The following is a 56,346-nucleotide window of genomic DNA, read 5'->3' as shown; positions in this document are numbered from 1 at the left end:
TGTCGCGCACCTTGATGTCGTTGCCATGCTCGTCCTTGCCGATGGACTTCATCATGTCGGGGCAGGTGTTGTGCAGGGCGTGTTTCAAGAGGTGCATACCGTCATAGTTCCGGTAATACCCCTTTACCAGAAACTCGTCCGTGATTTTCATGGTGCGGTAGCCGCACGCAACCGAAAACTCGTCCATGCTTGCGGAATAGGCGATTTTCACCTCCGTGTCGAACAGCCGGCTCATGTAGGCGGCATAGACACCCGTCGGAATCCAGCGTTCCCCGAAATTGAAGTCCAGATCCTCGAAGGCGATGCGCTGCGGCTCGGCATCTTTCAGAGCCTCCAACGCCTGCTTCACCTCCGGCATACGCTCATTTTCGGGATTGTCACCCATCCATGCCTCTTGGCTTCGGCCACCCTTTTTTTATGCCCTTTCGAGGATTATTCTTGCGTACACGCAGTTCTCTTACTCCCACCACCCCATTAAGGTATTCACTGTTCCTTGACCTTCACTTGCTCAAGCGCACTCAGGCGGCAGAACAGCTCATGCGGTTCTCTCTCTCACCCATCGCCATGACTCCAGGTTCGTTCCCTTCCCTCATTGTAAACCCGTATGACACACCATCCCTGCTGCCTGGGGTACAACAGCTGCGCTGTTGCACTCCGTCATCTGGGATGGCGTGTCTTCTTTTGACTAAGGTAAGGCAGAGCCTTGGCTGTAGTCCTTGCGTACACGCAGACTTTACTCCCACCACCCTTCTAAGGTATGTCCGGTTGCCTTTGTTCTCTGGTGACTATTGCATGGTCACCTCCGGACAGAGGCAGCGGACATCCGTTGCGCTGCATGGCCAAAGACTCCGTTTCCGACCATGCACTCCACTCATTTCCTACCCTATACCACACCCGTCCGGCATCTTGGGGCACAACGGCTGCGCTGATGTGCTCCGTATGCTGGCTGGGTGTGGACTACATAAGGAAAGGCAGAGCCTTGTGTTTGTTCTTGCGTTCATGCAGTTCTCTTTCTCCCACCGCCCCATCAAGGTACCGGCTGTATTCTTGCCCTCCTTACGGCACTTGTCAGTCTGCTCACAGGCTTACAGACAGGCAAGAACCGGGCAAGAAAGGCACACATACCCAATCCGCATCATGCTCCGATACGGAGCTAAGGCTATGCCTTAACAACCTTTATCTCCCACCTGATACACGCATTGAATAATATGAGTGCCTGGTACAGCCGCATTGCCTACCCGAAGCGAAGCACCGTAAACGGATCTTCGCCATGTAACAGACAGCTTGTGTCTGTTCCGGTGTTTATGCTGCACACCTTTTTCTTTGTCCATTCCTTCCCCTTGTCTTTATCCGGTCATCCTGCTTCCCTCTTTCTTGTCCATTACCCCATCTAAGAGCCTTTCTTTTTATACGGCAAAGGTATATGGGTGTTGTGGAAATGAAAGAGTTCCGGCTTCCAGCCTTTGCCCTGAAAAAAATAACGATGACGGCTTACGCTGCCCCAACATTTTTTTCGTTCAAAACTTTTCTAATTCCACTTTCCCAAACCTCGATAAGCCGTAAAAAAAAGGCTCAAACTCAGTTGGGGAATAAATCTCTAAAAAAAAAGTCAGCAGATTCAAAAGACAAGGGGAAGGAAACTTTCTGAAAAAAGGTCTAAATCTAGCTGAAGAATAATTCAAGTTTAACTAATTAAAGTTCAAGCGATATGATAACACTTACAAACGACATCTTGGCAAAGTTCAACGCCAACCCATTGTATTCTAAAGACGGACAAGGCAAAAAAGCCGAAGTCATTGCAGTATTCCACATGCCTTTTACTGAAGCCTGCTGGCTTATTACCGAGGCAAGTCAGGAAGGTGATGACTGGCTCATGTTTGGATATTGCCACATATTTGAGTGGGAGTTCGGATATGTCAGACTTTCAGAGATTAAGGAACTGAACATAAAAGGAATAACCGCCCAGATAGACAATACCTTGCCAAAAGGCTACACTATTGAGGACTGTCTTAAGAAGATACCATTTGCAGAGCATTAAGCTCTGCAAACTTCATCTGAAACAAACAAATCATCTATTTTAATAATAATAAATATTTACAGCTATGCCAAATTGGAACACTACAGACTATACACTTTACGGTAACAAGGAGAATATAAAGAGACTATATACAGACTTGAAAAAGACCGTAGATATTGACAGAACAAAGGAAAGCAAACCTTTTACATTCTTGGGTAACTCTTATTGGCTCGGGTACATTAAAAAAAGCCTTTTGCCAGATGTTGAAGAAGAATTGCCAGCCAGAGGTGAAATATCCTACATAGAAGAAGAGATAGAAGACCATGACAACGATATGGCTTCTTTGAAGTTGACTACTGAAACGGCTTGGGTTGCCTGTTCGGAACTGATGGACAAGATTGCAGAAAAATACGACCTTCAGCTTTTCTATTATTCGGAAGAGCCGGGTTGCGGAATCTTTGAAACTAATGACATAGAAGGTCAGTTCTACTCATTCCGTTATATGGTTGACAGTGAGAAAGAGGGTATCGAATACTATGATACATTTGAGCAGGTTGCAGAAGTTATAGCAAAAATGACCGGTATAAGGCTTAATAATATATCAGAAGCCGATGACAAACTTTCTGCCTTCAATAATGATGATACATTTCTAATAATTAATGAAATATCCGTTGTTTAATCCGCCTGGGGCTACCGCCCCAGGCTTAAACTTGAAATACTATGATGTACGAAACAAATTGTACCGAAATTACCATCACCCGATGGAAACAGCTCATGAGATATGCAAGACCATGTTCATACAGATTGCTTGTCAAAAGAATCAAGAAGGAAATTCCAAATCTATATAACTCCCTTGCACTTGATTTTCCTAATCCTTATGCATCTCAATGCAGAAGCACACCGACACATTATATTCTGGTGCATTCTGCTATAGAATACTTTATTAAGAAGTAGCATTATAGCACTCTTGAAAAGGAACTTAAAGGCTTGTTTTAAATTCGGATTTTGAACAAGCCTTCAATGTATTTGAACATACAATATTCTTCATTGGAATTATCGTTTTATTATTTTTCAGTGTTTCATCTTTATATATTTACTTCTTTATATCTTTTCTTCTTTTCTACTTTTTTCTTTCCTCCACCCACCCCATTACTAAGGTATAAGCTGGTTGTCTGTATGTTCAGCCCTGTCCAAGGCTTGCGCTTCGGACTGGGCAGAACATACAGACAGGCAAACGGTCAAGTCAGCCATGCCGATCCATCGCTTGCTTCCGGAACGTCATGCCTGACATATCCTCTGTATATTTGCCGCAGCTTCACGTTGTTTCTCCCACCGGAAAGAAAGCCCGTCATCACGGATGCCGGGACAGAGGAGTCTCGAAAGGGCATCTTTTAAGGTTGTGGCTGAAGCCTTTCCGTATTCAATTCTTCTTGGTCTTTCCGTCTTCCGCTACACCTGTAACTCCCCCTCCACCGGTGCTGCATAGCTCGGCTACCTTAATCCTTCAACGCACCTGTCTCCTGCCACTCTTTCGGGAAACAACGGTCATTGACTCTTATGCCCCCTTTTCCCTTACGTTGGTACTGCTGTTGCTCATTCATGCTGCCTCGACAGCCGGCCGGTCATGTACCGTACCTCCCCCAATTCATTATCGTAAGACTGCTTCGAAAAGCACGCTTGCTGTAAGTTCAAATCGGTCTGAGCATCATGCACTACACCGTTGCGAACCTCAATCTTTCCAAATGAATTTCCGGCGAAGTCAAATCATATTTCCTTGGTGCAAAGTTATGGAACAGCTTCCACTTTTTTCCGAAAGTGTCGGTGGACGATTCGCAAATACCGGCTCTGCCTATTTACGCCGGAATCTTCCTTTTTCTGATGCTCACAAAAAGAGTATTCAGGGAACAATTATCTGCTGCCATCTTATCCAATAAAAAATATAAGAATCTTCCTTTTTCTGCAGGCACAAAAAGAGTATTCGTACATTTTTTCATGGCTACCACAGAGTCTGTTCCTTATTGAAGCACCGTAAAAATGATTAATTAACTTCTAAAATTCATTCCATATGAAAAAGATTGAAAATACTTTCGCAGTGACTGGTTACGTAGCTAATGATGCTCAGGTGAATAATTTTGATACAGCAAGCGTTGCACGCTTCTCTATCGCAGTCAACAGAGCTGAAAAGAAGGGGGAGGAAACTACCTACACTTCAGCTTTCATGGCTATCGAGGCTTGGCGCAAGAATGAGGCGGCCACAGCATTTGACATCATCAAGAAGGGTGCACTTCTAACAGTCAAAGGGTATTTCAAACCCGAAGAGTGGACTGACAAGGAGACAGGCCAGAAGCGTAACAGAATTACAATGGTAGCCGTCGAGTTCTATCTCGCCCCTGACAAGGTGGAGGAAGAGAAACCGGCTAAGGCTTCCAACAAGACGAAAAGAACCAAGAAGGAAACTTCAAAATAGAAAAGAGTGGCTTCGGCCACCCTTTTTTTATGCCCTTTCGAGGATTATTCTTGCGTACACGCAGTTCTCTTACTCCCACCACCCCATTAAGGTATTCACTGTTCCTTGACCTTCACTTGCTCAAGCGCACTCAGGCGGCAGAACAGCTCATGCGGTTCTCTCTCTCACCCATCGCCATGACTCCAGGTTCGTTCCCTTCCTCATTGTAAACCCGTATGACACACCATCCCTGCTGCCTGGGGTACAACGGCTGCGCTGTTGCACTCCGTCATCTGGGATGGCGTGTCTTCTTTTGACTAAGGTAAGGCAAAGCCTTGGCATTACGACAGCTTGCAAAGCAGCCAACCCTCCACCCTGTTAAGGTTGTCGCTAAAGCTCCTTATCTACCCAGGATATAATCGGTATACCTCGTTTTTCGATTGTCTTTCATTGGTCTTTTCTGCTGTCCGCTTCCTCATTTGTCGGTGTTTCCCCATCTAAGAGCCTTTCTTTTTATACGGCAAAGGTATATGGGTGTTGTGGAAATGAAAGAGTTCCGGCTTCCAGCCTTTGCCCTGAAAAAAATAACGATGACGGCTTACGCTGCCCCAACATTTTTTTCGTTCAAAACTTTTCTAATTCCACTTTCCCAAACCTCGATAAGCCGTAAAAAAAAGGCTCAAACTCAGTTGGGGAATAAATCTCAAAAAAAAAAGTCAGCGGACAAAAGACCAAACCAAGACAAAGGTTTTCAAAAAAAGGTCTAAATCTAGCTGAAGAATAATTTAAGTTTTTAACCTTCTAAAGCATACGGATATGGCAGCAACATTCGGTAAATACCCAAGTTTGGACAAGCAGTGGAGAAAGATGATGTATTCTTTTTATCCATACCTTTCGACAAAGAACAGAAACGCAACTCAGGAGGAGTGGAAAATCCGCAGACTAATTTGGGACTTTAAAGACGGCAAGGCATTCTCTAATGTAGCTCATTTAGTTGCAAACAAGCTCATTCAGCTTTACGGAACGGAGACAAAAAACATTATCTTTGCTTGTGTTCCGGCATCAAGCGCAGAGAAGAACGAAAAGAGATACAAGAACTTTTCTTCTATGGTTTGCCAACTTTGCGGAATGTGTAACGCATACGACCATATCAAGGTAAAAGGTGAAAAATCAGCCGAGCATGATAATGTAGATAAAAACGACATCCACAACAAACAAGAAATCGAGTTCGACCAAGATTTTTTCAAAGGCAAAAAAGTAATAGTGTTTGACGATATTCTTACAAAGGGATTCGCTTACGCAATATTCGCCAACAAGATTGAGAAATTGGGTGCAGAAGTTTTGGGTGGTTTATTTATAGGTAAAACAGTTTATAAAACCAATTAAATGAAGGCAATAGAAACATATAAAACGATAAAAACAGGTCTCTTTCAGACGGAGACCCTGTTTTTATATAGTTATATAGCACATAACGGACTGAAGTACGATACAACGGGAGCCACCCTTGATATTTGCAGAAAATCGCGGGACAAATGGCTCAGCCATCTGTCCACCTCTTTCACTGGACACCGCCAAGTCATAGACTATAAGCAAACTTCTGATAGGGTGAAGGAAGCTATAAGATATTGTTATAAGAACGGCGCCAGGTTCTTTTATGCCGGTGGAGCAGTTGGCTTCGATACCATTGCAGCAGAAGCAGTCCTAAACCTTAAGACAGAATTTTGTGACATAGTTCTTATTGTTGTTGTGCCTTTTCCTGACCAAGACAAATATTTCAATACAGAGAACAAGAACAGGTATCTGAACATCCTTAAGCAGGCAGATGAAGTAGTGACCATATCCAAAGACTTTTCAAATATCGCCTACCTTAAACGTAACGACTACATGATTTCACACTCATGCCAGCTTATTGCTTATTGGGATGAAAAGTCTTTGGGTGGTACATCTTACACCGTGAGGAAGGCACGTGAAAAGAAATTGACCATCTACAACCTATTCAAGAAATAGGCTGTAGATGGATCTTCTACTTTTTCATGCAAAAAGTAGCAAAAAAAGTGCCCTTTGAGGCACTAATCCATTATCTTTGCACACATACAACTATCTAATAATCTTTAAATTAAGTATGCGTGAAAAGGAATTGCTTAAAATTGCACTACAAGGTGATTTCAATGTCATAAAGATAAGTAAGAATGAAGAAGGAATCTATATACTAAAACAAATGTGCGCTTGTCAAATACCAAGTTGGTGCATTATTGAAAAATCATCTAAATTCTCAGATATTGAATTCAGTATATCCATTATGCGCCATTCATCCAAGTATATTTTTAATGCGAGTGAACGGATTAAGGTGTCTGATCTCATAAACCTGAGCGAAGCCGGTTTCCAGGTAATACGAATATCACCATCAGATAAACTTGTGGTAAAAAAATTCAACCATCATACAAAATCATGGATTAAACTATCTTCTTTTCCGAAAGTATGCCTGAGAGAAAATTTCCTGTCGGAGAAATTATGCAACAGAGATACTATACTTATTGATTGACTATAATTAATGCTTAATTTGTCATGTAAAAAAAAGACCGCCTTTAATCGGCGGCCTTTTCTATAGTTGCTGCTTTCAGGTCATCATTCCAATCTTTCTTTTGTGGAAACTCAGTATTCTGAACCCGGTAAGCTGTATTTTTTAATTCCTCACTATCCATTTGCTCTACATCATGCTGCATACCTCTAAGGTTATTATCAAGCCATAGCGTGTACTTATAACCCTGCTTGTCATTATCGAATATAGTCCGTAGTGACTTCACTTCATTCTTACTGATAATGATACGAAGCAACTGCATTTGTCCTTCGGTAAGTGTACCTTCTGTAGATACATAAACAAGATTCAAACTTGTATTCTTGTGACACAGTTGATAGTGAGATATACAGTCTATGATAGACTCTCCGACATATAGTATATCAATAGGTCTGCTTTTATCGTGGTTGCTGAGAGCCAAGCAATCAAACTTACCTCCTAATATTCCTTTAAAAGATTCATTCCTTTGGGAGATAGCTTGAACACCCTTATCATTGTACATCTTTACACAGATGTTTCTGTATGTGGTATTTTTGTTCTTAACTTCCCTAATTAGAAAGACATCTTTAAAAACCGGACTATCTATACTTTCTTCTGATATACCGCGTTTTTGTAGATAATTACCCTTATAAGGTAAAAGCTGCTTGAGGTACATTGTCAGTTCGTCTGTACTCATGCTCGTGTTACCAACATCGTATCTGCTGTTTTCCGGAGTAATTATCTGGTTCGTATTTATGTAGTTTTGTAAGATTTCACCGACTTCTCTTAATGTCGGTTGCTTTCCGGTTGTCTCAAACAGATGTTCCTGCATCATGTCAAGAATTGTTCTGCCTCTTACATTGTCGCTGTGTACATCCCAATAGGTATATTGATTTTGTGCATTCCGCTTGATGACAATGGTATGTGTACCATTACTCATTTTAGGACAGCTGTTAGAAGAACCGGCCACAAATTTCCAACCCAGATTTAAGAGAAAATCAGGGAGGGAAATTTCTGTTTTTAGTCTGTTAAAATCAACTTTCATTATTGAATATCAGTGTTTTATATATTACAAAGATACTAAAAATTATCCAGCTTTACAACTTTATAGTTCTATAATAATCATGCAAAATTACAACTTATTGCGAAATTGTTGTAAACCTGAGTTCGCCTATTTTACCGGTACCAGTTTCCGGATTTATGCTTTTGCTTTCATCAAAAACAGTTTTCCCATCTTTGGTCACCTTCATTCTTACACTTGCTTTTTCGTTTGAATGTACCATGCCCTGTGCGGCAATTTCCTTAACCTTTCCTTCTGTTACATAACTTGCACTTGTCGTAAATTCATCATCTATTGACAGTGAAGAATCTCCAGTTTTCTCGTTCCTTATATTAACCTTGTCAAGATTTGTTATATGTGCGAATCCTTTTGCATTAGTTCCACTGACCTCAATTGTTATTCTATATACACCTGCTTCACTGCTTCCTGTTGTCGGATCATCATCCTTACTGCATGATACTGTTAATAAACTTACTGCTGCTAATAATGTTGCAAAAAACTTTTTCATGATAATTCAATTTATTAGTTAATTAAAATTTCTTTCTTGTCTCTGATTGTGTGTTGTATCAGGATTATTGCGTTTCTTGATTTTTTCTTCAACGCCTTTCAAAACCTCATTCACATCATTTATTATCTTAATATAATTCTGTTGCACGATTTCTTCAAGTATGTCCAGTTCGAGTTTTTCGTTACCTTCATCAAGTCTTACCGGGAGAGAGAAAGGTGGTATTTCTTTTTCCTCAAAACGACACATGTTCATTTGTGCATTGAAGAAAGGAGGCTGTCCGCCAGCTATCTTTCCGATAAAGTGTCCTGCTGACTGTCCGGCCACTTCACGGGCTTTCAGGACTTTCTCTTTCTGGAGGCTTTCTGTTCGGCTTCCTCCACCACTTTCCTGGTGAGAGTAACTTTCCTGGGCTTCCTTCTTTTCGCCGAACAGACTTTCAATATCTTTGGCTGTTTTCTCATTTCCTGTCATGCCGTAAGCCTGTGTTCCGCAGGAGGCTTTGAGAATATTGGCACTCTTTTCTCCATAGTCCCTAACTGCCTGATTGAAGTCCTGTACGGCCAGTATGGTGGAAACATTGTGTTTTCGTGCTGTACCGATAAATGTGTCTATACCTTGCAGAAGAATTGTAGGAAACTCGTCAACCATGAATACGCTTGTTGCCTTTCCCGGATTGTTCATTTGAGACATCAGCACACTGCCAATGCAGCTGATGGCCGGTGATACAGCTTCTTTAATAGTGGGCGCATTACCAACACACATTAAAGTAGGATGTTCCTTGTTTGTTATATCCAGTGAGAACTCTTCTTCAGGTAGCGGAGACAAAACCCAAAATATATATTTGTTGTTCAATAGAACAAGTGGTGTCTGTGCTGAAGAAACAGCTCCGGCTGTCTGCTGCTGAGCTCCCAATTTCCAAGCTGTTAACATGGCTGACATATTAAGTGCTATTTCCGGATCTTCAGATAGCCACTCAAAAACAAGGTTGCTGTCAGATAAGGCAAATGCTATAACATGTGGTAGGGTACAGATACCAAGGTCTTTTTCCTTGAAGCATTTATAAGCTATCGAATATACATAATTTATTGCATTGTTCGCCCAAAAGTCTGTTTTTTCTTTCCAGCTTGCTTCCAAATTCTTCATAAGTGTCACTATTATATTCCTTATGAATAAGGACTCATTACCCTTTGACATATACTTTGGTGATAGAACATTAACCCTGACGGTTCTCGACATGTCTATAAAGTTTATGTAGGCAAAATTAGGTACCTCCCTGCCCTGCTTCCTGAAGTATTCGATACTTCCGTAAGCTATTCTTGAAAGTATCGGTGAGTTTTCTTTTGTCGGATCACCCTCCCAGTCATAGATGAACCCGGCATAATTCCTTTCCGCACACTGATAAATCATTCCCTTTATCCAGCTTTCTGATTTACCTGAACCCGGACCTCCGTCAATATATATATTCTGCTGTGGCTTGTGGATGGTAAGTGGCCCATTTGCTGTCTCAAATCTGAAATAAAAGGGTGATTCCACATTACTCAGGCCGAATATACTTTCATCTGACTTGACATGTCTCCTGAAGAAGTAAGGCATTGTCTTGATGATTAACAATGTGTAGGCTACAAATATCACCGGGAATACGAATAGATTATACCAGTTTGACAACTCACTGAAACCAACCACAAGTATAGTGGCCGTCATTAAGGTCAGACTTGTGTAAAACCATTTTTTACTTTCATCATCAGGTTTCTTATATGGAAAAAGAAAAGCTAATCCGGCGATGAGTATCACATACAGGAAACGGAACATGATTCCCTTTACCAGCAGTTTTTCCCACATGGCCTGATTCCTGACCGGAACATACAAACCGTTTACTATAGCCCACTGGAATAATACAGCTATACCTATCAGAGTAGATAGCAGTATAAGGATGAATGACAGGTCTTTCTTTTCTTTTTCCATAGTTCAATCTTTATGCGTTAGTCTCGTCTTTCTTCTCACTCTTGCCGAGCAGTTCTACACGGCTTACGTTCATGGTTACAGACGGTATGCAGTTTCCGTCCTCTTTCTTGAATACATCAATAAATATATCTCCTGTCACATATACCTGAGTACCCTTTTTGATATATTCCATGATTTTTGTGTCAAAGTTTACAAAGCAAGTTATCCAAAGAGTCTTGTCTTCAGTGTCTCCAACTCCTTTAAACTTTGATGAAACAGGGAAATAAAATCCTTTACCACTCTTGTTTGAACGTGCGTCTGCACCTACATAACCGATTAATTGTCCTGTAAACATAATTCTTCGATTTAGGGGTTAAATATTCATTGTTATTTCAGCAGGCTTGACCATTTCCTTGCTCATTTCTGCTGTTTTGTTAGTTTCAAAATCTATTCCAAACACCTTGCTTACTGCCTCTTTCCCTTCATTGTTGCTTACATTGACATTTAGCCTGTCTATCATAAGCAACGAAGGGTTATAGCCGGCTTCTTTCAACTCTTTCAACTTATCTTCATCGCCCTGGCTTGCCGCCAGTAAGAATTTTTCATCATTGCTCAGTTTAGGTTCCATTCCGTAAACCTTCTCCTGTATCATCGCACTTGCCTTGGCCACATCGGAAAGAATGGTGTATATGAATTTCGGATCTTGACTCAATGCTGACAGCCAGCTCTTCAGATACATCGCATTCTCCTCCCTTATACAGGTTGATATACCCATGGTTTTACCGCATGAAGCAGAAGTTAGCTCTGCGATGAGTTCTTCCTTGGCGTATTTGGAATCTCCGAAAACCTCTCCTTTTTCTCTTTCCAGATGACCGACTTCACCGGTTGAATGTGCCATTTCATGCAGCAGTGTTGAATAAAAGGATTCCCCAGTATCAAACTGTCCCTTCAGCGGGACAATTATATGGCATCCTTCTCCACGCCTGTAATAAGCACTGTCGCTTTCTCTCGGATATATCGGACATATCCATTGCCTTTCTCTGATAAGTGCATCGAGCAACGGCATGGTGTACATGCCTTGTTCATCTTTCAGAGCCGGTGGAACAAACTGTGACTTCAGCTTTTCCCATTTCTCAGGTTGGACTTCCGGATAGTTGGTTTGAGAGACATTGAACACGTTATAGGTTTTCATATATGGTGTTACCTTATATTCCCTCTTTTCGTCCTCTGATAGATTCCGATAGTCTTCTATGCTTATCTTGTTCCCGTTCTTGTCCTTTACTGAAAAGTTCCAGTATATTACGGGGAACGATTTCTCTCCTTTTATAATTGAGGCTCCGGCTTCCTTAGCTTGCATGAATGTCATATACAATGGTGTGCTGTAACCCTTTTCTTCCGAAAGTAAGTACAGCATGAAGAGGTTTATCCCATTATATACTCTGCCTTCGATGTTCTGGGGTAAGCCCCCTCCACCTTCTGGAGAGAACCAGGGCTTTTTCCAGTCATGCTCAACCTCCTTGATTTTTTGAATCATGAGGTCTGCAAACTGTTTCAGTGCTTTGTCACCTGCTGAATCTTCTTTCATAACTGTTCGTATAAATGGTTATTCTCATATTCACATAGCCACTTGACGGCATTCTCATTATTGGGCCTCTCTCCTCTTGACTTCATGTCTTCAAGATATATTTCTGCCAAATCTTTCTGAGCGAGCAGAAACTCCAGGTCATCGATGATGCCTTCCTGTCTTTTCTGTACCAGTTCATTGTAGTCCATAATTGCATTTTTATAAGTCGTTGAACATCTTGTTTACAGTATTGGCAATAGGTCTGGCCATTTCTTTTGTATTGTCTGGCTTCGGACTGCTTGCCAACTTCACATCACCCAAAGTCTTGCCTTTGTTTTCAAGACCGAATATCTTCTGAACGGCGATGATGGTGTTTTCCTGTACGCCATTTTCTCGCATGGCTTTTATATCATTCTGTGTTATCTGATATCCGGTTTTTTGGATGTCCTGAATGACTCTGAAATTTCCTACTGAGGCTGCATCTAAAAGCTTGGCAGCCTGTTTTTGATGTTCGCTCAGTTCATCCGGCTTAACATGAAAAATCTTCTGAACTTCCTTCATTTCATTATCACTCAGATTCAGCTGTTTTCCTACACCTCTGATGTAATCTTCACTTGGCTTATAACCGTCCTCCCTGAGTTTGTCAATCGTTTCAAAGTCCCTTTTACCAACCGCTTCCTTAAACTCGCTGTCCATGTCTCGCCCTTTATCTGCCGATACCTTATTTTCTATGACGGGGTTTACAACTTCCAGTTTAGGTCTCATCTCCTTTATCAGTTCATGAGCCTTTCCTTCTGTAATACTCTGTATGTTTGAGAACTGAATGCCTTTTTTGTCATCTGTGAGAGATATGTCGGCAAGGATATATCCGTCCTTGCTGTGCATGAGTTTACTCTCTAACGTATGACCGTTGGCAAGCAGATATTTGTCTGCTTTGGTTAACTTATATCCGTCATATTCCTCGGTCTTGCCTATCACATTAGGTATCTTAATTTCTTTGCTTGATCTCACGATTACCGAATTCAAGTCCTTGTCAACCTGAAGCATAATTGTACCTCTTTTGGTATCTAAAGGAACAATATCACCGTGTAGAAGACGCTCTTTCTCCGTTTTGTTAAGCTTGTGTCCAAGCATCCTGTCCGGAATGGTTAGGGTTTCCTTACGGTAAAAGACGGAAATGCCGTTCTCACTCATACGCAGCTTCCCTTTCTTCTCACCTATATCCATCAGGTCTGACATTATACCCTTTTCCAGTTTTGTCCCTTTACCGTCAAGCAGATTGCCGGTGTTGTGTGCATATTCGTATAGTTCCTGGCCTGTATAGCATACTTTACGGTTATGGTCTATGATGGTGAAACCGTCTTTGTTCTCGCCCTTTATGTCATTCCACCGAATCACACTGATTCCTTTTTTTCTAAGTTCTTCGATGTATGAAGGCTCATTTGCCTTGTTCTTGTCAAAGAACGAACAAACCTTTTCTTTTGATTCCTCGGCTCGCTGTTCATTCCGGTTTTCTTTTGCTTTAGATCTGATTTCATCCAAAGATAATTGGATACTGTCATCCCCCTTGTGGAAAAGATAGCTTCCGTCATGATATTCTGTTTTATAGCCAAGAGTTTCCGATAAGGCTCTGAACTGCCCTATATTATTATAGGAATAGTTCTCATAAGCTTCTTTCAGTTTCATATCATTTTTCGAATAAAGGTTCTGCCCTGATAATATACTTGTTCTCAACAGCCAGTTTCATGTGGCGGCCACCACCCTTTTCATACAGTTCTATCTCAAAGATTTTGTTGTCCGGAATTGTAAACTTGTTAAATCCCAGAACAAGCCTGTTGGCGCTTTTGCCCTTTATCTTTGTTTCAAAATCCTTTGTATAAATGGGATCTATGGTTGTTTCCTGCTGTATGGCATTCTTGCTTTTCTTGATGTCTCTTTGAAAGCATTTGACAAATTCAATGTCATAGTCTATATATGACTTGTTTTTCAAATCAAAGATGAAAAACATAAAGTCTTCATGTACATATAGGTTGGACATTGACAGCTCAAACTTGTTTTTTACCTCGCCAACACTGTAGATGTTCCTTTTCTTTGTTCTCAGCTCCTGAAGGCATTTGTCCATCACCTCACTGTTCACATCGATGTGGGCAGTATATTCACGCTTGTCATCATAGTTGTAGGTGAAGACCGAAGTCTCATTTCTGCGGATGACAATGCTGTATGTATTCATGTTCTTGTCGATGACAAAAAGATTCGAATTTTCAACGGCATCTTTAGCTGTTGAAACCTTCAGCTGATTGTTGTAGCTCTGTAAAGCAAAGGACATTTCGTTACCTTGTGTGCCGTATATAATGTCTGAGGGGAAGAAAAACTCGGCCATGTGCATGTCACTGACATCCGCCTGATAATCGTTGTGTTCCCATTTACCGTTATCTTCATAGATGTTAGGGGAAGGATCGATAAGACCGTTTGCTATATATTTCACATGGTAAGTATAGACACTGCCGTCGATACAAACGACGGTTACATTTGTCTCTTTCTCAAAGTCTTCACTCTGTGCGCACAGTCTGACAACGTGGGGTGCTTCTTCAACCCTTTCTGCCGAAATGAGCTCTTTCTCTCCTACTTCAATATCGGACACTTGTACCGGGAATACCAGATGCTTCACAAAGTCAAATGATACGTAAATGTTCTTGGCTTTGATACTCTCCTGTTCGGGACTCTGTGCTTTTAAGCCGAATGCGGCCACACATAGAACAATTAAAATATAGATTCTTTTCATAACTTTCAATTATAAAATGCGGTGAATACTGTTATCGCCCATAACAAGACAATACAGGCGAAAAATGAAACCATAAGCGGTTTGATTTCCGTAAATTTCTTACCCTGCTTTCTTGATATATAGATTCTGTACCCGAAAAACAGGGTTGCTATAACAATTAGATAATTCAAGATATTCAAAATCATAGCTTGTCAATTAATGTTTCCAAAGGATGTGGCTGATTATTTTTGTTCTCTTCAAGCTCAGCATATAGTCTCTGCAATTCTTCCTGAACAGCTTTCCGTTTCAGCTTTGATTCTTTTGTCTCTTCCTGTATATACATCTGATAATTGCTCTTCAGATGTACCTTGACTTGCGAAAGTTTCATATTCAATATCTGTTTTGCTATCTGAGTCGTAGCATTTACTGCACTGGTTATCTCGCTGGTCATTGTTCCGATAGAGGCAAGAGGCATATCTATATTCTGGACAAGTCCCTGCTGCATACGTTTGGCTGCCTGAGCCTTCATGTTGTTTGGTAGGTTCAGCCCTTCCATAGCGTCATTGTCGAAGATGACAAAGGAAACAGGACTGATCGTATTTCCTACCTTCAGGTTGTTTACCACTACCTCCAGCCGGTTTGCTCCTAATGTCGCCACACCGTAAAAGAGTGTGTTAGCCGGTATTTTCATGCCACAGACAACGGCATCTTCCAGCATACGCATTCTTACTGTACTGCCGGTAACGACTGTCTGGTCTCCATGTATGCAGGCCTTGAATAAGGTGTTGCTGCTTGGCATACTTGCCTGTTGCCTCCTTGTCCTTTTGCCATTCTCGGCTATATATATAGGCTGGTTGCTTACAAGGCTGTCCATTGCACTGCCTGGTTTGGGCTTAGTGGGATTTTCGGCTTTTTTCTTTTCCTTATCATAACCTATAATCCTTTTATAGATCTTTTGTCTATAGACATTGTTCTGCTCCAGTTCCTTTCGGATTTCAGCATTTTTCCTTGCTTCCCTTATAATCTCCTTCAACTCTTCTTCATCCTCAATGCTCGCAAGCTGCTTTTCCAGCTGTTCCGAGAGGTGGCTGTCGCTGCTGCCATATTCACCCATTACATCAGAGTATGGATCTCTTCTCATTTTCCGTATTTTCTCCAGTGTTGCCTGGTCATATTTTTCATTTCTGTTCTGAAGGTCGAAGTAGAAATCCGAACCTCTTACCTGTGATTCATCCATGATTCTTTGTTTCTCCTTCTCTTCTCTTTCATCCTGTTTATAGGCTTCAATTTTATTGAGAGCTTTGTCCTTTGCTTCCGAATCCGGCTCCAGCAATACACTTTGCCTTTCTTTTTCATTTTCCGCAACTTCCTTTGATGATGTGTCGTGAACAAAAAACACGTAGAGAAATAGACCACCTAATACGATGGGTATAATCATCAGAAGCTTGTTTTTGTCTTTTAAAAAATTATTAGTTTTCATGTTCGTCAGATTTTTCTGGTTGGGTATTATTATATACTTCCTGGTTGTCTTCAATTGGTGCCGAATAATGCACGATCCAGTCCTCTATCTTGGCTCCGTGTGCATTTTCCTCACTTCTTGATACATCGTAGATGGAGAACTCTGCTTCTACCTTTCTTGAAATCTTTCCTCTGGCCCTATATCCCGTCTGTGTGAAAAGTATTTTCCCTGTTACAGGGATAGTTCCCATATCAATGACTATTTCGTCAATTGATACTCCGTATCTGATGTTCTTCTGTACCAGTGAATTGAGCATATTCACATCATTGTATTCGTTCAACAGCTCTTTCCCCTTGTTCCCAATGAGATTCAGGGCACTTGTGATATTTTTCTCATAGGTATTTTCGTCAAAGGCATACCATTTTCCGACAAAGGTCTTGACATGATTGATGTATTCGAACCTTCTCATATTTGATGCTGGCATACCACTTGCCTCATATACTTCCCCATTCTTGTCTATGACCAATGCCTGGCTGTAAGCTTTTTCCAGCTTCATCGTCTGATAGATGATGCATGTAATAAAAGCTATCGTAAGAACGACACAGTAGCCTATCGAAAGTCTTATAGTCATCTTTACGGCATTGTCTACACCTTTAAATTTCATCAAGTCCATATCTGCTATTTTTTATCATCGATTATACTTTCTCCAATTGATGCCGCAGCTCCTACATTTGTTGCTTTGGCTGCTGCTCCAGCTCCACCAAGCAGGGCTATGGTGGCTGCTGTCGTTGCTATCGACATAACCTTTGAGATAACCTTGCCGGCATCACTGTGTCCGACAATCTTTGACGACAGCCAGAAACAGCTGCAATATGCGCCGATTAGAGCCAGATCCATGCCCAGATATTGCAACTGTTGTGTTGCCATATCAACCATGTCGGCCGGTGATTCGCATAATGCTTTTAATGTCTGCCACATAATCTGATTGAGTATGTTTATCACAGTGAACACCATACAGGATGAACAGAGAGTACCGAACCAGATGGATAGCTGTTTCTGAAATACCGGAAGCATACTGAACGCGAAGACAAACGGGCCGAGTATAACCAGTATCTTTACAATAACTACACCTAAACCCAGGATTATGATTTGTATGATACCTACAACCAAGGCTGCCGCAGCGTGTAATACAAGTGCTACAAGGTTTGCCGGATTAAGGATATTGACAAGTTTCTCTATACTGGCTCTTAATCCTGTTGTCTCATCCTCTTCCGCTTTTTTATCAAGCTCATGCTGCATGGCTCCTGTTGTGTCCTCTCCGGCTGCTACTTCCGCTTCAAGTGAATTGGTCTCATATTCTGCTATCATTTCACCCTGCTCGTTGCTTGCCTTGGCCATAAATTGGGCAAATTCATTGGCTCTTTCTGAAGATAGCGATGTAGCTTCGTTTATGACTTCCATTGTTCCTACAATGGTCTGTGCGATTGGCTTATACATTGTCAGACAGAAAAACAGTACCAGACAGCGGCCGATTTCCATCATGTCCGGAAACTTGTCTTCATTTGATGTCAACAACTGACTGGCTCCGTGATACAGATAATTATAAGCCAGATTGCATATAAAACAGATGACTGCAACTCCAAATGCTATAACTGTCATCTTTGAAACTAATTCCATAGTGAGGCCGTCTGTTATTTGGAGTCCCCACAAAAAATTGTCCTGGTTCATAGGCTTAGTTGGTATATCTTGTATAGGCTGAAAGGCGACCTTGATAATAGGTCTTCCGGTTGTGTCCTTTCATCGATTTATAAATGACTGTACTTCTGACTGTTTCGTTAAACTCTCTCATTTCATCTGCGGCCTTTTCAACAGACTCCTTTACCTGTTCGATAAAGGAGATTCTTCCTTCTGAGTTCATCGAGAAATAACTTGTTACCGTTGCTACCTTCATCAGGAGGTCGGTACTGACGCTGAGATTGACTGTTACTCTTTGAAAATTAAGAAACTTCAAACAGTGGTAGTTGGAACCTACATTCATATAAAAGCTGTAGTCCTGACTCAGACAGGCAACGTCATCCAACAGATCAGCAAGCTCTTTCAGAGATTTCAGTTCCTTCATTCTGTCTATGTTCTGTAAACCCTCCCTTAATTTCTGGGCTGCTTCCATCTCCTTTATCTGCTCTATCCATTTCTTTACGTTGGTGTACCACTCTGTTGAATTAAGGAAGGTATGTCCCGGATCATGCACAACCCACTGGGCATCTGCCTTCCCTGCACCTATAAACAGCATGGCTGTCGTGATTATGATTATTCCAAATAATTTCTTCATAAGCTTAAATGATAAATGTGATAGTAAATATTACGCATACTACCCAAGCTATCAGGTATGTACGTGCATTTTGCTTTTTTGTGGCCAAAGCCCAAACCACAAAGATGAGGGCTATGCCTAATAATGCTGCTGCTATACTGGGTGCTACACTGTTCATGCTCGTGTTCATGTCAGTGCTGTAGTTTAACAACTCCGTTAATCCTGCTGTTGCATCATCCATATTGCTTTCTCCTTTCTTCCAGATATAAGTTTATGGCCGTATAGGTCGAGCCTGTTTCTTTGAATAATTGCTTAATCCTGACTACGGTTGATTGTTTTGAGTCAAATGCTACCGCTGCAAAATCTGATACCTCATTTCTGAAAATGAATGCATCATTGGACATCTTGATGAAGAACTCCCTCCAGCGGTCTGTCCTTTGCAATGACTCTATCATATAGATTTCTTCGTCATTGATGGACAAGACAGACTGGATTTCCGGCAGGTTCTGGCGGTGCTCCGAGTGATCCAGGATTATCTTTGTAGCACAGTTGATGATAATTGAATCCTTTATTCCTGAAGGCATGTTCTTCAGGAAAAGGATATTCTGTGCTGCCAGAGTGATGCTTCCCTCTTTCTTTCTGAATGTACGGTACAGATAGGCTATGAAGTCTCCGAACTTTTCATCCTGAAGGAAATCCAAGGCTTCATCGATAATCAGTTCCTTCATCATACCCTGTCGTTTCTTAATCTTATCGACAATCATCTGAAGGGTAATGATGGCCACTAGCGGAAAGTATTCCTTCTTTGACGCATCTTCCATGTCAAATGCGATGAGCTTGTCATGGACAATATCCACGTTTTCCTTTGCGTTGAGCAGGAAACTGAGTTCACCGTCTGTATATGGTTCCAGCAGAAGAATAAGCTCTTCAATCTCGAATTTCTGCTTTTCAAAATCACTCATTGTGTTTTTGAAAACTTCCTGAAGATATTTTCTATATGCTTTCATATCAGGAAAGATTCTTTCATTATTCTGACCTACTGAAGAATTGTTTACATAGTCATAAAAGCCGATGATGGATTTTCTAAGAATCGCCGTCTCAGCCGGCATCATCTGTTCCCTGGCCTTCCAGATATAGCTTATTATGGCTACGATAGTCTTTATCTGGTCATCCGCTGATTCTGCGTCCGTTGTGTCGATATAGAGATACTTACCGTTCTTGTCACGGTCACATAGAAATGGATTGAAGGCAAATTTCTTCTGTTCTGTAGAATCAAAATATTTCCCTCCATTCAATGCTATCATAGAACGGTATGAACCACCGATGTCGATGATCATGATGTCTCTACCCAGCTCATAGCTTTGCAGAATGTAATTGTTAAGCCAGAAAGATTTTCCGGAACCTGACGGCCCGATAACTATCCTGTTCTTGTTATTCAATGTCGGATAATCCCAAAGATTTATCTTGACCGGTGTTCCGAAACGGTCATTGTATATGTGCCCTTTCGTATCTGAAACATACATACCTTCTTTTTGCAGATAGCAGATTGCCTGTTTGGTTGTATTGATGAAACCTCTGTAATTTGCCCTGGCGTTACCGGGTATGTTCGTAAAAAACAGATTACACAACTCTGCGTTTTCAACATAACAGCTGCTTTGGTTCATGAAGGAGAATCCTTGCTGTACAAGGGCTATCTTACGCATCAGTGAAGTCTTGTCCGTATCATTAAGAATGACATTGAACGAAGTGTAAGCGGTCTGATAGTCAAATTTCGTAATCTCTTCACAGAACAATCTTTGTTCCTTCTGCTTCTCTGCTGCAGGGGGATAAAAGTTGGTGATGTAGTTCAAGGCATCCTTCTCTGCTCCTATTGCTGTTACTGTCGCATCAGGATCTGTAATCTCGATGACCACATTGACGATATGATTAAAAGGCAATCCGAGACCTACGGGGTATAACATCGAGCACTTGCTCTTGATACTGTCCGGTATTTCAATGTTTCCACCGTATGAACGTGCTTTACCGGTGTGAGGAACGGAGAGTTCATGCAGATGCTCCCCCTCGATTGTCAGTGATAACATCGATACATACTGCTGGCCGATTTTCATTTCACCGTTCTGTGTGATGGCCATCGGATTCACAACCTTTTCCGTTGCATCTTCTACAGGTGTATCATAAGATAGATTGATGTAATCATAAACAGCATTGTTCAACTCTTTGCTGTTCATTTTCCTGATTTCGAATTGCTGGATAGATGCCAGACCATTCTCAAAATTAAGAAGCGATGCTTCCATCTCTGTCATTCGTCTCTCATAATCCCTATATGGCTGCTTAAACGGGTAATGTAATCTTCTTAACAGTGATGTGTTGGTCGCACTTTTTCTTATCTTGCCGTTCTTTTTCCCATTGGTAAATGTAAGATACAGATTAGTATAACTGTTCAGAATCTCCTTGCCGTCAAAATGCCGGTTGTTCTCTGCTATCAGAGCATTGTTTGAATATTCCTGATTGTTATACTCTCCGGTATAATAAAAAATCTGCTGATGTATGACAGTTCCGGCCGGAAGCATCTTCAAGAGAGCTTCAAGTCTCTCATGGATATATTCTGCTTCTTTTTCCGAAAGTGTGAACACTTCAGGAAGAAGCATTCTGTACCCTACTGTGATGTCACCGTTCCCATTGATGATTGCATCCTGGGTGATGGTCTGTATAGGCAATATGTCTGCCAGATCTGTGGCCTTGTCTGTTACTTGCACTTCTTCATTGCGCATATACAATATTGCAATGAGAAGAGCCAACAAACAAATGACAACGGCTGTTAGGATGATAAGTGTGACCATTGGCTGTTCAGTTTAGAATGAAATTGAAAATCTTTTTTTTATCTACTATTTTTCTGGGAGTTGCGCTCCGTACACTCAAACCTGTGAGAAAATCCGGATTCCCAGCCTTATGTTCCTTTTTCAAGGTGTTGAACAGTAGCCCTGACAGAAATACTATTCCGCTGAGTAGAAGCGTTATGACCAGCGGATGCAGCTGCTTGAATATGCAGACGATAATCGTGATGGCTACTATAAGCATGAATATTCCGAATTGCCCGGATGACAAGCCGAAAAACTTGATAGGCTTGTTTATTTTCCTCATGGTTCTCATGGCTCAGATAATCAGGAAGGCAACCATAATCACTACAACTGCAATGATCCATCCTAACAGGTATTCTTTGGCATGTGGATTATTTGTTGCAAGAGAATAAATCACGAACACCAGTGCGATACCCAAAACGGCTGCGAGAATGTATTTTGCGACATCAAGGATTGTGTCAGCACCTTCCTTGGCTGTGTCCGTTACTTCCGAAAGACTGCTTATCTTAAGGCCGCTCTGTGCTTCTAATTCAATCGGAGCTGCCACCATGAACAGAAACATAAGACCTACTGCCCACCTGCTTACACTGTTGTTTACGTTCTCAAATCTCTTTCTTAATTGCTTTAGTACTTCCATAATTCTTCAATTTTAAAGTTTATACTTGTATTGTTTTAATTAAATTCCATTGTACATCTTCAAACCTTACGAACTTTTCCATTTCAGTGTCTTCCGTTTTTTCTTTTGTTTCTTCCGGCTTTTTCCCACTGTAATAGTAAGTTCTCCCATCTAAGAACATGTCCGCTATTTCCTTGGCAAGGTCATCTTCCTCGGTGTTCTCAACTTGAAAGATTACCCTGATGACCGGCGCTTTTTCCTGTATATTTTCCCTTTTGTCTTTCTCTACTCTAGGTACTTGTTTCTTTTCATTACTTCGCCCGTCTTTCGGGACTTTTCTTTTAGTCAGAAAATGATAGATACCAAGAGAGATGACAATAAGTATAATAACATCTGCTATGCTCATATCAACGACCATATTAATAGCCAGACAACCAACGCTATTACATAGGTAATAATAGCTTCCTTTGTTTTTTCATGATTGGTTATCAGCTTTTTAAGTACAGATAATCCTGCACAAATAAAGCCAATACCAACCAGCATTGCACCTACTTCACGGTACAACGATATCAGGCCGGATACATCTGTACTGGCTTGCAATAAGACAATAAGTAACATGATTTTTATTTATAAAGGAGAATCTTCAATCCCGCATTCCATACGGTGTTCCAGTTCTTTACAGACAACGGACTCCACATTTCTTTTATTCCGACGGTGAATGCGAGCTTTGGCAATATGAAAAGTTCTATTTCGGTCCCTATTTCCGGACCAACGATAAATTGATACTCTTTTGATGGATGTCTGGTATATTCTGTGCCCAGAAAACATCCTACACCTATATTCCAGTAGATTGATTTAAGGTTACTGGCTATTGTTCGGTTATAACTGCCGTTTACAAACCAGTTCCGGGCTGTTTCTTTCCTTTGCTGGTTCTGCATTACCGGCATTATGCCTAAAGGCTGGGTTGCTTCAGTATTGACTGAATAATCGAAACTCTTTTCAAAATAATTCAATCCGGCTTTCCAGTAGGACGTTCTGTCAATGTATTTTGAGAATGATATATTTGCCATGTTATCAGCTTTTCCGAATATATTGGTACCATAACTACCTTCTAAAGCTGAAATCCTCTTGTAGTGTCTCTGTGCTTTAATCACACTGCCTCCAGTAAACAGGAGGAGAATCAGTATTACGATTTTCATGTTGCTGTACATAGTGCTTTCTATTTTTAAAGTTAATATTATCCAGTTTATTATTTTTATGTTTTATCATATCCTAATTTAGTAATTGTATCAAGTCCTGCTCATTGTGTCAGGAAATTCAATTGATTCTGTCCAAACATATAGATAATATGCAAAACTGCAAATAAAAAGATATTTTAATTTCAGCGACATGCTGTTTTATTAATCTAGTTTCATTTTTTGTTATGATGTAAAACATATAATTACAAGCACAAAAAAAAGACAGGATACTAGTTGTGTAAAAGTATCCTGTCCTTTTATAAGCTATCTGAAGATCTTTTTTCTGGCTTTACTGAGAGCCTGTGGTGTTATTCCGATGTACCTTGCTATTTCCTTTAACGGAACATTTTTAAAAAGCCATTTTTCTTTATTTAATACCTTTTCATATCTTTGGTCGGCAGTCATGCAGTGTATTCCTTCTTCTCTTTCTATTCTGTGCATAAGAGATTTTTCAAGGTGAAAAATAGCCAGCTTACAGAAATTGAAAGATTCTCCGAACATCTCATAAGCTTTGTGCTTTTTCATTCGCCACACCTTACAGTTTGTATTGGCTTTGATACTGTAACAGGCTTTGTGCTCCGGATTATGCAGGAAAAAAGGGTTTATGAATGCCCTGTCATCTATAAATCGTGTATTAACAAAGCCACCCTTAGAGTCAGGGAAGCAGATGTTCAGGATTCCTTCTTCCAAATAGTAGAAATGCTCAACCAATTCATCTTTGGTAATCAGATAATGTCCCTTTTTCAAATGAAAAGGTTCAAAATTTTCCTCAAAATAGATTTTTTCTTCTTGCGTAAAACGGATGTGTTCTTGAAGTTCCATCTTCTCGATGGTTTCTTCAATGAGTTTAGTTATTTGTCTAGGTGCCATAAATATATATAAAGGCACGGTTCCGCCGTGCCAAACGAGGGAGTGGTGTCGCCCTTATAAAGCACTGCTTCCCCGCGCCGTATTATTCGGTACGGGTTCGCAGCTGCTTTATAGTTTAACTTCTGACACCACTCTTCCGTTTGGCAGCTGTACGTATGTAAAAAACGGATTTCCACTTTTACATAGAAATCCGTTGCAAAGTTATTAAAAAATATTCATTTATTGCCTAAAATGGCCTAATATCTGCCATATTAACAATACAATTTTCTTTTGGTGGCATCTTCAAAACGTGGATATATATATTTCTATATATCTCGTTTTTTAATTCCATATCAACATCGCTGTATGCCCACTCAGTAAATTCCTCATTGAAGCTTCCGCTGCCGAATATGAAACAATCTCTATATTTATAGGTCTCATATACCTGTACGCCTTTTTTTCTTAAGAAGGCATCTTTGAGCCCTTCATAATATTTTGCGGTAATTATTGCTTTTGCTTTTTCATCAAAATATTTGAGGGTTTCCTCTGAAAATCTGAATTTTACGCTATAGGCCCACTTTTCATTTTCCTTTTTTACAAACTCGTATTCAAATTTTGTTTGTGTCAGATTCTTGTTTATTGCATTTAATGTTGCAATCACTTTTTTCTTGCGGTCATGGTTGTTTGCTATGTTTATATCGAAGTGCTTGGCCAATTCATCTACTGTCAATGTAAACTCTGGTTCCTGACCTTGTTGTATCTTATGTTTTATAAGTAAAATCATTTTGGACAAATTCAGATAGAATTTCCTGTATGCCCTTTTGTTTGGCAGACATCTATAGTCCTTAAGGTCTATCAGATTATATCCGGTGAACATCATATTCTTCAAATCTTTACTAAGATTTACCTTATACAATCGCTTCGTCCTTTTCTTTGTCCCAAAATTGTCCTTGATGTCGAAGCTTTCTAAAATAGGGATAAATTTGAATTTAGTTACTCCATTTACAGTATAGCCAACACTGAGTGTATTCTTACCTAAACTGAATAAGGCAGACTCAAAAAATGTCTCTATAGGATGTTCTATCTGTTCACCCTCATATTCAGTTTTATAAATAGGCGTTAACTGGCCAAATGTTTTTGCTTTCTGTTCTTCGGTCAACTTGCGCTGGAGTTTTGTCCTGTCATACCCCATAACCGTGCAGAAGTCTTCAATTGAAAACCACATGTCGCCGAACAGATCCTTCATTTGCGTGTTAGCGGCAAAAATTATGATATCATGCATGATTGTTCCTCCTGATTCAATTAATAAATCAAGATTAGCACCATTATTGGGTTCGCTTAGTGTTCGTGGTACCCTGCTGAGTTCTTTGTATTGTTCTGTTTCAACCATAATTTTACCGTTTGTTTGCAAATATAGCGATTTTCTATTCATTTAGTGTATTATTTATACACTAAATAGCTAATAATGAAATAAATCATTCGTCCAGATGTGTAAAAGTGTCCCAGTTGCTCTTTTCTATTCGTACAATAAAAATTATGCCACAAAAGGGGCAGTTACAAAAATTAACATAAAGTTTTTACCTGGCTTTTATTCAAAGTATTTCCATTAGTTGTGTAAAACCGTCCTAAAACGATGGTTTTATGCCTTCCCAGATGTGTAAAAGTGTCCTGATTACTTCTCTCAGATGTGTAAAAGTGTCCTGATTACTTCTCTCAGATGTGTAAAAGTGTCCCAGTTGCTTCTCTCAGATGTGTAAAAGTGTCCCAGTTGCTTCTCCCAGATGTGTAAAAGTGTCCCGGCTTTGAAGCCAGTTGTGTAAAAGTGTCCCATTCTTAGTTTTGCGTTTATTCCCCGAAAGCCTTTCCCCAAGCGGTATCTACGGTTTTTCTGTTTTTGCCAGATGTGTAAAAGTGTCCCACAAATTCATAATACCCTAAAAACCTAAATAAAGAAATGCTTCGACTTGTGTAAACATACTTTCGGAAAAATATTATCGGGTTAAATGCTAAATTATTTACATATATTAACTATTCTGCTTTGGCGATACAAAAATTAGGGGCACTTTCCCGCAGTTGTGTAAAAGTGTCCCACTTACCCCAGATTTCACTAATAGTTGTGCAAAAGCGTCCGGGTTATATAATCATCAGTTTATGCTACCTCATATGTTCATCTATGACATGTGCGGTTATGTTTAAGTTAAAAAAAACGGGTAAAACAGGATTCTTATACTCCTGCTTTACCCATTACCTGGCTTTTGATTCTGTAACAGATTCAAAATACTATAAACTCATATATTTCTTTACTGCTGCTTGAATTTCTTTATTGTATTTTTCAAATGCAATTTCCAGAATATTAGTTGCCAATACGTGCATACTTACATCAGATACATTGGCAAGTCTTTTCAGTTTGGCATGTGTTTCTTTTGATATGCGGATCATCTCCACTTCTTTTATTTTCCTTTCCTGGAATAATAAACTGTACTCTTCCTTTCGATTGCAAGACTTGTTCTTTTCCTTATCCTCCTGTTCGTCCTTGTTCTTTTTTTCCGAAAGTACGTTTTCTTCAGGTTTGATAACTTCTTTTACTTCCTGTGGTTGCTCTTCGCCATTCTGTTTTGTCTGCTCTGCTTCCACAGTTATTGTAGGAGCCACGTTTTCTGTTTCCTTTATTTCCTTTTCCATCTTGGATGCATTAGCCAAGAGCTTGCTCATGCCGATTGAAGTTGTTTTGTTTCCCATGTTACTCCTCCTCTATATGTTTGCTGATTAATTCTATAACTTCCTCACAAAACTGGTCACACGGATGATGGTAATTACTGCTCAACGTTGACAAGTTCCTCTGATAATCTACTCTTGAATCTTTTATAAAGCTTTCCATGAGCTGGAAAGGAAGGTTTTCCTTTTTACTGACTAACTCTTTGAACTCAATGACATTCGTCATTACCCTATTCATTACACCTCTTACAGTTGTCTTTAAGCCATTTTCTTTTCTTGCCTTTATTATATTTTTATACACATTATCGTAGAAATATAGTGTTGCGCTTAAATCCGTATTGTTTGGTTCAAAAGGCATGATTACGATGTCTATGAAATGTAAAGCCTCTATAACGCCGTTTTGTTTCAGGTTGCCTGGGAAGTCTACTAATATGACATCAAAACTTTGCTTCAGCATATCAAGCTGATTGATAAACTCTGAAGAAGATATATTCATTACTTCATATTCTTCCTTCAGGTTATTGCTTTCATCACTTTCTGACTGACGTAGCCTTCCCATTGTATTCTGCATGTCGTCTATATCTACAACCCCAATATTAATGCCATCCTCGCCCATTGAGTGTACGTAACCGGCAAATAACGCAGTAAGGGTTGACTTTCCTACCCCACCTTTGGGGTTCTCAAAAGCTAAAGTAATACCAGGTAATTTTTTTCCCATATGCTATTAAATTATGTTCTTTTGCAAATATATACTTTATAAATTACTTATGCAAGAAATCACATTATTTATTACTTGAAAAAGTAAGATATTTATTCCTAACGTAAGATATTAATAAATAACATATATACTATATTAAGATATTTATAACATAAGAAAATATGTTATAAAGTAAGTAAGTAATAATGTTACAATGTTACAATATTACATTGTTACTAATGATACAAAGTAATGATGTAACTAATAAACGTATGTAATATTGTATATATGTAACATATGTTATTCTGTTATATATTTACGTTTGTTGCATAATTACTTATTTTGTCCTTGATTTTTTAATCCAGATTAATTAAATCAATAAAATCCCCGGGGTTTATTGCTTATCATAATTATCTTGATTACTTTAGTACACGCAAGGTATGTTTTTGTACGTACAAAAACACCTTGCATCAACCGAGTTGATGTTTATAACTCACTTTGTTCATTATAATAATATAATTTCATGAATGAGAAAAGAACAGCTCGTTTAGAGTTAAGACTAACTTTTGAGGAGAAGGAAAAGTTGAGTAAAATGGCTCAAGAAAGAGGTAAAACTATTGCTCAAATTATAAGAGAATTAGTTATTAATGATAAATTAGTTACTAAAACTGATATTCAAACCGTTATAGAATTAAAGAGAATAGGGAACAATATCAATCAGATAGCGAAACAAATTAATCTGATTCCTCATGAAGATAATATTAAACTTTATCTTCAAGAACTACACGATATTTTAAATATGCTATCAGTAATAACAAAAAAACTTGTTTGATATGATTGCTAAAATTGAACCGGCTTTTTCATCCATGTCAACATTAAGCAGAAAAATAGATTATCAGTTGGAGAAGATTTCTTCTGGTGAAGCAAAAGAATTATTTAACTCTACGGGTGATTCTTTATCTTCTTTTTCTGATTATATGTTTCTTTTCTCTTCGCTTAATGACAGGGTGAAATTACCCTATTCTGAAATCACCTTGAATCTTTCTCCAGGTGAAAGATTGTCTGAGGCTAATTGGATTAATCTCTCTAAGGAATATATGGAGAAGATGGGTTATGGGAACTGTTGTTACTCCATTATTTTAAATAAGGACAAGGAACACTCTCATGTCCATATATTACACAGTCGCATAGATTCAGAAGGTAAATCCGTATCAAATTCTTTGGATTACAAACGCTCTGAAAAGTTAGCACGGGAACTTGAAAAGAAATATAATCTTGTCAGCCTTAAAGCAAACGAAAGAACTAAAGAACGATTATCCTCAATATCCGGACAGCGCTACTATTTTGATAATGCTTTGAAGAAAGCACTCAGAAATTATTCTGTTAAAGAAAGGGTGATGCAGATTTTATCTTCTTCAGGTGCAGCAGAACTGCTTGGCGACAGATTACAAAAATCAAAGCTGAGCAATGAAGAATGGATGTCAGTTCTTGGCAATCATGAATATGATTCAATTCTTTCTATCCTTAAAAAAGGTGGCTTCCTGAAATCCTTATATAAGGATGATCTTTTATCCAGACTTGATAAAGCTTTTGCTTCAAGTACCACCTTTCAGGAGTTCAGAGCCAATTTGCAGAAGGAAGGAGTGTATATGCGTCTTACAAGTAAGAAAGACAAGTCCTATTATGTTTATGGCCTGTCCGAGGATTCATTTTATATTAAGGATACATCCTTGCCTCAGAAATTCAGATATGGATATATGAACTTTGATGCAAAGTCAATGTCATACGATGAACAGATACATTACCTGTTCAATAAGCTGAATCTGATACTGGATAAATCAGATTCTTATGATGAATTTAAGCGTTTATTGAAAGAATCTGGTATCGGTATAAAGGAACATGTGAATAGTAAAGGCATATATGGACTTACTTATTCTGTCATGGATACAGATATTCCATTTGAATTTAAGGCATCCGATATATCTCGCAAATTTACCTATGCTAATATTCAGAGTCATTTCTCCAATGAACCGTTGTTGCATGACAACACGATTCACAGAGTAGGGGAGTGGCGAGAGTCTTTAGAACGCGATAATGAGTATATGTCACATTCTGCTCTTCCTTTTATACCGGATATTGATATTACCGGCGGTAGCAGGAAAAATAGAGAAGATGATCTTCCTCCTTTGAAACGGAAAAAGAAACATAAAAATAATGATTTGTCACTTTAAAAATATCAAATATGAATTTCCAGTCGCTTTTCAAAGAATATACTCCAGTAGAGTATGGTGATTTTTTTCGCCTTTATAGAATCAACAATAGGGGTTATGTCATTTACTGTAATGAAAATAACGTAATTTGCTGTATGGAATTATACGGTTTTACGGATATTTCGGTTATTATGCTGGCTGAATTACTGAAGGTTAATTTAGAAGAAATGGAAGATTGCGAAGAGTTTTCCTTGCCTGTTCATTGCAGCAGACAACAAATAATAGATTATTTGTTTGATGTTTCGTCAAAAGAAACAAATGTGAAACTAAAGCATGTATCTGGACTGCATGGCTATTTGCTCAAATCTATACATCAGGATAAATCAGGGCTTGATGCCTATCGTAACCTTTTTCAATTTGATCCTGTTAAGGGAACTACAAGACTTTTATTTGACGATAATCAGTGCCTGGCTTCAATACGCACAGATAAGTCTGGTTCTGTATATATCTGCTGGAATCCTATCTTGTTCTTTGGTTTGGATAAATCCGGTGATCCAGACTCAACAGGGTATTTACTTGCTTCATCTTCAACTTTGCTGATTGATTATGTTTTGTCCAAAATATCTTGTGATAGAGATATAATAGTAATGGCTGGTAGCAATTATTTAGAGGCTCTGCTTTTTATTTCTTCTTTCGTTACATCACAAGATCTTTCTTATAAATTATCTGTTTGTTATGATGATATGAATGTGACCATTCAGTTCTTGAACTGGCCTACTCCTCAAAAGATTATTAATTTTATCTCTCAGCTTAATAAGCATATCCCTAACGGTTATGAAAAGCTTTCGTGTGTTATGGTAAATAAGAAAATATATTTGCAGGTTCCTGCTATCCGTTCTTATTTAAAACCGTTGCTTTACTTATACTATGATTTGTTGTGTGATGGCTCTTTAAAATTGTCATTATTGAAATCTGATGCTTCCTAATTATTATCTTTGTGCCCATTTTAATGCATTTATTATAAACCTTTATAAATAGCTATATGACAAAATCTGAATTGGTTAAACAAATATCTTATTCTACTGGCATTGATTACGCAACAGCATTAACAGTAGTAGAGGCATTCATGTCTGAAGTAAAATCTTCATTGGCAAATCAGGAACCTGTCTTTTTAAGAGGCTTCGGCAGCTTTATCCTGAAGCATAGGGCAGAGAAAACCGCTCGCAATATTTCCAGAAACACTACATTAATTGTGCCGGAACATGATATACCAGCTTTCAAACCTGCCAAAGAGTTTGTTGCTTCTATAAGTAAATTGAAAAATATTTAATAGGGACGGTTTTACACAACTATCCATTTATCTGTATCACAACTATCTGTAGAGGGTGTATGATTAGGATAAAATTACACAACTAAATTATTCTATGTTATTTTTGAATTTGTAACATAATCAAAATATGAAAGATCAACTTGCTTTATTACGAAAATGCGTCGTAAATCAAATACCGGCAACTGTATTTCAAGGTGACGATACCTGTACGGTAGAAGTTCTGCAGGCAGCCATTGAAATCTACAGAAGGCATGGCGCTTCTCGCGAGTTTCTGTATGACTTCCAGAATGTAATTGAAGATGTTAAGGCTTATCAGAGACAGAATCCCCACAGATTAAAACTGGCTGATATGACTGAGGTTGAGAAAGAACTTCTTCGTAAAGAAATGCTGGAGAAAGGATTACTGGGATGAGCGTAAAACTTACCATGTACTCTGCCGACCTGAGCAGCGAACTGCCATTGCCGTTTGCAGATCAGGGTGTGAGAGCTGGATTTCCTTCTCCGGCTCAGGACTACATGACTGACAGCATAGACCTGAACCGGGAACTCATACGCCATCCGGCTACTACCTTCTATGCCCGTGCTTCCGGAGATTCCATGAAGGGCTGCGGTATAGATGACGGCGACCTGCTGGTCATAGACAAGGCCCTGGAACCTCAGGACGGTGACATCGTTGTGGCTTTCATCGATGGAGAGTTCACGCTGAAGACTGTGCGCTTTGACGATAATGAGAAATGTATCTGGCTCGTTCCGGCCAACGAGGAATATTCACCCATAAAGATTACTGAAGAGAACAACTTCCTGATATGGGGAGTTCTTACCTACAACATAAAAAGACAGCTTAGAAAAGGCAGATGATAGCCCTTGTTGATTGCAATAACTTCTACTGCTCATGCGAGCGCGTGTTCAATCCGCTGCTCCGTGACAAACCTGTCGTTGTCCTTTCGAACAATGACGGCTGTGTCGTGGCCAGAAGTAATGAAGTTAAGGCGATGGGCATCAAGATGGGTACACCTCTCTATCAGATCCGTGACATCTTGGAGGCAAACAATGTGGCTGTTTTCAGTTCCAACTACAATCTGTATGGTGACATGAGCCGCCGGGTAATGATGCTGCTGTCCGAGTTCACACCCGAACTGACACAATATTCTATAGATGAAGCGTTCCTGGATCTCTCCGGTTTCGGAGAAGGGGAGAAGCTGGTTTCCTACGGCCGGAAGATTGTAAAGACCATCGGCAAGGGTACAGGCATCCCTGTTACAATGGGCATTGCACCGACAAAGACTCTGGCGAAGGTGGCAAGCCGCTACGGAAAGAAATACAAGGGATATCAGGGTGTATGCATGATTGATTCTGAGGAAAAGCGTATCAAGGCTCTGCAAGGCTTCGAAATTGGCGATGTTTGGGGGATCGGCCATCGGAGCTTGGATAAGCTTCGCTATTACGGTATAAATACCGCCTTAGATTTCACTCAGAAAAGCGAGAGTTTTGTGCGAAAATTGCTTACAATAACCGGTGTACGTACTTGGAAGGAGCTTCGCGGTGAATCTTGTATCGATGTCGAGGAACTGCCGCAGAAGAAGAGTATCTGTACCAGCCGAAGTTTCCCTGACTCCGGTCTGTCCGAACTCTCCAGCTTAGAGGAAGCTGTAGCCAACTTTTCTTCCGAATGTGTGCGCAAGCTCCGCATGCAGCACAGCTGCTGCACGGAAATAACTGTCTTCGCCTATACCAGCCGTTTCCGTCTGGATCTTCCGCAGCACTGTATCAACCGCACTATCCACCTGCAGGTACCGACCAACGACCTTCAGGAACTTGTGAGCACTGCAGTCCGGGCACTTCGCATGGATTTCCGCAAAGAGGGCGGTTACCAGTACAAGAAAGCCGGTGTCATTGTCTGGAACATAGTTCCTGATTCTGCCATCCAGACAAACCTTTTCGATACCATTGACCGTGAGAAGCAGTCACGTCTGGCCGCTGCCATAGATGCCATCAACCGCAAGAACGGCCACAATACCATTAAGGTAGCTGTCCAGGGTACCACAGACAAGTCGTGGCACCTCAAATGCGAACACATAAGCAAACAGTACACCACCAACCTTGATGATGTCATTATCGTAAAGTAAACTTTTTAATCAATGCACTCTGTTTAATATTATAAATTGCTGAATATTAGAACTTACTTATTTATTGCCTAAAGATTTGTCATGTGTTTCTATTTTCATTTATAAACACTATATTTGTAATATTAGCTGCTTAGAATTATAATCAAGTGCAGAAAATTTGAATTAATATAGAACTATTAATTTAAGTATTATGAAAACAAAAAGGTTTATCGGAAAGCTTATGCTATTCCTGCTTTCATTTACATTCATCAGTTGTAAAACTTATAAGAATAGTGAGGCTAATTCAATTGGTATAATAGGCAGTGCAGACGGACCTACAGCTATTTATATAAAAGTCAATGCTAATTTTCTTATTCAGAAGAGTTTAGATATAATACAGAACTTATGCCTTTTAGCTAAAGATTCAACATATATAAATTATTCTACAAACAATACAGAAATTATAAAGGTCATTGATAATTTATCTTCTTGTGATCTTAATTCTAATTATACGCTCTTTAAGGTTGAAGATCTACGTCCTTTCATAAGTGCATTCCTGGGTGATAGCATAACCAATGATAATATTACTGAAAGGATATATAAGAGCATACCTATGAGGATAAATTCTTATTCTGGTTCTCTTAAGTTAGCGGCTACCTCTTTACTTTCTTGTGATGATGTTTTCCACTATGATAAATTAAAAGCCCCCTGCTTGTTTATTTATAGCTTTGATAAATTCTGCTGTATGGTTTTATTTATGCCTCAAAACGAAAGTATTGTACAATCTTATGCGAATTTTATAATAAATCCTATGCTTATAAATTTGCAAACAGAAGCACAGATAAAAGATTTCTTTAGTAAAGTATTGGATGTTCAAGGGTTAGATATTGAAATTGTAAAATGATATAGTTATCATTTAGATTCATACAGAAAAAAGGATGGTTCCTTATTACGGTCGCTAATTTTATAAAGTTTTTTCTTGTACTTAAATTAAAAAGAGAGGAATTTCTTATCGGTCTTCGTAGACTAAAAGGTTCCTCTCTTTTCATCTTATAAATTGTATTTAGACATCTTTTATCTTCACAGACATAAGAAGTCTTTTGGCATTTAAAGGCATTAAGTCCTTTCCACAAATGTAAATATATTACGTTAGAATTCAAATTTATTTATTGATTATCTTTCCTTTTAAGACTGTATTTGTTATAATATTTGTTCTATTTCAGTCTTTATTCTCCGTATGTTTTTTATTTGTCATACTTTTTCTGTCGATTTTTAGATATTCATCTTACTATTTAATATCACTTCAATTATTGTTATTTGACCTCTATGACATGTTTCATTCCTAACAGCTGATTCTTGATATATCGTGAGCCTGAACTTAGAACTAAAGCCCTATTATAATCAAGAGGGCATAGGATATCAAGCACACCCGAGAAGGATTGTTTAAAAGGAATACTGTCTTTATCCTACATCACAAATATAGGTATTATTAAAAAATAAAACAAGCCCTCATTTGAGGGCTTGCATGACACTTTTAACCTCACGGTTATCTTGCATCATTAGAGCTATTTCATTTAACTGTTCAAGTCAAAACAGTTTTATATTGTCTTGCTCAAATATACGGATAATTTGTATTGTTTGTACTTTGTCCTATTCTGTTTTAGAACATGCATATTAAATAATAAGAGCATCCATTTATGGATGCTCTTAAGAGTTATCTTTTGAAAAACTCGGACCTCACGGCCAGAAAAAAGATTGCTGTTTCTTTTATGCCTAAAATCCGCAACTATCATCCAATACACGATTAAGGGTAGATTTATGAGTCGTTAGTAGCAGCTTTCAGTAAAAAGCAACAGCACAACATCAATATGTAGCCACCATCCCCTTACCCCACGATGCGACTTGAGGTAATACGCAGATTCAAACCGGAAAGAAAGGATTCTTATCCGAATTCTGTTTTGAAGGGTTTTGCATAAGCTCGGTTCTCTGTGTAGATATTCAGCACGTATTGCCTTGCAGTCATGATCCACTTGGCAGGTACGGAGATGAATCTGAAGACAAAAGCCTTTATGCGACTCGTTTTCTTGAGCCCAAAAGCCTTGGTGTCAAGCCTGCTCATGATGGTCTTGTAGAAATTGTGTATCAATGCAGTAAGCAGAAGAAAGACAGTATTCTCCGCCATGAATGACTTGGGGAGCCTGTTCCAGCCGAATCCGTTGTTCATATCATCGAATATACGCTCTTTGCCCCCACGCTTGTTGTAAAATTCGACGATGTCTCTTGTTGATGAGTCATAATCGTTGGTAAGAATGCATCTGTAGGTGTATTCACCTTCCCACAAGTCAAGCTCTCCATCCATGCGCTTTTGTCTCTGAATGACAAGACGATAGCACTTGCCTTCCCATTTCTCAACAAGAATGGAATTGAGTTCAAACTGGATGCCGTTGATTTCCTCCGTCTTCCATCCCCTCAGTGAAAACAAGTCATCGTAGAGCGAACTGCATCTGTTGGCGCGGATGTAGAAGTGCGTGCAATGCTTCTCTATCTCACTGACAATTTCCTTCGAGCACGAACCACAGTCGGCTCTGAAGCGATTCACACGGATGCTGTTGGCTTCCAGTAGGGCAAAGAATCTCTTGTGGGTCTCAGCCTGATAAAAGCGCACATTTGTGTTGCCATCGCTGTTCTCGACATAGACAATCATGTCACCGATGACATATACGCCAGGTCTGTAGCCGAGGAACTTCTTGTATGTCGGTTTTGCATCATACTTCTCTGTTTCAAGGAACTGATGGTCGAAATCAACATCGTAGGTTTCCACCTCATTCAGTTCACCAGTGGAAACCAAGGCTTTTATAAGCAAGGCGTTGAGCTTGTCTGCCGTATTGAAATCATAGGTCTTGCCCTTATCGGAAGTATATGAGATGTTTTCCTGTGTCAGTTCCTTGATGGCTCTGAGGATGGTATCAGAGCTGCATGTGCGCAAGGTCGGATGATACGAGAGATGACGCATCAGATGCGATGTTACATTTTCCACGCATGAACCGCCACAGAAGTACACGCTCATCAGAGAACGAATAATTTCGCTGTACTGATATCCGATGATACTGCTGCATCTCTGACCAAGTGTCTGGTCGATAATAGGTGAAAGCATGGAGTCAAATTGCTCCATGATTGAAAAAATTCCTCCAAAAGGTGTGAGTTTTTCAGATTTTATTTGTACCTTTGCCATGTCTTGTTACGATTTACGCTTGTTTTGATTTGCAACACTAAGATAAGTGAAAATTCTGACATGGCAAAATCCTGAGCAACTTTTTGTTGCTCAGGAACTTATAAATAAAGTTAAATTATAGTGTTGCGGAATTAAGGAACAAAAAACAAATCATGTCGAGCATTCGTTGTTCAATAGCACGTATTTTTAGAATCCGTGCATAGTCTATACTGGGAATCCTAATCTCAGTTTTCTTATCACCTTCAACTCTTTTTGAGGGGAAAATTTCTATTATAATTTATTCATGAGGTTTATGATGCAGATGCTATATCTGTATCCGTAACCCATTATAAGAAAACAAGTATGGACTTTAATAAAGCTCGATTATTATATCTTATCGTATTTTTCCTGTATTCCGGCCTAAGTGTGTCCGGACAATCGACTCATGTTTCAGGAAGAGTACTTCAACAAAATACGCAAACACCTGTTGAGTTTGCTAATGTCGTTCTATTCAAACAAGATTCAGTCTTTTTGAAAGGAACAACGACAGACACTATCGGAAGATTTGAATTTGAAAATCTTCCCACAGATAATTATGTGCTGTCAGTATCCTGTTTAGGATTTGAAACAAAGCGGATTTTGATACAGAATCTGACGGAATCAGCACAAATAGATGTGTATTTGAATGAAAATGTTTTGTTACTTGGGGAAGTGGTGATTTCTGCTTCTTCCACAATAAACAAGATTAACCAACGGATTGTGTTCCCGACAAAATTGCAAATCAGCCATTCTGCCAACGGAATGCAATTGCTGAATACAATGATGCTTCCCGGCTTGAACATCAATCCGATGCTGAATACGATTTCATCATCCGACGGCGGGAAAGTCATTTTGCAGATTAACGGCGTAAATACCACGCCGGAAGAAATTCAGACCTTGCAACCCCGCCAAATCAAGCGGATAGAATATTCGGATTATGCAGGTATCCGATACGGACATGCTTCCAAAGTTATCAACTACGTGGTAGTAAGGGATGATAAAGGCGGTGTTGTTGGTGTGGATTTGATGAACTCGCTGAATATCCTTGCAGGGGGCGATGTTTTCTTTGCCAAATTCAACAAAGGAAAATCGGAATATGCTTTGAACTACACCGCAGCGTTTCAACGCATCAACACGAATAACAGAAATCGCACAGGTAGTTATCAGTTTGAAAATTCATCCCCTATATTGAGGGAAGAAATCAGTGCCGGAGGTGATTATTCGTACCAAATGCATGATTTTTCGCTGACATACAACTATCAGCAGAGCGATTCGGCTTTTTTCAATGCCAAGTTGAAATATAATCTGAGCAATCAGCCTCACAACGATTTCAACAGTTTTCTAAAAGAGAATGGCACGGACAAAGGGTTGATTTTTGACGGAAGTCAGCAAAAAATTAATGTTCCTACCATCGACTTGTATTACCAGTATGGTTTACCCAAAAATCAGAAAATATATGCTAATGTGGTGGGGAGTTATGCGAACGCAGCATCTTCGCGGAATTACTGCGAATACAACGATGTTGATACTCTTTTCAGCGAACGTTCGGAACTGTTTTCCGATAAATATTCACTGATTGCCGAAGGCATATACGAAAAAGGATTTGCCCATGGAAATTTGAAATTCGGGATAAAACATATTCAGTCGTTTACAGAGCAGACAATTAATCAGGGCGAGGAATTCAAATCGGATTTGAATCAGGCGGAATCGTCGGTTTTTGCAGAGTGGTTTTATAGTAAGGGCAAATTCAGCTATAGCTTGGGACTTCGCCTGAATCGCCTGCATTTTTCCAATGTATCTGTTACCAAAAGCTATTACCATTTCTTACCCAAAGCGATGGTTGGCTATCGGTTCAGTGATAATTCTTTTATCCGGTATGATGCGGAGATGAGTCAAACGAATCCAACCCTGATGGAGTTGGCCGACACGGAAATCCGTCTTGACTCGTATCTTGCCGAGAAAGGGAATCTGTTGCTTCAACCGTACCTGAATCTGAATAATAATTTATATTACGAAAACAGAAAAGGGTTGTTCGCTTTCAATGCAAGCCTGCATCATCACTACAAACACAATCCTATCATGGAATCGAAAAGAGAACATGGAAATGTGTTCCTGACAATGCCCGAAAACATGAAAGATTGGAATAAGTATAATGCGGAGATAACATTGAAAGTAGGGATGATAAAAAACTTCCTGCAATTTTCGGTTACAGGAGGCTTCAACCACTTTGACAGTCGTGGGAACAACTATTCCCATACCCATTCTAATTTTTATTACAGGGCAGATGTTTTGGCAATGTATAAGAAATGGATGCTGATAGGCCAGCTACAGCCTTTTGACGAAAGGTTATACGGCGAAACCGTCATAAAGGATGGTAATTATCACTACTTGGCTATCCGGTACAATGCGACTAATTTTTCTTTTGGCATAGGTGCGTTCAATCCGTTTAAGAATGTTTCCCGAACCATTATGGAAAACAAAAATGCACAAGCGCCTTTCCGAAGAGAAAGTTTTAGCGATGCATCCCGAATTCTCGTTGCCACGCTCACTTGGAATTTTAATTTCGGAAAAACTCATCTTGTCGGTACTAAATCGCTGAATAATCAGGATACCGACTACGGAATCAAAGGAAGTTATAAGTAAGATTAGGTGTTGATTTCAACAAATTCTGTATTATGTATTTCTGGCAAATCTATCACTAATTATCTTTCAGCGACATGTTGTTGCTTCGCGTTCACTGAATCCTATCGGAATTCAGTGAACGCCTTTGTGTGTCGTCAACTGACGATATCATCCTTTTTTTTACTCAAAATCAATAAAAATGAAAGATAAGATAAAAAACATTGCAGAAAAATTAGAACATCAAATCAGGATGCATGAACTCGATTTAAATGACAGGATTAAAGATATTCCTCAAATAATATTGCTGTTGGAACAGGGGTTCTCGGAATTGAAAGAAATAGTTTCGTTTTATAAGTTCAAAAGTGAAATGGATGAAATATTCTTTTTCAAGATAATAAAACCCAAGTTTTTTAGTAAACTAATCTATTACAGGAAAGTGTATAACATCGAAATGATGCGCCCCAACGGACAAGATTGTGTGCTGAAAAATTATTTCATCAATGAACTGAATCAGTTAGAGAATTTCTACAATAAGAACATTGATTTCTATAAATACTACCGTTCGGGAAGTACGCATTTGGATAAGTACTTTTTTCTGAGAGGAAAACAAGATATTCAAATGACAATGGAAACATTTTATTTTGAAAGAGACCCTAATTTTTCTACGATTTGCGATTTTAAAGTTGCAAAAATAGTAGCAAACGAAATGTTGCGAATTTATCTGAATCCTAAAATCCGCAACTATCATCCAATACACGATTAAGGGTAGATTTATGAGTCGTTAGTAGCAGCTTTCAGTAAAAAGCAACAGCACAACATCAATATGTAGCCACCATCCCCTTACCCCACGATGCGACTTGAGGTAATACGCAGATTCAAACCGGAAAGAAAGGATTCTTATCCGAATTCTGTTTTGAAGGGTTTTGCATAAGCTCGGTTCTCTGTGTAGATATTCAGCACGTATTGCCTTGCAGTCATGATCCACTTGGCAGGTACGGAGATGAATCTGAAGACAAAAGCCTTTATGCGACTCGTTTTCTTGAGCCCAAAAGCCTTGGTGTCAAGCCTGCTCATGATGGTCTTGTAGAAATTGTGTATCAATGCAGTAAGCAGAAGAAAGACAGTATTCTCCGCCATGAATGACTTGGGGAGCCTGCTCCAACCGAATCCGTTGTTCATGTCGTCAAAGATACGTTCCTTGCCGCCACGCAGATTGTAGAATTCAACAATGTCCCTTGTCGATGACTTGTAATCGTTGGTCAGAATACAACGGTAAGTGTATTCGCCTTCCCACAGGTCAAGGTCGCCACTGTTGCGTCTTTGTCTCTGGATGACAAGACGATAGCACTTGCCTTCCCATTTCTCAACGAGAATGGAATTGAGTTCGAACTGGATGCCGTTAATCTCCTCCGTCTTCCATCCTCTCAGAGCAAAGATGTCATTGTAGAGCGAACTGCATCGGTTGGCACGGATGTAGAAATGTTTGCAATGCTTCTCTATCTCACTGACGATTTCCTTCGAGCAGGAACCGCAGTCTGCCCTGAAGCGATTTACACGGATGTTCTGGGATTCCAGAAGAGCGAAGAATCTCTTATGGGTGTCTGCCTGATGAAAACGCACATTCGTGTTACCATCGCTGTTCTCGATATAGACTATCTTGTCACCGATAACATATACGCCAGGCCTGTAGCCGAGGAACTTTTTGTAGGTCGGTTTTGCATCATACTTCTCCGTTTCAAGGAACTGATGGTCAAAGTCAACATCGTATTCCTCAATTTCCTTCAACTCGCCTGTAGAAACCAAAGCGTTTATAAGCAATGTGTTGAGTTTGTCTGCAGTATTGAAATCATAGGTCTTGCCTTGGTCGGAAGTATAGGAGATGTTTTCCTGTGTCAGTTCCTTGATGGCTCTGAGGATGGTATCAGAGCTGCATGTACGAAGGGTAGGATGATACGAGAGATGGCGCATCAGTTGTGACGTTACATCTTCCACGCATGAGCCGCCACAGAAATAAACGCTCATCAGCGAACGGACTATCTCGCTGAACTGATATCCGAAGATACTGCTGCATCTCTGACCCAGTGTTGAGTCGATAACGGGTGAAAGCATGGAGTCAAATTTCTCCATGATTGAAAAAATTCCTCCAAAAGGTGTGAGTTTTTCGAATTTTATTTGCACCCTTGCAGCGCCTTGTTACGATTTTCGCTTGTTTTCTAATTGCAACACTAAGATAAGTGAAAAATCTGACATGGCAAAATCCTGAGCAACTTTTTGTTGCTCAGGAACTTATAAATAAAGTTAAATCAAAGTGTTGCGGAATTAAGGTTATGTTCTTTATTCTGATACAAATATATGTGATAGCAATATCCTCCTAAGAGTTTCTGAAAAAAAAATTACAGTATCATCCATATTTCTGCTTTTCCGTCTTCTCTGTAACAAACTATACTATATGCTGGTTCAATAACCTGGTTCTCAAGTTTTCTTCTCATCCGTCTGACTTTATATCTCTTAATTGCCTTTCTTATTATGTTCATAGCCTTTATTTTTTTTGTACAAAAGTAAAGTTATGATACACAAAGTAAAGTTATCCTTATGTTATTGCTTTGTTAATGCTGATTCATCACTTTTATCTTTACTATTTTTCTTTTCATACATATTCTGGTTTACAGCATCAATCATCTCACGGCATCTTCTATATTGTTCCGTGTTTTTTATGTAGATTTCATTACATTCTTCGGCTGCTCTGATCAATCTTAGATTGCCCCGCTCAAACAGGAACCTGTTCCATTCATTGTATTCAAAATATGTATCTGGTATATACTTAATTAAAGACGAATTCAGATTCATACCTTTTCTTGCTTTAAACATGTCTTGTATTATCCACATCTTAAATACTTCAAAATATTCTGTAAACTGGTTTATCTTCATTTCCTGTCTTGATAAGAATGTCTTTACCATGCCTCCTTCTTTTCCTATCCAGTCACCATAGAATATCCCATCATAGCAATATCCTCTTATGTTGTCTTCCTTTTCATTTCCTAGAAAGCACAGATTACTATTCAGTATAAAAAACATCTTCATTATGTCTTTGTCTGACAAGACTTTGCTGTCTTTGTGTATTTTCATAAATCTTTCCTTATACCTTTCGAAGAAATGTTCCGCAAAAATTAAGGTTACATCATCCATTACTGTTCCTGTCCATAATTGTCCTTTATACTTAAATGTCAGCGTTATCATGGCATTTACTATGTCTGATTCCTTTTTGGTTTCCGCATAATATGAAATATACCATTCATTGTGCCTTCGTGTCTTGACATACGTCTCCCATAGCCATGGATATGATGCCCTTTTCTGTACTGTTTTTCTAAATTTTGCCTGAAAGTTCCTCCATCTTCCAACTACCTCACTGTAATCTGATTTGATTTCCCTGAGCAGTTCTTCCTGTGTCATAGTATCAAGTATCATAATATGCTTTTTAATTGGTTATTTTCAAAATGTCTATTTGCTAGGATGCACTTTTGCTCTTATTCTCCGGCTTTTCTGTAAATGATTTTTTATTGAACTTGAGGGTTCAGTCAGGTGAAGAAAATGAATAATGCTGAAACTCTCCAGTTTTACAAAACTAATGCTTTTATTCATTAATTGATACTGTATTCTTACATAATTCTTTCTTGATTACATTAATTGTCAGTTATTGTTTGGCTGCTTAAACTTCTTTTCTTACTTTTATACTACTCAAGGTAGAGGTTCTGGTTATAGCCTGTTGCGGAAGACGTGCATGGCTTAAGGCGGTTAGGGTAACTTAACCGCTTTTTCTTTTCATTTTTTTTCGTTAATAGAAAATTTCTGTATCTTTGTCTCGTTATAAGACACTTTTAGCATCCCAATACTGTCATTTTTTCTTTCATTTCTTCAATCATTGACAGTAAATCAAAGCACATTATAATTTAAGTTTATAGCTGCATCTGCAGCCCGTCTATCGCATCCTCTTCAGGCTGTGATAGATGTTTTCTCATTCATTCACTTTTCATTAATCATTTAATAAATTTCATTATGGAACAGGTATTAATTGGCCAGAATGCCGGCGTTATCTGGCATATTCTTGATGGTAAAAAGAGTGTTGAACTTGCTCACCTTAAAAAGGAATCCAAACTTTCAGATGCAGAGTTTTGGGCTGCTATTGGCTGGTTGTCTAAGGAGAACAAACTTTCCTTCTCTACAGAAAAAGTAGGTAAGAAGATAGTGAAGACATACTCTTTGAAAGACTGATTCATTGTGCGATCATGCTGTAGGCTTGCTTGATTCCTGATGGGATAGGCAAGTCTTTCTTTTTACAATAAATTTTACAACATAATACGTTCAAATTATTTAATTTTGATTTTGTGACATAATCAAAATTTACTATTTTTGTCCCAAACCACATAAATTAGCTTATATGGAAAATAAATTTGAACTAGTTGAAAAATATAATATTGATGTGGATGTCTTTATTGAAGAAAACGGTGTAACTCCTGTTGGAAAACTGCCTGACAACCATCTAACCAAAGAGTTTCTTCGCCTATATTTCACTGGACAGATTACAAAGGTCTGGAAGAGATGGCTTTCTGATATATATTATGCGATGACAACAAAAGGTGAGGAAATCTCGCTCCCTAAAACTAATCTTACAGCCTGGGATATTGAGAAGATTATTAATGACAAGCGTGGTGGTAAAAGAGCAGGTGCGGGCCCCAAGCTAAAGACCGGTTATGTAACGACAACTTTAAGGATTCCTTCTACCCTGAAAGAGAGTTTCAAGTGCTATATCGATATGTACACTCAGTACTACAAAGGTGATGAAGAAAACATTCCATATTTCACAAACGAAGAAGATAGGCTGAACACAATCAGGGATATGATGAGTGTACTAAAATATGAAGAGCATCTGATATATGAACGTAGAAGAAGAGCTGCCGAGGAAGTGGAAAACAAACGTCAGCTCAAACTCTTTGGTGACGAAAATCAATGATATTATAGCTTTTGAATCTGTAACACAATCAAATCAGATTAAGGTATGCCTGGTTGTTCCTTGCATACCTTTTTTTTGTCCTTTGCTTTCTTTTCCCTTCTATCCCTTATAAACATTATTCTTTCTGGAACCTCCAACATTTACTCCAAAAGTTACTCTAAGGATGCCACTTATTGTTGTCTTATAATACTAATATTCAGGTTATCAATACTTTAAATTTTGCCTTCTCCTTTGTCTCTCACCAACATTTTCTACGAAAGTAACTCTAAGCAAATGTAAACTCATATTATCAACATAATCAGATAAGGTGAACTATTGTTCTATACCCCATTCAGGAAGGCTAAAGCCTGTTCGTTCCGGGTATGTTCCCGTTCCAATGAACCTTTTCTTTTGTCCCATACATCTTAGTTGGTATAAATTCTTTTTCAATTGTCTTTCATTGGTCTTTTCTGCTGTCCGCTTCCTCATTCCAGGTCGCAATATCCCCATCTGAGAGCCTTTGTTTTTTGACGGCAAATTTATAAGGGTTAGTGGAAATGAAAGAGTTCCGGCTTACAGCCTTTGCCCTGAAAAAAATAACGATGTTGTCTGCGACTTCCCCAACATTTTTTTCGTTCAAAACTTTTCTAATTCCACTTTTCCTGAAAAGATAATGCCGTAAAAAAAAGGCTCAAACTCAGATGGGGAATGATTCTCAATCTAAAAAAAAAAGTCAGCGGACAAAAGACCAAACCAAGACAAAGGTTTTAAAAAAAAGGTCTAAATCTAGCTGAAGAATAATTCAAGTTTTAACCCTCTAAAGCATACGGATATGAGAAAAGGATTTGAAGTGAACGGCGATTACAGACTGATGGACAGTTCAGAACTTGTGTACATTCTTACAAACAGTGCAGTTATGGTAAATAAGGTACAAGAAAAGGAAGTGGTTTATGGCGAAGAATGCAGCTTTGAGGATGTGTTGGCGAAGATGACACCGGGCAAGCGCAATCTCGTCATGGCAGGTGTGGAACTTTACAAACGCTGCAACTCAAACAAGAACCAAAGACCGGTTATCAGACAGAGTACAGACATTTATGACTATATGCAGCCTGTTTTGGGAGATAATAAGACCGAAGAATGTTGGGCTATCTTCATGAACTCGTCTGCAAGAGTAATCAAGAGAATACGTATTTCTTCCGGTGGGCTGAATACATGCCTGATTGATATAAGGGTACTGCTTAAAGAGGCTATTCTTTGCGAGGCTACATCATTTATCCTTTCACACAATCATCCGAGCGGAAAAACCAAACCGAGTACAGAAGATGATAAGCTGACCGAATCGGCAGCAACGGCAGCAAAGACACTCAATATCCGAATGCTTGACCATGTTATCATCTGCAATGATTCTTATTACAGTTATGCAGATGAAGGCAGAATCTAAGTGAACCGAGTAGTACAACCTTTCAAAAAAGGTTGTACTACTTTTTCAAGAAAAAGTAGCAAAACAATTAAAAGACATACATTATGAAGTGGATTGAAATGATGGTTAAGAAATTGACCGCAAGATATATGAGCCTAAACCGTCAGTTTAAAGTGCAACGGCATACCATTGTGTGCCAGAGCGGTATGGAGGACTATGTTAGTGTAACGATAGACTGTACTGAATCTTTCAGCTTTGACTTTTGGACAAAGGAACTTACCTGTGAGTATGGTAACAGATACTTTGATGATGTATCAAAAGCATTCAGCAAAGTGTACGGAAATATTACCATTATCAATAACTCTAAATGACTGTATTATGGAAAAGAACTATGAAACTTTGCGTATCACATTCAATAAACCTCTTACTGAAATAGATAAGGAGTTCGAAGAAGAAAAGGAAATGTTCGGTGTAGAGAGCTTAAAGGAGTTCATAGACGGATATGAATCTTCAAGGTTCACTCAGATAAGCGAAACGGAAGCTATTATCACTTCTGAATACAACATGAACCATATTGTTGACTGGATAGAGAGGTTTGCCGAAGATATGGTTTTTTCTTAATCTGATTATGTAACATAATCAAAATAGTATTAATCATCAAAATTTACCGATATGAACACAATAACGATACATCCAGCAGAAACATATCTCCGTAACCCCAATAACCCATCTTCACTGTACGTAAAAATCAAAGGTAAGCGCAGACGCCTTTTCATCAACCGTCAGGAAGGAGTGATAGGTATAATCGCAGAGAGGAAGAAAAGGAAAGGCTATAGGTTTTATGATTGGGCATCCATTCAGGCTGTTTATTATCCGACCGGTGAGGATGATAAGGAAACCGTTAGAAAAGAGGTCTTGAAATATAAGAAGCTGGCGAGACTGGCTTCACATACCAACGCCTGGTTAAGACAGATTGCAGATGCAGATCCGGAGAAGTCACTGTATGAAAACCATATCACGACAGGAACCACCATTGACGGAAAATGTATCAGACTGAGCACCATCGAGAAGTATTGCGGCTACATGGTGATGGAGTGTTTCAGGGAAGCCTTCAAAAAGAAGGAGAAGTATTCAAGCTACAGGTTTGACTTTTGCGGATATGACGGCACACTCTGGTGCGAACCCCGTGAGGACGGTGACATGGCAGCAGGCTTTATGAAGGAATACCGAAATACCGGGAACGGCTATTATTATCTGCTTATCAATGACAATACAATGATAGGCTATGACATTGACTGACTCTTTTTCCCTATCCTTTGTCAAGGTATAAAGGATAGGGTATAATAAACAATTATACAACACTTTAATTTGTTATCTTATGAAACCGGAAATAATTATTCAGCAAGGCTTGAAAAGTGCCAATATATTGCTTAAGAATGCACAGCAGAGAGCTGCAGAACTTGACCACCTGAAGGGAGAGCTTGTAATAATCACAGATGCAAACGGCAAGACCTTCAAAGGCTTTTACAGGGATGTTGAGTTCATCATCTTGGATAACAGGATTACCGCCAGATATACTGTCTGCCATATTCTTGAATGTAACGGCTTTATAATGCCATCAGAACATACAGACGAAGTATATGATGCTGTGGATATAAGCAAGACATCCTACAAGAACTACAGATATAAAGTTTAACCCTATAAATCATATTGACATGAAGACAAAACTTTCACCTTATACAATCGCATCAAACTGTACTGACCTTACTGACATCCGTGACGGTATCAATGAAATCCAGGAAGAAATGAAAAGGCTTGTTTCAGAAGGAACAAATGTTCCGTCATTCTTCTACTCCAGGTTGTCAAAACTCCAGACAAAGAGGAAAAAATTTGAACAGAAAAACCAGATTCACATGAATGTGACCATCCGTTTCTTCATAGACGAGGAAACTCTTACAATGGCTGTACGCCATTGCCTGCACTTCCAGATAGAGCCATCTTTTCCGAACGTAAAGAAAGCCATCAGGAATGCAGTCCTGAACAACGGCAAATCCATCATTGATTTCCCTGAATCCTGGGGTGATGACCTTATGGATGTTGAGAATGAGAAGGTAAATGAGGTATTGAGGAAGATACGGACACAGTTTGGTTTCTAGCCCTTTTCTTTCCCTTTGGTGAATCTGTAAACTATTATTCAATAGTAGTTTATTTCCTGCATAAATTATTGTTGGTATATTTGCCAACATGAATAAAATTTCTTACATTTGTGAAGTAACTTTAAGCGTGGGGGCAACACGGTAAATTCTGCATTACTATATGAAAACATTAAAGACATTCGTTCAGGAATCCATCCTGTTCTATCAGGAACACCCTGAATGTTTCAAGCATTCCTATTCTAAGCGTATGGGAGGCACCCAGACAGTAGTCATTGAAGGACTGGGTGAGTATTATTTCGATGACCGGGATTACTATTCCGGAAGGGGCAAAAAGTACAATAACGACTTCATACATGAACATCTGGGCAATATTCAGGTTACGAAAGCTGAATTTGACGAGAGAGTACAAACAAGAGCCAAATCCCTTTATAATATGCAGAAGTCCAGAATTCAGGCTGCACGTGAGTATAGAAAATCCTATAACCAGGCTGCTGAGAAGATTGGCAGAGAACGGCTCGATGAAGGTCTGGAGCTTGTAAAGAGTTTCACTGACAAAACTTATCTTTTCATTGATAATGTCATGCTATACAAAGCCTACAAGTCTGAACATGTTTCCATTGAAATAGTCTCTGACGAATACAGAAACGGATTCAACTGGGATGAATGGTACAGCGCACCTTATGCTGCTGATCTCGGAATGACACCTGACAACAAGAACCTGTTTATCTGTTAGGTGCATTTGAGTACTTCATATTTATAATAAATCAATAACATGAATGCGAGACGATTGCTCGGTAAGCAGATAACTGATTACCGTAATTTGCGAGGCTTGACTTTGCGCCAGCTGGCCGATATGGCTGGCGTAAACTATGCCAATATATGTAAGATTGAGAACGGGAAATATAATGTCAGTGTAGATATTATTGACAGGATATGCTCGGTACTGGGTGTGACACTCAAACTTGATACAGTGAATACTCTTGAAGAATTCCGCGACTACATCAATTCAAGTGATGACTGGGACAGTTCCATGGACAGAATCATTGAGTATAACGGCTGGGTTGATGAAACCGGTGAAGAGTATGGCATTTGCAATGATGGTCTGCAAAGACTCTATTTCTATTCGGATAAAGACGATAAACTGATTGCTGATATAAAAGATATGTAATATGGCTAAACGAGAAATTCCCTTGTTTGTATTTGACAAGAACCGGTGGCATTCACAAGGTGAATGTGATTTCATTATATGTACTGATATTGACAATTCCTTTGTTGCTCGTGTTGATTATGTGACAGAGCCAGAAATGGTATCTGATACAGTTAAGATAGTAAAGGGAACAAATGGAATAAACCTGAAACTTGAAATCAAGCGTATTACCGGCCAGAATCCTTCTCCGGCATCAATACGCACTCTTATGAGGAAAGCATGTGACTACATCTGTGAAAACAGTCTGGTACCTGTTCATTCAGCAGAACCGACCAATGAGGAATGTATCAGCTTCCTCGATGTCCTTATAGATTCAAACCGTCATCACCTTAAGGAAGCCGGCAGCGACTACAATGCCAAGAAAATCGTAGCTACTTCCTTGAATATGCTTCAGGTAATAAGGGATAAAATAAAACAACTTTAATATTGAATAGCATGGCAAGAGACGCACAGAAATATGCAGGTTGCTGGTATTGTGACAATATAATAGACCACCCTGAACAGGTAGGCCTATTACATCTTGGGTTTCCACGATGTTTCGTACTAATTCCTAACAGTGGGGATTTCTACTTCTCCACCTTCGAAGAGTTTCTTCACTACTCACAGATCAACTGGCTGGATCCTTCAGACAAAGAAACACCTGAAGAACAGCGTGAGGTTCTGGAGCTGCTCTGGGACTTTTCCATAGAACAGGAAGAGAAGGAAGAAAGACTTGCATCAGAATGTGAAAATGAATAACTCGATTGAAGTTTAGATTTTTCTCAGATTCTCTTTATTTGTAGATTTAGGTACCCATGGGAAAGGGGTATATCCTTTCCCATGGAGCTTCTTGTTATCTCTTCTCTTTTTCAATCATTCTTTGTAATGTGTCAGATATTTCAGCCTTGAATTTTTCTGCCGGCGTTAGCCCAATTTCATCCAGATAATCTATGGCTCTGTTCAAGAGGAAACCAAGGTCTTTCTTCTTACCTTCGTCTTCCAGTTCATCCATCAGCCCGTAATAGACACATTCAAAAGTAAATTTTCTGATTTCTTCTTTTCTCTCGAAGCTGATTCTACTGAACAGCCTGATGTCTTCTTTATAGTATAAATCGTTACATGGGCACAGGTCGCCAGACTCCAGTATGTAGTATTTACTGGTAGTTATAAATTCCGCTTTGTCTTCCAGACTTTGGGGGAACTCATTTGAATTGCAAATAAGTACCCTGCTGTCTATGTATGTAACTATTGTGTCTGTTGCATAATAAAGCCTGTCTCTAAGTTGTTCTACTATAATTCTTTCCATAATATTATATATTTAAAGATGAATATGTTTTGAGCTAGTTCTCTTCCTTGAAGAATTCGCTTTCTTTTTCCCAAGTCAATGACCTGAAGCGTTCTTGCAGTTCTTTTAACCTTGCTATCAGTTCCTCGTAGGATAATGATTGACCATAAATGAAACTTTCCTGCATCTTCGAATAGTCCTTTTCCAGTTCTTTTCTTGTTGTTTCATCTGGTATGAAATCAATGGTTGATGGTTTATGCAGCTTATAGTCCAGACCACTCCATGCGGTCAGGCTTTGGCGGTGTTTTACAATTTCCTCATACATTCCTGAATCGTTCATCGCTTCTTTGGCGAAATCCCGGTCCATCATCTTTTCTATATCATACATGTGTCTGGTCAGTCTGTCAAGTCTCGTACAGCCACCCGGCCTGTTGAACTCCTCGTGAAGCAGGAACACCTTTTCAAGAAAGGTTCTGCCTGGTATTACTGTCGGGACACTGAACTTGGGATGTGCAAATGACTCTTCCGGATACGCATCCTCTATCATTGACCGCATTTCCACGTTCTCAAACGGTTCGAACATAGACCTGCAGCTTATTTCTATCTTTACCCTTTCTTTTATATAATCTTCCTTGTCCTTAAGACAGGATTCATACTCTACAAAGAATTCGACCGGATCCTTATCGGATTCCTTGACTTCCGGTATGTTAATCTTGAATTTTCCGGCCAGTCCCAGTTCTTCAAGTTTTACATTTAAATCCTTTGAAAGGGTGTTTTCTATAAACTCTTTAGACTTTTTCCTTAATCTGGTTCTGTCCTTTCTGGATAGTTCCTCTCCAAAACCAAGATGTTTCCTGTCTATGGCCAGGTCACAGTCTTCAGAAAACCGTTCTATCAGCCCCCAGCCTTTACTGAGGCTTGTACCTCCCTTAAAAACCAGGTTGTCACTATATTCCAAACTGAACATAGCCTTAAGAACCATGCTGACCCAGAAATCCTTTTCTACAGCATTTTCCTTTATTCCCTTTTCTTCGGCGATATTACTCAATATTGTGAGTTTTTCATCTTCCGGCAGGTTTATCCATATTGTCTTCTCAGTTGTTTCCATATAAAACGGTTTTAAGTTTCTTTCTGATCCATTGCGGTGCTATCCTATAGTCATGGTTTACCTTCTCCTTTTCTTCCGTATCAAGTATCGACTTTATCTTCAAGAGAACTTCATCACTTACCTTATCATCGCCTATCTGTTTGAGGGCGGTCACGACCATCGTGAAAACACGGCTTTGATAGGCAAAGTATCTTGGTGTCCCTTTCTTGAATGTGATTGAGCGGTTGCCTAGTTTTATGGTTCTCGGAGTTCCGTTGGTTATGTACACTGCATTCATTGGCACCTGTGTAGACAAACCCAGTTCATTCAGGGCAGTGAGGCCGGAAGGTATTATCCTTGCATGATCCTTTTCAGCTATTGCATTGGCTATCTGATCAATGCTCGGCTTGCAAATTCCAAACCTGTTCCTGCTCGGATACAGGTATATGCCTTGTGAAAGCCTGATAAGGAACTGTTCTTCCTTCAGCCTTGACAGCACCCTTGTAACAAGCATATCGTTGTTCAAGTCTGCAAAATCAGAAACAGTGTATATTTTGTTCTCTCCGTTCCTGATTATGTGCTCTTTTATGACTTTTGATAGTACCATGGAATCTAATTTTGTCCGAAATTAATGTTTTTTTTCGGACAAAACAAGTTCTTGGCTAATTTTGTCCGAAATTCGTACATTATTTAGGACAATTTATGTGAATTTCTATACTCCAAAGCTGTTGTTTCTAATATATGATATTGTGACAAACCTCTGGTTTATGTTCGTTGATTAGCACACGCTTTCATCAAAGGAGATAAAAAACAGAGTCTAACGGTCTGTTTTCATGAACTTTTCGTTAGATTTGTAGACGACCCAGTTTCAAATCACTTGAATCACAGAAGAGCATACATTATTACTGTCATTCCTGACATCATACTGATATCTGATGTTTTCAGTAATCTATTCGTATGTGACTGTTCTGTTCATCTGTATCAACTTTGAAACAGTATAACGAACCTATAAAATACTCGTTTATGAATAAATTGATTTCAGTACTTTTTTGTACCCAGATGGCTGTTTCAGCATCCTCCCAGACAACTATCGAATGGGAGAATATTGAGGTTGTTACAGACAGTAACCATAATGTTGTGTATTACCAGAAAAGTGACAATGAACCTCTGAACGGTAGCATCCGTATAATGAAGGGGCTGGATGAGGAAATTGTGAACCTTAAGGATGGCATTATGGATGGGAGCTACCTTCGCCTGAGGGATGGAATAGTAAGAGAGGAAGGTAATTATACTGACGGAAAGCGCAATGGTCTTTTTATTGAATACTATAAGGACGGTATAACTCACCGCAAGGATACTCCCATGAAAGACGGCAAGATAGACGGAACTGTCATAACTTACTTCAGTAATGGCAGGAAAGAATCTGAAAAGGACTACCGGAATAGCTTGGAGCATGGAACAGAGCGGCGCTATGATATGTCTACAGGTAAAACCCTGATTGAAGGACAATGGATTAACGGCAAGAAAGATGGAACTTGGAATGAAGTGATTGATGCCGGAGGTGGTATAACAGGTATCAGGTTACAGCACTATCGCAATGGCGAACTTGACGGCCCGTATAGCGTGGAAATGAGGAAAGATGGAAAACCCTATGTAACCATTCGCGGCCAATTCTCCGAAGGGAGAAAGACCGGGAAATGGTCACAATATGATGCAGTTCTCGGCAATACAAAGGAATGGGACGAAAAGTAAATGTTTAACCATTTTATTAGGAAGATGATAATTTGTTCGTCTAAAATAAACTATAGTTTAATATAGACTACAAGAGTTTGCCCTATACATTATATATATAGGGCTTTTTTCTTGTTTTGATAGTCTAAATATGCTATCTTTGTAAAATCAAGTTTAATTTAGACTATGGGAGAAAAAATAGGATACGCCAGAGTGAGTACGAGAGAGCAGAACCTCTCTTCTCAGGTAGATGCACTTAACAATGCCGGTTGCATCCGGATCTTCACGGACAAAATCTCCGGAAAGGAGTTCAAACGTGAAGGCCTGACTGCTTGCTTGGATTATCTTCGTGCCGATGATACTCTTGTCATATACCGCTTGGATCGACTAGGCCGTTCCGTCAAGGAAATGCTCGACCTTTGTGCCAAACTGGAAATGCGGCGCATCAAACTTGTATCCCTTCAGGACAATCTTGATACATCTTCAGCTGTCGGCAGATTTACCATGCAGATACTTGCATCCTTGGCAGAGTATAACCGCAATCTAATTCTCGAAGGATGCAAAGCCGGAATCGAGGCAGCACAAAAACGGGGGGTAAAGTTCGGGAGACATGAAGGTACCAGGATGAAGAAGCCGAAGAAGGAAGCCGTTATCCAACTTTATAAAGCCGGAACAACTATACCGAAGATTATGGAAATAACCGGTATTAAAGCAAAACAGACTGTATACAATTATTTGGCTGAAGAGAAAGTTAAACCTAACAGATTATAATAAAATGATTTAAATCATGGAAGATAAAATATATATAACCGAAGATGAATTTATAGCCATAAAATTAGCAATGCGTAATTTACAGGATGATTTGGAATTCTCAGTGAAGGCACACCCAGATACTATCAAGAATATAATTTATCCTCATGGTCAGAAACAGATTCAAGATGTTTTTTCTATCATTGATAGAGTCGAGAAAGAACAAAAGGAAAAGGCTGAAGCTTTCAAGAAAAAAATGGAAGAGAGCAGTAAGAAAACTGCTGAATATTTAAAACGCACGGAAGAACAACTGAAAATAGCTGAAGAAAATCTTCGTAAAATAAATACTAATCTTGAAAAGATAAGATCAGAATCTAAATTTTGATTATGCAACATAATCAAATTAGATTATGCCAATACTTCCTATTAAAAACATAATTATCAAATATAAAACCAGCACAAAAGGTCTATGCCACTGCCGTCAGGCAGACGCAGGTCGGCAACCACGATATCATTATCTGTTGCCTGTTGCAGATGTTTCTTCGCGGTTGAGAGGTGGTAAGCCTTCATATTGCGGTAGCCCTCCCGTGACAGCATATTGCAGACATATTCGCAATACACGATGTTGTCTTCCACCACAATTATTTTTGTCTTATTCATCTTCGTATTTTCTCCTTTCCTCTTCTGCCAACCGTATTATTTCCACTCCCTTATCCAGCACGGCAGTCACGGCATGGCTTAACGCTTCACCATCCGGGAGAGCATCGCCACGAAGCAATCCGTAAAGTACATTCAGCGGTTGGTCGGCACGGAGCACCTCCCACGAACTGCGCAGGTGGTGGATCAGGGAATCCAGCTTTTGCAGGTCTTTTTCTTTTGCTGCATCCCGTACCGCCTGCATTTCCTTTTCTGTTTCAGTTATCAACTTTTCCAGCATGACGGCTTCATTGCCATAGGACAATAAGGCGGAAAAGTCCGGTTTCCCGTCCGGTGTCGCTTTTATGGCACACCTGTCGGAAACCTCCATCAGTTCCGATATGGAGAACGGTTTGAACAGGCATCCGGCAAAGCCTTTTGCCAATAGTTCCCCTTTGTTACAACTGCCCGAAGCGGTTGCCACAACCACCGGGATTGTTGGTGAATTGCCCACGTTGGACGAACGCAACAGTTCCAGCAATTCGAAACCGTTTATATCGGGCATATTCAAGTCTGTCAGCAACAGGCTGTATTCTTTCTGGCGTATCATTTCCATCAGTGCCGCAGCATCGGTGCAAGTGTCGCAGTGTATTCCTTCTTGGGAATACATCTCTTTCAGCATCAGAAGTAATACCTCATCATTGTCAATGGCGACAACATCATGGAATTTATTGTTATGATAAACAGGTGTATTGCTTGTATATCCAAGCTGTTCTTCAGCTTCCTGCATAGAAATTTCAACTGTGAAACGACTGCCTTTCCCTTTCTTGCTGTCTAAACGGATTGTTCCGCCAAGCATCGACACAATATTACGCATTATGGCAAGCCCAAGCCCGAAACCCTCCTTTGCGGCGGCATTTGATAGACGTTCAAACGCACCGAACGCTTGTTTCTGTTCCTCTTCTGTCATGCCTGTACCTGTATCTTCAACGACCAGTGTCAGAACTCCATTATCATATTCAGTAATCAAAGAAACACCGCCTTCTTCTGTGAACTTGACAGCGTTTGACAGCAGGTTATTCCCGATTTGTATTATTCGCTCTTTGTCGGTCAATACAATGGCATCGTGTCCAGTCTTCACGGACAAGGACAGCCCTTTGTTCACGGCAACAGGCATGAACTCCGTTTCAAGTGTGTGCGTGATTGCTGAAATCCGGCAGGGTGACAGACGGGGCTGTTCCTTGCCGTTGTCCAGGCGGAAGAAGTCAAGCAAAGTGTTAAGCATATCCCGCATACGGTCGGAGGATTGCAGTATGTTTTGGATATACTGCCCGGACTTATCCTCACACTGTTCTTTCCGTATCAGTCCGGCATAGCCTGTTATTGCTGTCAGCGGTGTGCGCAGTTCATGGGTGATAGTATGTACCGCCTTCTTCCTTGACGTTATCAGTGCCTCGTTCCGTTGTACGGATTGTTCCAGTTGCCTTATCAAATCAGTTGTCTTGTGCTTGTATTGTTTAATGCTTTTTGCATCACGATGTATGATGATGTAGGAAATTAACAACAATAGAAGAACGAATCCCATTAAACCGCCTACTTGCATAAATGACTTTTCACGCATGGCAACTATTTCGTTTTCCCGGCTTTGCAGTTCGGTTTGTACCTTTTCTTCTATTTGGCAAATCAATTCTTGCAGTTGTCTGTTAAGTTCTGCATTACGAGCTGCAAGGCTGTCGGCTTGTTCCGACAATTGGCGATCCTGCACTTTCTGTTCGCTGATTACGTTTCTATTGACCGAATGAAGGATAGTGGTTGATACTGCTGGAGTTACTTCCTTTTTTTTGCCGAATATGCCTAAGAAACCTTTTCGTTTTGGCTTTTTGGACTGTTCCTGCACACTTTTCTGTACAATAACCGGAATTTGATTGGCTATCTTCTTGTTAATAGATTGTTGTTCATCCATTAACCGGACTATCTGGAACATCTGTCGTTCCTTATCC

At 39.5% G+C, this 56,346-nt stretch carries 62 protein-coding genes and 2 pseudogenes (1 of these 64 only partly in view); 34 read left to right on the top strand and 30 right to left on the bottom strand.

Annotated features, from left to right (window positions below; all coding sequences use genetic code 11):
• A pseudogene (locus CLIN57ABFB40_RS19805) lies at positions 1-394 on the bottom strand (helicase-related protein) (its annotated part extends 2,921 nt beyond the left edge of the window); the annotation flags it as partial.
• Positions 395-757: 363 nt separating this feature from the next.
• On the opposite strand from CLIN57ABFB40_RS19805, the gene CLIN57ABFB40_RS19800 reads away from it, so the two are divergent.
• The 9 genes from CLIN57ABFB40_RS19800 to CLIN57ABFB40_RS19760 all read left to right on the top strand — a co-directional run bounded on the left by CLIN57ABFB40_RS19800 (position 758) and on the right by CLIN57ABFB40_RS19760 (position 6,470).
• Positions 758-1,207, top strand: a complete 450-nt coding sequence (locus tag CLIN57ABFB40_RS19800) for a hypothetical protein (RefSeq protein WP_175631609.1) — start codon at positions 758-760, stop codon at positions 1,205-1,207.
• A 216-nt stretch (positions 1,208-1,423) separates the two neighbouring features.
• The gene (locus tag CLIN57ABFB40_RS19795) at positions 1,424-1,648 is read left to right on the top strand and encodes a hypothetical protein (RefSeq protein WP_175631608.1); all 225 of its coding nucleotides are present in this window, start codon (positions 1,424-1,426) and stop codon (positions 1,646-1,648) included.
• A 60-nt stretch (positions 1,649-1,708) separates the two neighbouring features.
• Entirely contained in the window at positions 1,709-2,038 is a 330-nt protein-coding gene (locus CLIN57ABFB40_RS19790) for a DUF2958 domain-containing protein (protein WP_175631607.1), read from the top strand.
• 64 nt (positions 2,039-2,102) lie between these two features.
• On the top strand, positions 2,103-2,696 hold the full coding sequence (locus tag CLIN57ABFB40_RS19785) for a hypothetical protein (protein WP_175631606.1): 594 nt from the start codon (positions 2,103-2,105) through the stop codon (positions 2,694-2,696).
• 497 nt (positions 2,697-3,193) lie between these two features.
• Positions 3,194-3,412: a hypothetical protein gene (locus CLIN57ABFB40_RS19780; RefSeq protein ID WP_175631605.1), complete on the top strand. Its 219-nt coding sequence runs from the start codon at positions 3,194-3,196 to the stop codon at positions 3,410-3,412.
• A gap of 670 nt (positions 3,413-4,082) precedes the next feature.
• Positions 4,083-4,484, top strand: coding sequence for a single-stranded DNA-binding protein (locus CLIN57ABFB40_RS19775; protein WP_175631604.1), 402 nt, complete (start codon positions 4,083-4,085; stop codon positions 4,482-4,484).
• Between the two features lie 509 nt (positions 4,485-4,993).
• Entirely contained in the window at positions 4,994-5,230 is a 237-nt protein-coding gene (locus CLIN57ABFB40_RS19770) for a hypothetical protein (protein ID WP_175631603.1), read from the top strand.
• A 49-nt stretch (positions 5,231-5,279) separates the two neighbouring features.
• Positions 5,280-5,849, top strand: a complete 570-nt coding sequence (locus CLIN57ABFB40_RS19765; protein ID WP_149917520.1) for a ribose-phosphate pyrophosphokinase — start codon at positions 5,280-5,282, stop codon at positions 5,847-5,849.
• A complete protein-coding gene (locus CLIN57ABFB40_RS19760; protein ID WP_175631602.1) occupies positions 5,850-6,470 on the top strand; it encodes an SLOG family protein in 621 nt (206 codons plus the stop codon).
• Between the two features lie 578 nt (positions 6,471-7,048).
• Here CLIN57ABFB40_RS19760 and CLIN57ABFB40_RS19755 read toward each other — a convergent pair.
• The 21 genes from CLIN57ABFB40_RS19755 to CLIN57ABFB40_RS19655 form a co-directional block, all read right to left on the bottom strand.
• A complete protein-coding gene (locus tag CLIN57ABFB40_RS19755) occupies positions 7,049-8,062 on the bottom strand; it encodes a toprim domain-containing protein (protein WP_149917518.1) in 1,014 nt (337 codons plus the stop codon).
• Between the two features lie 94 nt (positions 8,063-8,156).
• The gene (locus CLIN57ABFB40_RS19750) at positions 8,157-8,585 is read right to left on the bottom strand and encodes a beta-barrel fold lipoprotein (RefSeq protein ID WP_175631601.1); all 429 of its coding nucleotides are present in this window, start codon (positions 8,583-8,585) and stop codon (positions 8,157-8,159) included.
• Between the two features lie 18 nt (positions 8,586-8,603).
• Positions 8,604-10,547: a type IV secretory system conjugative DNA transfer family protein gene (locus tag CLIN57ABFB40_RS19745; RefSeq protein WP_175631600.1), complete on the bottom strand. Its 1,944-nt coding sequence runs from the start codon at positions 10,545-10,547 to the stop codon at positions 8,604-8,606.
• 10 nt (positions 10,548-10,557) lie between these two features.
• Positions 10,558-10,881 carry a single-stranded DNA-binding protein gene (locus tag CLIN57ABFB40_RS19740; RefSeq protein ID WP_175631599.1) on the bottom strand — a complete coding sequence of 108 codons (324 nt, stop codon included), beginning with the start codon at positions 10,879-10,881 and terminating at the stop codon, positions 10,558-10,560.
• Positions 10,882-10,899: 18 nt separating this feature from the next.
• Positions 10,900-12,111, bottom strand: a complete 1,212-nt coding sequence (locus tag CLIN57ABFB40_RS19735; protein ID WP_149917514.1) for an ArdC family protein — start codon at positions 12,109-12,111, stop codon at positions 10,900-10,902.
• Positions 12,108-12,299, bottom strand: a complete 192-nt coding sequence (locus CLIN57ABFB40_RS19730) for a hypothetical protein (protein ID WP_087209000.1) — start codon at positions 12,297-12,299, stop codon at positions 12,108-12,110. The genes CLIN57ABFB40_RS19735 and CLIN57ABFB40_RS19730 overlap by 4 nt, the downstream gene beginning before the upstream one ends.
• A gap of 10 nt (positions 12,300-12,309) precedes the next feature.
• Positions 12,310-13,776 (bottom strand): DUF3945 domain-containing protein, encoded by a 1,467-nt coding sequence (locus CLIN57ABFB40_RS19725; protein WP_175631598.1) that lies wholly within the window; start codon positions 13,774-13,776, stop codon positions 12,310-12,312.
• A gap of 1 nt (position 13,777) precedes the next feature.
• Positions 13,778-14,872, bottom strand: a complete 1,095-nt coding sequence (locus CLIN57ABFB40_RS19720) for a DUF4138 domain-containing protein (protein ID WP_175631597.1) — start codon at positions 14,870-14,872, stop codon at positions 13,778-13,780.
• A 181-nt stretch (positions 14,873-15,053) separates the two neighbouring features.
• The gene (gene traM, locus CLIN57ABFB40_RS19715; protein ID WP_175631596.1) at positions 15,054-16,331 is read right to left on the bottom strand and encodes a conjugative transposon protein TraM; all 1,278 of its coding nucleotides are present in this window, start codon (positions 16,329-16,331) and stop codon (positions 15,054-15,056) included.
• Positions 16,321-16,983: a hypothetical protein gene (locus CLIN57ABFB40_RS19710; RefSeq protein WP_175631595.1), complete on the bottom strand. Its 663-nt coding sequence runs from the start codon at positions 16,981-16,983 to the stop codon at positions 16,321-16,323. The genes traM and CLIN57ABFB40_RS19710 overlap by 11 nt, the downstream gene beginning before the upstream one ends.
• A gap of 5 nt (positions 16,984-16,988) precedes the next feature.
• Positions 16,989-18,038 carry a hypothetical protein gene (locus tag CLIN57ABFB40_RS19705; protein ID WP_087209016.1) on the bottom strand — a complete coding sequence of 350 codons (1,050 nt, stop codon included), beginning with the start codon at positions 18,036-18,038 and terminating at the stop codon, positions 16,989-16,991.
• A 4-nt stretch (positions 18,039-18,042) separates the two neighbouring features.
• Entirely contained in the window at positions 18,043-18,639 is a 597-nt protein-coding gene (locus CLIN57ABFB40_RS19700; RefSeq protein WP_087209021.1) for a hypothetical protein, read from the bottom strand.
• 212 nt (positions 18,640-18,851) lie between these two features.
• Positions 18,852-21,458 carry a TraG family conjugative transposon ATPase gene (locus tag CLIN57ABFB40_RS19695; RefSeq protein ID WP_175631594.1) on the bottom strand — a complete coding sequence of 869 codons (2,607 nt, stop codon included), beginning with the start codon at positions 21,456-21,458 and terminating at the stop codon, positions 18,852-18,854.
• A 313-nt stretch (positions 21,459-21,771) separates the two neighbouring features.
• Positions 21,772-22,113 (bottom strand): hypothetical protein, encoded by a 342-nt coding sequence (locus CLIN57ABFB40_RS19690; protein WP_117893505.1) that lies wholly within the window; start codon positions 22,111-22,113, stop codon positions 21,772-21,774.
• 19 nt (positions 22,114-22,132) lie between these two features.
• Positions 22,133-22,498 (bottom strand): hypothetical protein, encoded by a 366-nt coding sequence (locus CLIN57ABFB40_RS19685; RefSeq protein ID WP_175631593.1) that lies wholly within the window; start codon positions 22,496-22,498, stop codon positions 22,133-22,135.
• Positions 22,495-22,710 carry a hypothetical protein gene (locus CLIN57ABFB40_RS19680; protein WP_175631592.1) on the bottom strand — a complete coding sequence of 72 codons (216 nt, stop codon included), beginning with the start codon at positions 22,708-22,710 and terminating at the stop codon, positions 22,495-22,497. The genes CLIN57ABFB40_RS19685 and CLIN57ABFB40_RS19680 overlap by 4 nt, the downstream gene beginning before the upstream one ends.
• A gap of 5 nt (positions 22,711-22,715) precedes the next feature.
• Positions 22,716-23,291 carry a hypothetical protein gene (locus tag CLIN57ABFB40_RS19675; RefSeq protein ID WP_175631591.1) on the bottom strand — a complete coding sequence of 192 codons (576 nt, stop codon included), beginning with the start codon at positions 23,289-23,291 and terminating at the stop codon, positions 22,716-22,718.
• A gap of 303 nt (positions 23,292-23,594) precedes the next feature.
• Complete coding sequence (locus CLIN57ABFB40_RS19670) at positions 23,595-24,152, bottom strand: Crp/Fnr family transcriptional regulator (RefSeq protein ID WP_175631590.1); 558 nt, start codon at positions 24,150-24,152, stop codon at positions 23,595-23,597.
• 274 nt (positions 24,153-24,426) lie between these two features.
• Positions 24,427-25,611, bottom strand: coding sequence for a hypothetical protein (locus tag CLIN57ABFB40_RS19665; protein WP_254871855.1), 1,185 nt, complete (start codon positions 25,609-25,611; stop codon positions 24,427-24,429).
• A gap of 848 nt (positions 25,612-26,459) precedes the next feature.
• Entirely contained in the window at positions 26,460-26,918 is a 459-nt protein-coding gene (locus CLIN57ABFB40_RS19660; RefSeq protein ID WP_117893523.1) for a DUF3408 domain-containing protein, read from the bottom strand.
• Position 26,919: 1 nt separating this feature from the next.
• Entirely contained in the window at positions 26,920-27,612 is a 693-nt protein-coding gene (locus CLIN57ABFB40_RS19655; RefSeq protein WP_118419693.1) for a ParA family protein, read from the bottom strand.
• Positions 27,613-28,114: 502 nt separating this feature from the next.
• Between CLIN57ABFB40_RS19655 and CLIN57ABFB40_RS19650 the strand changes: the two genes are divergently transcribed.
• From CLIN57ABFB40_RS19650 to CLIN57ABFB40_RS19615, 8 genes are all read left to right on the top strand, one after another.
• Entirely contained in the window at positions 28,115-28,423 is a 309-nt protein-coding gene (locus tag CLIN57ABFB40_RS19650; RefSeq protein ID WP_175631611.1) for a plasmid mobilization protein, read from the top strand.
• Position 28,424: 1 nt separating this feature from the next.
• On the top strand, positions 28,425-29,822 hold the full coding sequence (locus CLIN57ABFB40_RS19645) for a relaxase/mobilization nuclease domain-containing protein (RefSeq protein ID WP_175631589.1): 1,398 nt from the start codon (positions 28,425-28,427) through the stop codon (positions 29,820-29,822).
• A 134-nt stretch (positions 29,823-29,956) separates the two neighbouring features.
• Positions 29,957-30,787, top strand: a complete 831-nt coding sequence (locus CLIN57ABFB40_RS19640) for a hypothetical protein (RefSeq protein ID WP_175631588.1) — start codon at positions 29,957-29,959, stop codon at positions 30,785-30,787.
• Positions 30,788-30,843: 56 nt separating this feature from the next.
• Positions 30,844-31,131 carry an HU family DNA-binding protein gene (locus CLIN57ABFB40_RS19635; RefSeq protein ID WP_175631587.1) on the top strand — a complete coding sequence of 96 codons (288 nt, stop codon included), beginning with the start codon at positions 30,844-30,846 and terminating at the stop codon, positions 31,129-31,131.
• A 127-nt stretch (positions 31,132-31,258) separates the two neighbouring features.
• A complete protein-coding gene (locus tag CLIN57ABFB40_RS19630; RefSeq protein ID WP_118419697.1) occupies positions 31,259-31,543 on the top strand; it encodes a hypothetical protein in 285 nt (94 codons plus the stop codon).
• On the top strand, positions 31,540-31,989 hold the full coding sequence (locus CLIN57ABFB40_RS19625) for a LexA family protein (protein ID WP_175631586.1): 450 nt from the start codon (positions 31,540-31,542) through the stop codon (positions 31,987-31,989). The genes CLIN57ABFB40_RS19630 and CLIN57ABFB40_RS19625 overlap by 4 nt, the downstream gene beginning before the upstream one ends.
• Entirely contained in the window at positions 31,986-33,257 is a 1,272-nt protein-coding gene (locus CLIN57ABFB40_RS19620) for a Y-family DNA polymerase (protein WP_175631585.1), read from the top strand. Before CLIN57ABFB40_RS19625 ends, CLIN57ABFB40_RS19620 begins: the two co-directional genes overlap by 4 nt.
• 190 nt (positions 33,258-33,447) lie before the next feature.
• Positions 33,448-34,140 (top strand): hypothetical protein, encoded by a 693-nt coding sequence (locus tag CLIN57ABFB40_RS19615; RefSeq protein WP_175631584.1) that lies wholly within the window; start codon positions 33,448-33,450, stop codon positions 34,138-34,140.
• 1,038 nt (positions 34,141-35,178) lie between these two features.
• Here the strand turns inward: CLIN57ABFB40_RS19615 and CLIN57ABFB40_RS19610 are convergent.
• Positions 35,179-36,468, bottom strand: a complete 1,290-nt coding sequence (locus CLIN57ABFB40_RS19610; protein ID WP_175631583.1) for an IS1380 family transposase — start codon at positions 36,466-36,468, stop codon at positions 35,179-35,181.
• Positions 36,469-36,810: 342 nt separating this feature from the next.
• On the opposite strand from CLIN57ABFB40_RS19610, the gene CLIN57ABFB40_RS19605 reads away from it, so the two are divergent.
• Both CLIN57ABFB40_RS19605 and CLIN57ABFB40_RS19600 read left to right on the top strand, forming a co-directional pair.
• Complete coding sequence (locus CLIN57ABFB40_RS19605; protein ID WP_175631582.1) at positions 36,811-39,129, top strand: TonB-dependent receptor; 2,319 nt, start codon at positions 36,811-36,813, stop codon at positions 39,127-39,129.
• Between the two features lie 178 nt (positions 39,130-39,307).
• The gene (locus tag CLIN57ABFB40_RS19600) at positions 39,308-39,871 is read left to right on the top strand and encodes an RteC domain-containing protein (protein WP_052484764.1); all 564 of its coding nucleotides are present in this window, start codon (positions 39,308-39,310) and stop codon (positions 39,869-39,871) included.
• A gap of 134 nt (positions 39,872-40,005) precedes the next feature.
• Here CLIN57ABFB40_RS19600 and CLIN57ABFB40_RS19595 read toward each other — a convergent pair whose 3' ends face one another.
• Both CLIN57ABFB40_RS19595 and CLIN57ABFB40_RS19590 read right to left on the bottom strand, forming a co-directional pair.
• Complete coding sequence (locus tag CLIN57ABFB40_RS19595; RefSeq protein WP_175631581.1) at positions 40,006-41,286, bottom strand: IS1380-like element IS612 family transposase; 1,281 nt, start codon at positions 41,284-41,286, stop codon at positions 40,006-40,008.
• A 417-nt stretch (positions 41,287-41,703) separates the two neighbouring features.
• A complete protein-coding gene (locus CLIN57ABFB40_RS19590; protein WP_117893544.1) occupies positions 41,704-42,573 on the bottom strand; it encodes a hypothetical protein in 870 nt (289 codons plus the stop codon).
• Between the two features lie 588 nt (positions 42,574-43,161).
• On the opposite strand from CLIN57ABFB40_RS19590, the gene CLIN57ABFB40_RS19585 reads away from it, so the two are divergent.
• The 12 genes from CLIN57ABFB40_RS19585 (at position 43,162) to CLIN57ABFB40_RS19530 (ending at position 49,616) form a co-directional block, all read left to right on the top strand.
• Entirely contained in the window at positions 43,162-43,377 is a 216-nt protein-coding gene (locus CLIN57ABFB40_RS19585) for a winged helix-turn-helix domain-containing protein (protein WP_117893576.1), read from the top strand.
• Between the two features lie 166 nt (positions 43,378-43,543).
• A complete protein-coding gene (locus tag CLIN57ABFB40_RS19580) occupies positions 43,544-44,116 on the top strand; it encodes a hypothetical protein (RefSeq protein ID WP_117893579.1) in 573 nt (190 codons plus the stop codon).
• Between the two features lie 811 nt (positions 44,117-44,927).
• Positions 44,928-45,536, top strand: a complete 609-nt coding sequence (locus CLIN57ABFB40_RS19575; RefSeq protein WP_117893582.1) for a RadC family protein — start codon at positions 44,928-44,930, stop codon at positions 45,534-45,536.
• An 83-nt stretch (positions 45,537-45,619) separates the two neighbouring features.
• A complete protein-coding gene (locus CLIN57ABFB40_RS19570) occupies positions 45,620-45,886 on the top strand; it encodes a hypothetical protein (protein WP_117893585.1) in 267 nt (88 codons plus the stop codon).
• Positions 45,887-45,893: 7 nt separating this feature from the next.
• Positions 45,894-46,136, top strand: a complete 243-nt coding sequence (locus tag CLIN57ABFB40_RS19565; protein ID WP_117893588.1) for a DUF6956 domain-containing protein — start codon at positions 45,894-45,896, stop codon at positions 46,134-46,136.
• Between the two features lie 51 nt (positions 46,137-46,187).
• Entirely contained in the window at positions 46,188-46,814 is a 627-nt protein-coding gene (locus CLIN57ABFB40_RS19560; protein WP_117893591.1) for a hypothetical protein, read from the top strand.
• A gap of 79 nt (positions 46,815-46,893) precedes the next feature.
• Complete coding sequence (locus tag CLIN57ABFB40_RS19555) at positions 46,894-47,211, top strand: hypothetical protein (protein ID WP_117893594.1); 318 nt, start codon at positions 46,894-46,896, stop codon at positions 47,209-47,211.
• Positions 47,212-47,230: 19 nt separating this feature from the next.
• Positions 47,231-47,671, top strand: a complete 441-nt coding sequence (locus CLIN57ABFB40_RS19550; protein ID WP_117893597.1) for a hypothetical protein — start codon at positions 47,231-47,233, stop codon at positions 47,669-47,671.
• A gap of 160 nt (positions 47,672-47,831) precedes the next feature.
• Positions 47,832-48,404, top strand: coding sequence for a hypothetical protein (locus CLIN57ABFB40_RS19545; protein WP_117893600.1), 573 nt, complete (start codon positions 47,832-47,834; stop codon positions 48,402-48,404).
• A 39-nt stretch (positions 48,405-48,443) separates the two neighbouring features.
• Positions 48,444-48,839, top strand: coding sequence for a helix-turn-helix domain-containing protein (locus CLIN57ABFB40_RS19540; protein WP_117893603.1), 396 nt, complete (start codon positions 48,444-48,446; stop codon positions 48,837-48,839).
• Position 48,840: 1 nt separating this feature from the next.
• The gene (locus tag CLIN57ABFB40_RS19535) at positions 48,841-49,302 is read left to right on the top strand and encodes a hypothetical protein (RefSeq protein ID WP_117893606.1); all 462 of its coding nucleotides are present in this window, start codon (positions 48,841-48,843) and stop codon (positions 49,300-49,302) included.
• Between the two features lie 11 nt (positions 49,303-49,313).
• Entirely contained in the window at positions 49,314-49,616 is a 303-nt protein-coding gene (locus CLIN57ABFB40_RS19530; protein ID WP_175631580.1) for a hypothetical protein, read from the top strand.
• Between the two features lie 94 nt (positions 49,617-49,710).
• Here CLIN57ABFB40_RS19530 and CLIN57ABFB40_RS19525 read toward each other — a convergent pair whose 3' ends face one another.
• The 3 genes from CLIN57ABFB40_RS19525 to CLIN57ABFB40_RS19515 are packed head-to-tail and all read right to left on the bottom strand — an operon-like array spanning position 49,711 to position 51,836.
• Positions 49,711-50,163, bottom strand: coding sequence for a hypothetical protein (locus tag CLIN57ABFB40_RS19525; protein ID WP_117893612.1), 453 nt, complete (start codon positions 50,161-50,163; stop codon positions 49,711-49,713).
• Positions 50,164-50,197: 34 nt separating this feature from the next.
• Positions 50,198-51,250, bottom strand: coding sequence for a nucleotidyl transferase AbiEii/AbiGii toxin family protein (locus tag CLIN57ABFB40_RS19520; RefSeq protein ID WP_175631579.1), 1,053 nt, complete (start codon positions 51,248-51,250; stop codon positions 50,198-50,200).
• A complete protein-coding gene (locus tag CLIN57ABFB40_RS19515; RefSeq protein WP_117893618.1) occupies positions 51,237-51,836 on the bottom strand; it encodes a DUF6088 family protein in 600 nt (199 codons plus the stop codon). The genes CLIN57ABFB40_RS19520 and CLIN57ABFB40_RS19515 overlap by 14 nt, the downstream gene beginning before the upstream one ends.
• A gap of 416 nt (positions 51,837-52,252) precedes the next feature.
• Here CLIN57ABFB40_RS19515 and CLIN57ABFB40_RS19510 point away from each other — a divergent pair, with 416 nt between their 5' ends.
• The 3 genes from CLIN57ABFB40_RS19510 to CLIN57ABFB40_RS19500 all read left to right on the top strand — a co-directional run bounded on the left by CLIN57ABFB40_RS19510 (position 52,253) and on the right by CLIN57ABFB40_RS19500 (position 54,095).
• Positions 52,253-52,981 carry a toxin-antitoxin system YwqK family antitoxin gene (locus tag CLIN57ABFB40_RS19510; RefSeq protein WP_117893621.1) on the top strand — a complete coding sequence of 243 codons (729 nt, stop codon included), beginning with the start codon at positions 52,253-52,255 and terminating at the stop codon, positions 52,979-52,981.
• A 165-nt stretch (positions 52,982-53,146) separates the two neighbouring features.
• Positions 53,147-53,731 carry a recombinase family protein gene (locus tag CLIN57ABFB40_RS19505; RefSeq protein ID WP_175631578.1) on the top strand — a complete coding sequence of 195 codons (585 nt, stop codon included), beginning with the start codon at positions 53,147-53,149 and terminating at the stop codon, positions 53,729-53,731.
• 16 nt (positions 53,732-53,747) lie between these two features.
• Complete coding sequence (locus CLIN57ABFB40_RS19500; protein WP_175631577.1) at positions 53,748-54,095, top strand: hypothetical protein; 348 nt, start codon at positions 53,748-53,750, stop codon at positions 54,093-54,095.
• 68 nt (positions 54,096-54,163) lie between these two features.
• Here CLIN57ABFB40_RS19500 and CLIN57ABFB40_RS19495 read toward each other — a convergent pair.
• Both CLIN57ABFB40_RS19495 and CLIN57ABFB40_RS19490 read right to left on the bottom strand, forming a co-directional pair.
• Positions 54,164-54,370: pseudogene (locus tag CLIN57ABFB40_RS19495) on the bottom strand (response regulator); the annotation flags it as partial.
• Positions 54,363-56,346 (bottom strand): ATP-binding protein (locus CLIN57ABFB40_RS19490; RefSeq protein WP_254871850.1); only part of this gene is annotated, 1,984 nt, incomplete at its 5' end. The gene CLIN57ABFB40_RS19490 and the pseudogene CLIN57ABFB40_RS19495, both read right to left, overlap by 8 nt.

It is taken from the genome of Bacteroides acidifaciens (assembly GCF_903181435.1).
In the GTDB taxonomy this organism is placed as follows: Bacteria; Bacteroidota; Bacteroidia; order Bacteroidales; family Bacteroidaceae; genus Bacteroides.
Note: the sequence above shows the minus strand (reverse complement) of the source record. Positions and strands in the feature narration are given on the sequence as shown.

Excerpts from the sequence above, each read along its gene's own strand:
- CLIN57ABFB40_RS19580 (WP_117893579.1), top strand. The coding sequence starts at position 43,544 with ATGGAAAATAAATTTGAACTAGTTGAAAAATATAATATTGATGTGGAT.
- CLIN57ABFB40_RS19745 (WP_175631600.1), bottom strand. The coding sequence starts at position 10,547 with ATGGAAAAAGAAAAGAAAGACCTGTCATTCATCCTTATACTGCTATCT.
- CLIN57ABFB40_RS19590 (WP_117893544.1), bottom strand. The coding sequence starts at position 42,573 with ATGATACTTGATACTATGACACAGGAAGAACTGCTCAGGGAAATCAAA.
- CLIN57ABFB40_RS19795 (WP_175631608.1), top strand. The coding sequence starts at position 1,424 with ATGGGTGTTGTGGAAATGAAAGAGTTCCGGCTTCCAGCCTTTGCCCTG.
- CLIN57ABFB40_RS19505 (WP_175631578.1), top strand. The coding sequence starts at position 53,147 with ATGGGAGAAAAAATAGGATACGCCAGAGTGAGTACGAGAGAGCAGAAC.
- CLIN57ABFB40_RS19685 (WP_175631593.1), bottom strand. The coding sequence starts at position 22,498 with ATGAGCATAGCAGATGTTATTATACTTATTGTCATCTCTCTTGGTATC.
- CLIN57ABFB40_RS19625 (WP_175631586.1), top strand. The coding sequence starts at position 31,540 with ATGAGCGTAAAACTTACCATGTACTCTGCCGACCTGAGCAGCGAACTG.
- CLIN57ABFB40_RS19620 (WP_175631585.1), top strand. The coding sequence starts at position 31,986 with ATGATAGCCCTTGTTGATTGCAATAACTTCTACTGCTCATGCGAGCGC.
- CLIN57ABFB40_RS19600 (WP_052484764.1), top strand. The coding sequence starts at position 39,308 with ATGAAAGATAAGATAAAAAACATTGCAGAAAAATTAGAACATCAAATC.
- CLIN57ABFB40_RS19545 (WP_117893600.1), top strand. The coding sequence starts at position 47,832 with ATGAAAACATTAAAGACATTCGTTCAGGAATCCATCCTGTTCTATCAG.
- CLIN57ABFB40_RS19615 (WP_175631584.1), top strand. The coding sequence starts at position 33,448 with ATGAAAACAAAAAGGTTTATCGGAAAGCTTATGCTATTCCTGCTTTCA.
- CLIN57ABFB40_RS19735 (WP_149917514.1), bottom strand. The coding sequence starts at position 12,111 with ATGAAAGAAGATTCAGCAGGTGACAAAGCACTGAAACAGTTTGCAGAC.
- CLIN57ABFB40_RS19760 (WP_175631602.1), top strand. The coding sequence starts at position 5,850 with ATGAAGGCAATAGAAACATATAAAACGATAAAAACAGGTCTCTTTCAG.
- CLIN57ABFB40_RS19550 (WP_117893597.1), top strand. The coding sequence starts at position 47,231 with ATGAAGACAAAACTTTCACCTTATACAATCGCATCAAACTGTACTGAC.
- CLIN57ABFB40_RS19780 (WP_175631605.1), top strand. The coding sequence starts at position 3,194 with ATGTTCAGCCCTGTCCAAGGCTTGCGCTTCGGACTGGGCAGAACATAC.
- CLIN57ABFB40_RS19515 (WP_117893618.1), bottom strand. The coding sequence starts at position 51,836 with ATGGTACTATCAAAAGTCATAAAAGAGCACATAATCAGGAACGGAGAG.
- CLIN57ABFB40_RS19725 (WP_175631598.1), bottom strand. The coding sequence starts at position 13,776 with ATGAAACTGAAAGAAGCTTATGAGAACTATTCCTATAATAATATAGGG.
- CLIN57ABFB40_RS19520 (WP_175631579.1), bottom strand. The coding sequence starts at position 51,250 with ATGGAAACAACTGAGAAGACAATATGGATAAACCTGCCGGAAGATGAA.
- CLIN57ABFB40_RS19640 (WP_175631588.1), top strand. The coding sequence starts at position 29,957 with ATGGAATTATACGGTTTTACGGATATTTCGGTTATTATGCTGGCTGAA.
- CLIN57ABFB40_RS19575 (WP_117893582.1), top strand. The coding sequence starts at position 44,928 with ATGAGAAAAGGATTTGAAGTGAACGGCGATTACAGACTGATGGACAGT.
- CLIN57ABFB40_RS19670 (WP_175631590.1), bottom strand. The coding sequence starts at position 24,152 with ATGGAACTTCAAGAACACATCCGTTTTACGCAAGAAGAAAAAATCTAT.
- CLIN57ABFB40_RS19560 (WP_117893591.1), top strand. The coding sequence starts at position 46,188 with ATGAACACAATAACGATACATCCAGCAGAAACATATCTCCGTAACCCC.
- CLIN57ABFB40_RS19690 (WP_117893505.1), bottom strand. The coding sequence starts at position 22,113 with ATGGAAGTACTAAAGCAATTAAGAAAGAGATTTGAGAACGTAAACAAC.
- CLIN57ABFB40_RS19535 (WP_117893606.1), top strand. The coding sequence starts at position 48,841 with ATGGCTAAACGAGAAATTCCCTTGTTTGTATTTGACAAGAACCGGTGG.
- CLIN57ABFB40_RS19700 (WP_087209021.1), bottom strand. The coding sequence starts at position 18,639 with ATGAAGAAATTATTTGGAATAATCATAATCACGACAGCCATGCTGTTT.
- CLIN57ABFB40_RS19610 (WP_175631583.1), bottom strand. The coding sequence starts at position 36,468 with ATGGCAAAGGTACAAATAAAATCTGAAAAACTCACACCTTTTGGAGGA.
- CLIN57ABFB40_RS19665 (WP_254871855.1), bottom strand. The coding sequence starts at position 25,611 with ATGAATAGAAAATCGCTATATTTGCAAACAAACGGTAAAATTATGGTT.
- CLIN57ABFB40_RS19565 (WP_117893588.1), top strand. The coding sequence starts at position 45,894 with ATGGAAAAGAACTATGAAACTTTGCGTATCACATTCAATAAACCTCTT.
- CLIN57ABFB40_RS19630 (WP_118419697.1), top strand. The coding sequence starts at position 31,259 with ATGAAAGATCAACTTGCTTTATTACGAAAATGCGTCGTAAATCAAATA.
- CLIN57ABFB40_RS19540 (WP_117893603.1), top strand. The coding sequence starts at position 48,444 with ATGAATGCGAGACGATTGCTCGGTAAGCAGATAACTGATTACCGTAAT.
- CLIN57ABFB40_RS19500 (WP_175631577.1), top strand. The coding sequence starts at position 53,748 with ATGGAAGATAAAATATATATAACCGAAGATGAATTTATAGCCATAAAA.
- CLIN57ABFB40_RS19605 (WP_175631582.1), top strand. The coding sequence starts at position 36,811 with ATGGACTTTAATAAAGCTCGATTATTATATCTTATCGTATTTTTCCTG.
- CLIN57ABFB40_RS19710 (WP_175631595.1), bottom strand. The coding sequence starts at position 16,983 with ATGGACTTGATGAAATTTAAAGGTGTAGACAATGCCGTAAAGATGACT.
- CLIN57ABFB40_RS19800 (WP_175631609.1), top strand. The coding sequence starts at position 758 with ATGTCCGGTTGCCTTTGTTCTCTGGTGACTATTGCATGGTCACCTCCG.
- CLIN57ABFB40_RS19705 (WP_087209016.1), bottom strand. The coding sequence starts at position 18,038 with ATGAACCAGGACAATTTTTTGTGGGGACTCCAAATAACAGACGGCCTC.
- CLIN57ABFB40_RS19675 (WP_175631591.1), bottom strand. The coding sequence starts at position 23,291 with ATGAAAATCGTAATACTGATTCTCCTCCTGTTTACTGGAGGCAGTGTG.
- CLIN57ABFB40_RS19790 (WP_175631607.1), top strand. The coding sequence starts at position 1,709 with ATGATAACACTTACAAACGACATCTTGGCAAAGTTCAACGCCAACCCA.
- CLIN57ABFB40_RS19645 (WP_175631589.1), top strand. The coding sequence starts at position 28,425 with ATGATTGCTAAAATTGAACCGGCTTTTTCATCCATGTCAACATTAAGC.
- CLIN57ABFB40_RS19730 (WP_087209000.1), bottom strand. The coding sequence starts at position 12,299 with ATGGACTACAATGAACTGGTACAGAAAAGACAGGAAGGCATCATCGAT.
- CLIN57ABFB40_RS19680 (WP_175631592.1), bottom strand. The coding sequence starts at position 22,710 with ATGTTACTTATTGTCTTATTGCAAGCCAGTACAGATGTATCCGGCCTG.
- CLIN57ABFB40_RS19655 (WP_118419693.1), bottom strand. The coding sequence starts at position 27,612 with ATGGGAAAAAAATTACCTGGTATTACTTTAGCTTTTGAGAACCCCAAA.
- CLIN57ABFB40_RS19770 (WP_175631603.1), top strand. The coding sequence starts at position 4,994 with ATGGGTGTTGTGGAAATGAAAGAGTTCCGGCTTCCAGCCTTTGCCCTG.
- CLIN57ABFB40_RS19530 (WP_175631580.1), top strand. The coding sequence starts at position 49,314 with ATGGCAAGAGACGCACAGAAATATGCAGGTTGCTGGTATTGTGACAAT.
- traM (WP_175631596.1), bottom strand. The coding sequence starts at position 16,331 with ATGAAAACTAATAATTTTTTAAAAGACAAAAACAAGCTTCTGATGATT.
- CLIN57ABFB40_RS19650 (WP_175631611.1), top strand. The coding sequence starts at position 28,115 with ATGAATGAGAAAAGAACAGCTCGTTTAGAGTTAAGACTAACTTTTGAG.
- CLIN57ABFB40_RS19635 (WP_175631587.1), top strand. The coding sequence starts at position 30,844 with ATGACAAAATCTGAATTGGTTAAACAAATATCTTATTCTACTGGCATT.
- CLIN57ABFB40_RS19695 (WP_175631594.1), bottom strand. The coding sequence starts at position 21,458 with ATGGTCACACTTATCATCCTAACAGCCGTTGTCATTTGTTTGTTGGCT.
- CLIN57ABFB40_RS19720 (WP_175631597.1), bottom strand. The coding sequence starts at position 14,872 with ATGAAAAGAATCTATATTTTAATTGTTCTATGTGTGGCCGCATTCGGC.
- CLIN57ABFB40_RS19570 (WP_117893585.1), top strand. The coding sequence starts at position 45,620 with ATGAAGTGGATTGAAATGATGGTTAAGAAATTGACCGCAAGATATATG.
- CLIN57ABFB40_RS19755 (WP_149917518.1), bottom strand. The coding sequence starts at position 8,062 with ATGAAAGTTGATTTTAACAGACTAAAAACAGAAATTTCCCTCCCTGAT.
- CLIN57ABFB40_RS19585 (WP_117893576.1), top strand. The coding sequence starts at position 43,162 with ATGGAACAGGTATTAATTGGCCAGAATGCCGGCGTTATCTGGCATATT.
- CLIN57ABFB40_RS19555 (WP_117893594.1), top strand. The coding sequence starts at position 46,894 with ATGAAACCGGAAATAATTATTCAGCAAGGCTTGAAAAGTGCCAATATA.
- CLIN57ABFB40_RS19740 (WP_175631599.1), bottom strand. The coding sequence starts at position 10,881 with ATGTTTACAGGACAATTAATCGGTTATGTAGGTGCAGACGCACGTTCA.
- CLIN57ABFB40_RS19525 (WP_117893612.1), bottom strand. The coding sequence starts at position 50,163 with ATGGAAAGAATTATAGTAGAACAACTTAGAGACAGGCTTTATTATGCA.
- CLIN57ABFB40_RS19765 (WP_149917520.1), top strand. The coding sequence starts at position 5,280 with ATGGCAGCAACATTCGGTAAATACCCAAGTTTGGACAAGCAGTGGAGA.
- CLIN57ABFB40_RS19785 (WP_175631606.1), top strand. The coding sequence starts at position 2,103 with ATGCCAAATTGGAACACTACAGACTATACACTTTACGGTAACAAGGAG.
- CLIN57ABFB40_RS19750 (WP_175631601.1), bottom strand. The coding sequence starts at position 8,585 with ATGAAAAAGTTTTTTGCAACATTATTAGCAGCAGTAAGTTTATTAACA.
- CLIN57ABFB40_RS19510 (WP_117893621.1), top strand. The coding sequence starts at position 52,253 with ATGAATAAATTGATTTCAGTACTTTTTTGTACCCAGATGGCTGTTTCA.
- CLIN57ABFB40_RS19660 (WP_117893523.1), bottom strand. The coding sequence starts at position 26,918 with ATGGGAAACAAAACAACTTCAATCGGCATGAGCAAGCTCTTGGCTAAT.
- CLIN57ABFB40_RS19775 (WP_175631604.1), top strand. The coding sequence starts at position 4,083 with ATGAAAAAGATTGAAAATACTTTCGCAGTGACTGGTTACGTAGCTAAT.